Here is a 57,671-nt window from a genome sequence, read left to right as displayed (position 1 = left end):
TCACTTAGATTATCAAGAGGGGAACCATGCACAAACATAGCTATATGGCACTAGCAGTTGCAGGCGTAATTGCTTCAAACGCAGCATACGCTCAAAAACAAGCCAATGAAAACTCCAAACGTCCCGCGATTGAGACTGTGGTCGTTATTGGAGAACAAGACCCGGTTGCCAATGCTCAGTTTATCAACACACTCGACAGTGCGGAACTCAAGAAAAATCAGGCAACGTGGATACCAGACCTAATCAAGACGCTGCCCAATATAGATATTTTAGGAGACAACAATAATCCGATGTCCCGAAATATAAGCATACGTGGATTAGATCAACAACACATTGCCACCACCATTGACGGCGCCCGATACAATCACTACGACGTCAAAAGCGGTAGTTGGACTATCCCCCCAACATTACTAAAAGAGATAGACATCGTAAATGGAAGCTCCAGTGGCGCTGCCGGTGGACTGGTACGATTACGAACAAAATCTGCAGATGATATCTTACAGCCGAACAGTGACTTCGGTGGTGAAATACATAGCGCCTACCGTTCCAATAATGCTCAGCGCCTGATTTCCACAACGCTGGCCGGAAAGATGGACAACAACTTCGGGCTGCTGGGTAATTACAGCTACAGTAAAATGAATAACGGCGAACTTGGCGACGGTACAACAATTCCATTTTCATCAGGAGATTTTAAATCAGGTCTCCTCAAAGCTAATTGGGAGCTCAATGAAAATCACCAACTCGAAGCAAGCATGGTACTTTTTGACGGTCGAGATTACCGCACGCGTGAGGAGATCGGCCACAGAGATAGGAAGGCAAGCAATTTAGTTGTTTCACACAGCTATGCCCCGGGTAATGACCTAATCAACATAGAATCTAGTATTTATAGAAATACGACCAAATACACTGTATTTACACCTTCTTTCCTTGACGAAGGTGAAACAACGCCAGTAAATATCACGGAAGATAAAATAACCACTACAGGTCTTAGCTCTGTTAACTACTCAAGCCTGGGAGATAATAGCTTTAGCCTTGGGCTGGAAGTTTATGAGGATCAACTCAACCACAAATTATTTTTAGATGGTGTTGAAACACCCGATGTAGAGCATGCCCCCAATGCGAAAATCAAGCGCCGAGCACTGTTTTCCGTATTTGACTGGAAGATCACAGATAACATCCGAATACTCCCCAGCTTGCGATACGATAGATTGGGCATTGTTTCTGAAAATGCCGAGCTCGGCGGTGTTGCTGTTGGTCGCGATATTCGTTGGGAAACACAACTATCAAAAGGCTTGCGGTTAAGCTGGGAGGCAATATCAGGGTTAAACCTCTATGCGGCTTATAATGAGGCCCTTACCTCGCCAAGGATTAGTCAGCTATTTATCGAAGGTAGAGGCTTTCAACCCAATCCAAACTTAAAACCAGAGAAATCCAAAAATAAAGAGGTCGGGGCTCACTTTACTACAACAAACGTCTGGACAAACTCCGATAAACTCAGTCTAAAACTGAACATATTTAGAAACGATATTGCTGATTTTATCACCAAAGAATACACGGACCCAGATTTTCCAGACGGCACTTTCATCAACGCTAATTCTGTGAAATTGTCCGGGCTGGAGGCTAAAGCAGATTATTCCTTTTCTGACTATCTTATAAGCGCTAGTTATGGCCAAACCAAAGGCCAAGATAAGTTATCTGGACAGTACTTGTTTGACATGCCATCAGACAAGATTAGACTTTCTTTTGATTGGAATATAAGCAACGAAATCTCAAGCAGAATCGGCTTAATACATGCATTTAAAAATCATCGAGTTCCAGTCGAAGGCTGGTATTCTGCCTCGCGTGGCGCCCCTATCGAATATGGAACACTGCCCTCCAAATTTGATCAATCGGCGAAGTCTTGGACCACGCTAGATTGGAGTATGCGTTATGAGCCTGAAAATGTCCCTGGCTTAGCGTTTAATTTGAGCGCCACCAACCTTACGAACAAATATTACACTATCAGAACCTATAATGAAGAGCGTCCAGAGAAATACTACGAAGCAGGCCGCAGCTTCAACTTAGCGTTTGATTATAAATTTTAGATCTCCATCTCCAAAAGAGAGCTTTAGCTGAACCTTCCCCCCGTTGGTTCAGCTTTTTTTATGAAAAATACACAGCCGCCATCTTTAATAATATTATGCCTAATAAGCATAATCGGAAACTTCAGTCTAAATATTATTGTGCCTGCCTTACCTCTAATTGCCAGCACACTGAATGTAAGCAGCTCAGACAGTCATCTCCTTTACTCTACCTACCTGTTATTTGTAGCTATTGGACAAATTGTAATGGGTTGGCTCTCAGATAGACAAGGCCGATTAAAGCTACTAAAAATAGGTTTATTCATCTATACATGCGGATGCATTCTGTCACTGTTCGCAGAAAGCCTGAACGACCTAATTGTCAGTCGCTCCTTCCAAGGTTTTGGAGCAAGTGTAGGCTTGCTTTTTAGCAGAAGTATCATTATTGATAGCTACAAGATTAAACAAGCCAGACAGAAATTGAGTCTACTAACAAGTATCAATGCCTCAGCACCTGTATTAGCGCCGATAGCCGGAGAGCTAATATCGAGAGTCTATGGCTGGGAAGGTATATTCTTCACTTTGGCGATCTTGGGAACAGGTCTTCTTTTCGCAGCGGAGCACCTTTCACCCATTAAAAGCCTAGCGAAGCCTAAACTAAATAAAGTGACACGAAGCAAAAGTGCGATAGTTTTTAGCAAGGTAATCATTTACTACGCTTTATATCATACTATTCTAGGGGCGATCTATTTCACCCTATACAGTACACTTCCAGCAGTAATCAATATCAAACAACTAACAGAAAATAGTGACTACAACACGTATTACGTATTAGTTGCATCCTCAATCGCTTTTGGGGGTTACCTTTCCATGAAATCCAGCCATCACCTTGAAGGAAAGAATCTTATAATAGTAGGCGGAGTTATTTGCGTCTTATCAGAAATTCTCATGTTAGCGCTCACAAGCCAAGCACCTCTCATGATATTCAGCCTGCTGGGACTATACGCTTTCGGTCGCGCAATAGTGGCACCAAATTTAATCGCACTAGTATTAGAGGAAAACAGAGATTACTCATCAACAGTATCCTCTATTCTAGGTTCGTCCCAACTCCTTGCTGCATCGATTATTTCTCAGCTAATGGCAATGCGCCTTGAGTCGGGACTAGCTGATTTTAAAGAAGGGCTTCTATTGGCAACAGGGTTACAAATAGCCCTTCTCATAGTAATCGTTAAATACCAACGACTCACTTCACCGTGAATTGCCCCATCATTCCGCCATCCTCATGCTCAAGAATATGGCAGTGATACATATAAGGGAATTCATCCGTAGCTTCGTGCTCGAATTTTAGCAATAATTCCGTCCAGCCCTCCCCAACCATAACAACATCTTTCCACCCTTGATCTGCCAGTTCCGGGGAAGAACCGTTGCGTGATAATATTTGAAAAGAAGTACCGTGCATGTGAAATGGGTGGTCCATTCCATCGCCATTCACTCTCCACAGTTCTAATTTTCCTTTTTCTACCCTTTCATTTATCACATTTAACTTCATTGTCTGTCCGTTAATTGAAAAAGGATGAAACATACCCTCCATATTCATATCATCCATGCCCCCTTCACCATCCATGCCCCCTTCACCATCCATGCCCCCTTCACCATCCATGCCCATATCCAACTCAAAACTTCGGACAACCGATACATCTGACTTAGAATAAAATTCTATTGAGTTCATTTTCTTAGGTAGATCACCAATAAACTCGCCAACTGCACCTGTATTATTGATATGCAGAACTCTATGAGAAGGCGTGAAATTATCCCATATGGCGTTTCTCTCGACATTTAGAAAACGGGCCATCAAATCAACTGAATCTCCTTGGCGCAGGTCCACTAAGATCTCGTTCCTCTCTCCTGGCCCCATCACTATTGAGGACAGTGCTACCGGCGCGTCTAGAAACCCGCCTTCCGTCGCGACTTTAAAGAAGTCCGCGCCTGAAGATAAGTAAAACTCATATGAGCGAGCATTTGAGCCATTCAGTATTCGTAAGCGCAACCAGCCTTTCTTTGCTGAGAACTCAGGGTCCAATGTTCCGTTCACGACCAGAGTATCTTCTCTAAGCCCTTCCATCATAGCCTGCCCATCGATCTGGTATTCTTTCATCTTTCCATTTATGAAACTGCGATCCTGCACAACAAGAGGCACATCATTAACACCATACTCACGAGGCAAATCGATCGAAAGGGAATTTTTGTCCTCAACGATGTACATACCTGCCAACCCTGCATGAACATGCTCGGCGGTTTTCCCCATCAAATGAGGGTGATACCAATTCGTTGAAGCCTCCTGGCGCACAGGAATAGTTATATCCCATACCTCACCTGGGTTGATACGTGATTGCGGCCCACCATCAACACTTCCTGGCACATGTAAACCATGACCATGTACAGTCGTAGCATCCTTTAATTGGTTATAAAAACGAACATTGACATCATCACCATTATACAATCGAATAGTGGGCCCCAAGTAATCACCATTAAAGCCGAGAGTTTTACTCTTCACGCCTTTATAGAATTCATGCTCTCCTTCTTGAATATACATATTGATAGCCGCTGCATGCTCGCGACTATCAATGAGAGGAGGGATGGCTAAGGGGTTGAAAACACTAGCAGTATCTACCCCCAATCCGCAGGAGTTCAAACCGCCCAATACAAGCAGCAGAAAAGCCGGTTTACAAAGCCTACCGGCGAAGGTTCTTATAATATACATGTATGAAATCTCAAGATTAGTGATTTGTTTTCGTCGCCTGATGAGATAACAATATCCATTGACCACGACGTTTTTCATACACTCGGGTAAAGACTCCGTGTTTTATCGGCAGAACCGCTCCATGGTATTTTTCTAAGTTTGTATAGTGGCCAGTCACAATAACATGATCATGAAATTGACGAATAACCATTGAGTCAACAGAGAATTTTAAAAACTCTGCATCCCCCTGCCGAACAAGATCTATATATTCCTCCTTGCTACGTACAGTTCCCGTTGTAGAGATATGAACCAAGCGATCACTCATTATAGAGGCCAATGCATCAGCATCACCTCCGATCATCAGTTTTGTTCTCAAGGCTTCCACTGCCTTGATCTGATCAGCGACCGACATAGATACACTTGAATGCTGGCATGCTCCTAGCAGGAGCATAACCAGCAAAACACAAGACAGCCGAAGCATACTACTTATGGAACTCTTCAATATGACGGCTCAGCCAATTCTGTCCGTAATCATTGTTTGGATCTCGTACAATAGTATGTGGGTGAGTATTCCAATCAAAGCCTGTTCGTTGATCCACAAAATCGATTAGGATTGACGGCCCATGAACGCGAAAGAAAACCTTCTCACTACCATCCTTCGGTCCCATCCACATAAAGTGGAGTTTTTCTAACCCGTCATGTTGGATTTTGTCTAGCTGGTTTTGAGCCACATCGAAATCAGCATTTTCTACATACTCTTTAACCAATTGCCAAAACAGCTGCTTTTGAACATCATCCAATTGCGACCATGAAATACCGCGATACTCTCGCTTCGCATCCTTCTTTCCAGGCCCCGCAAAGTCCACGGCACCAAATTTATTCTTAGGATATTCATCTGCAACAATCGCAACTTTCTGCTGCTTTGGTGATAGGCTAGCTAGGAACTCATAACCTCGATTTCGTTCTTGAGCCAGGAATTTATGACCAGCGTGGGCACCTTGTGAAATTCTATCCGGATCAGATCCATAGAACATTGGCACAAAAGTAACTTTTCCATCAACGATGGTAAAGTTAGCCGCTAGGTGATGACCTGTAATCATATATGACCAACTTTTATCTTTAAGAGGGCTGCCGTAAAAGGAAACCCAGTAGTCCATCGCACCTAGACTTCGATTTTTGGTAAAGAATTTCGTGCTTTTCAGTTCTCGGTTTTCACCTTCTCTTTTAAGCTCATCATCACCTCGTACAGCCGCCCAAATTTTCTGATACCCTTGCGAACTTGTAGATGCCATCAGTAAGTCATGCAACAAAAATCGCTGCTCAATACTTAGACGACCGATTGGAAGTCCATTCCGAGACTGTGAATCTACAGGTGCATTTGTCCAATAGGTTCTTTCTTTATCATTCTTAAAATTAAGAATCATTGATTTTCTTTGTTCGTCACTAAGGCTCTTCACAAAGTTTGTACCAGCTGCCGTCATTTGTGAGGCTGAACTTGACGGGTGAGAATGATCAAGCACATTCCCGTGGCCATAAACGAACGGTGTACTGCTTGCCAAACAAACAGCAAAAATACTTGCATATTTTCTCATAGTAAACTCTCTTTATTGTTGGGACTGAACATCAAAGGTAAGAAATGTTTCAATTGATCTAAAGTCGGCTTTCTTGTCATTCTTAAGTTCAAACTGAGACTCAACACCCAAAATATATGCACCAGGCTTATCCACTTCAAACTCATAGACGCCACCCTTAGCGCCTTCCAACTCTATTTCAATCTCATCCCCGTAATACTGGCCACCATTACTTTTTAACGCGACTTCACCATCCTCTAGAGGGGCGCCATTTAAATATATCTTGAATTTAACAGGCTCACCCAGCTCTATTTCATTTGGGTGAGTTAAAGGTACAATTGTAATACCTTTATCCTTAATTACGGGTTCAATTTTCGTGATAGCGTTAAAGCTTACGTATGACTCACTCGACATTACTTTCTCGATAGTTTTGACAAGCGTAGCTCCCGCCGGAAGCTTACCCTTCTCATCTTTAGCCATTCGTATTTTATGTTCTTTTCCGTTTTTATCTTCATAAAAGCTTAAAAATACTTGCGTATCCTTGGCCTTTAGAAAATAGGTTCCGTATTTATTAAAACCTACCTCAAAAACTTCTTTAGTTTCCCCAGAAAAATCCGGGTTATGGAGAGTAACTCCGCCACCTGGACCGAAAACCATCAAAGATTTAACATTATGATTTGACTCTGCAACAAAAGGCTCGGCTGACCGTGAAACGTCGAATGAAAATCGAGTCTGCTCATCACTGAACATTCTATAGGAGTCAGGCTTGATCCAAACATCATGAGCGTAGGAGCCCACCGAGCTCAAACCAAGAATAGCTCCAAAAACAAAATTGCAAACCTTTCTTTGTCTATTAAACATAAATTACTTTTCCTGTTTCTCTTGAACACAAAATTTATTTATTTCCAATTTCCCATAAGCACAAAAGGCATCACCTTTGCCTTCAGTCATATCGACACGCAATCGTTCATAGTCCCCATGCTCTCTCGCCACCTCGATAATGAAAGCCGAAATCGCCCCTTTATCCCAACCGATATCATTAATGCTGTAAGCACCGGCCCGTCGAGTTGCGGAGGTCACTGCGTCAACATCAGCTTTATTTCGTCTTGCAATATTTCGCCAAAACCCCTTGAGATCCCTAACCCACTTGTATTTATCTCTCCATACAAACAACGGACTGAACCGTTTCCCGGGATGCTCTACATAGACCGCGACATACGGCTTTTCAGCTTTTCCAGAGTGCTTCTTGAGCTCTAAATCCACATCAAACACATCAGTCGCGTAGGAACCTGAAGACAACAACAACCCAAGAATGGCCACTAAACTAGACTTAAACATCTTCAATACTCGTTTTTAGAACATGAATACGACACAATTAATTCGATATTTTGAGTACCATATGGCTACAGAAGCTCAATAGGGCAAGGGGAGGACCAGCCCCTCCAGGCTACAAAAAGTATGCCATTTAGGTCGAACGCCGAATTCCCCGATTACAGACATCTTGAAACTGCCCTCAAACTACAAAGCAGACATATACACTCTTTAAGAAGATTGTATGGTAGGTTTTGTGACCTATTCGTAACTCTCGACCATTAGGTTTAAATGTTTGATAGAAACTTCTTGCCCTCATGAAGCCTCCACCTACAGATAATGGAACACAGAAGACTAATCATGCGAAAACCATGAATGCACTCATCAAAAGCAAGGAAAGAGTCAAGATAACCATGCTTTGCTTCTTTCTTAGCATGGAAGTAAGGCTTATATACACACCAGTCAAACACATGAGCACAATGAAGAGACTGATCACATCCACAAAAATCAGCCACGATTGTGACGCCTGGCGCCCCTTATGAAGATCTGTAATAAAACCCACAACCCCGTAATTAGTCAGCTCCACCTCGACCCCTCTATCGGGCAAAAGGACAACCGCCACACTCATACCTGGAGTCTTGTGCTCGAAAATATCACCGGGACTGAGGCCTTCTAGGTCCCCCCTCGATACCCTGCCAGCACCCTGCCCCTTTAAAAAGGTAATAACAGGGTCATAACCTTCTTCCAAGGAAAACTGCCTAACAGCGCTCTCTGGCTCCTGCTCAAACACTTCAGGGTGATTGAGCATCACACCAGTTAGAGAAAACAAAATCAGTAGGAAAAAAGCGATAAGCGACGAATAGGTATGTATAGATCTCAGTAAACGGGGACTCATAGAAAAACCAACTGTAATTTTTATCGTCGGTCGATTATATCCGTGCGTTTGTGACTTATTCGCTCACGAGCAGACACTAGGAAAAGTCGCAGCCCCCCCAATAACTTCTTAGAACCCACCCGTTTCTTAGCCGCTAACCTGCAATAAAAGAACAGCCCCCATAAAAACATTGGTGCTGCGATAGACGCCCCCAAGTCAACAACGAGTCACAACAAAGGTAAAACCCCAAGCTTACAAGGCACATACCAAACCGAGGCCACTCACACATATGCAAATCCTTCAGACGTGGCACCTCTGCAAGGTGAACGAATAAGTCACAAACAAGACTGTAGAATATCGAAGTTAGAGATGTCCTGAATGACCATTCAAAATCGAGCTTTTTCACCCTAGGCAGACAATGAAAGCAAACTTACACTTATTAGCTTTGACAATCATACTATTCTTATCCGGTTGTTCGACTTTAAACTTGGGGGAAGAGCCTGAAATTAAGTTGACACAAGAACTACCTCAAACTGGAAATTTAACCCCTAAATTAGCATGGTGGCGTGAATTTAGTGATAGCACACTAGATTCATTAATTGAAAAGGCTCTCAAACAAAACCACAGCCTAGGCAGCACACTAGAATCAGTAGAGCAAAGCCGGCTTATACTTAAGCAACAGACCGCCTTAAAGGCACCCTTGGTAGATCTCAGTCTAAATACTGGAGTTGAGAAAGCATCCAGCTCTCAACGCTCTACCAGTAAAGACGTCACTCTTGACGTGAAATATGAAATAGATCTCTGGGGCAGGCTTTCCGCTCTTGAAGCAGAGTCATTATGGAACTATCAAGCCAGCATTGAAGAAGTAAAAATACAAGCCAATACCATTGCAAGTAATGTCACAACACATTGGTACCGCTGGATTGCGGCAAAAGAGGGCCTCAAACTTCTAGACAAGCAAATTAACGATACGGAAAAACGGCTGTCGTTAGCCGAGCTACGCTACTCAGTAGGACAGCAGAGATCGTCGGCCATCTTACAGGAAAAAGAGCTGTTAAAGTCGCTCAACCGCACTCGAATCTCTATCGAGACAGACAGGAATCTGGCTCGCACAAACCTAGCCCTCTGGATAAATGAGCTCCCGGAAAACCTGCCAATTCCAAAAGAAGAAGCACTCCCTCACCTAGTCTCTATAACACATTATAAGGTCGGCCCAGGACAGATTATTGACCGGCCCGATGTCGAAAAAAACCTTGCCCTATTGAACGCCAGCAAATCAGCTTTAAAAGCTACGGCGTTAAATCGATACCCTAACTTGAACCTGACAGCTAGCTCTGTATTTTCTGGTGATGCCTATCGATCGATCTTAACCCAGATTACTGGCAGCATATTACTTCCACTTACCGATGGCGGACATCGAAAGGCGGAAACAAACATATCGCACAGCAAAATGAACCAAGCTATACATAATTATCAAAACTCCGTACAAGCTGCTTCGGTAGAAATAATCAACTCAATTCGCTGGGACCTAGACCGACAGTCTACCGTCGTACAGATTGAAGAAGAACTAGGCATACTGAAACAGCTTGAGCGTATGCAAGTACAAGAATATCAAAGTGGCCTAATACGCTTTGAGGATGTCCTTGACACACAACGAAGGACATCTTCAATACAAAAAACTCTATTGGACACTCGGCTTAACTGGATCGAAAGAAGAATCAACTTCTTTCGATCCGTATCCTCAGGTCCTGACATCTACGAATTAATTTCAAGAGGCGACAAGCTTGAATAGCAAGGTTAAAACCTCAAAAAATTTGTAGACAGTTGATTCCTGACTTTTGGCATCATTTTAAAATCCAACCTGGAATAAATGCACAACATGAAAAATGGGACTGATTTACGTCAAAACTCTGTTTTGACATCGGCTTTGATGTTAGTAGCAGCCTCACTAGCGTCATACTATTTCTTAAGCACACCTGCAGATATATCTGAGGACGCGCCCCAAACAGAATCAGCTAAGAAGGTTGTCGCCCAAAAACTGGAGCCTCACAGACATTCGGTCGTAATAAAAACCGGTGGACTAATAATACCCTCTCAGCTATCGAAAATTTCAGCGAGAGTTTCTGGCGAGATAATGGACCTTTCTGAGTCTTCAACCCCTGGAACACTTGTCAGTAAAGGTGAAACACTCGCATTAATCGACCCCCAAGATTATGAGCTAGCAAAGGAGCAAGCCGAAGCCGACTTAGAGAAAGCCTTAGCGGAGTTAGAAATTGAAAAAGGGCTGGTAAAGCTCGCTCAAAGCGAGGTAGCAATTGCGTCTGAGTTGTCCAGTTTCGAGAGTAGCGATCTTGCCCTTAGAAAGCCCCAGTTAGCAATAGCTCAACAAAATGTCAAAAAGGCACGTGAATCTTTAAAAAAAGCTAATCTGGATTTGGACAGAACTCGAATCTCTGCCCCGCTTACCGCAATCATTAAATCCAGACAACAAGACCTTGGTAACTATGTAACCGAAGGGAGTCCCCTATTCGAACTGATTGACACTCGCGCTTATTGGCTGAAAGTCACTTTAGACTTAGATGAAATTGCATGGGTGACAGATAAAAGTAGAATTAGCATTGGCCACCCTTCATGGCCCCAAGGTACATATATCAATGGAAAGCTGCTTAGCAAACTAGGCCAATTACGCATTGAAGACAGGCAAGCTGAAATCTTAATCGAATTATCGCCTTCCCAGGCGAAAAAATCATCCGTCGCTTTGATGATCAACCAGTACGTTGATGTACACATAGAAAGCCCGATGAATGTTGATTCTATAAAGTTAAATCGCGACTGGTTGTACAACACCTTGTCCTTTTGGTCAATAACGCCGAAAAACAAACTGAAACTTATCAGAACAGACCCAATATATAGGGCCCGGGACTATATTCTTATTAATGCTGCGCAACTCGATAACGTTCAGGTATTAACATCAAAATTAGTTGGCGCTACGGAAGGCATGCTTGTCTCACCTATCTTTAAGGATAAGATCAAATCATTAGATGAAGGGGCAGCTCAATGAACCCTCAAACCTCTTCAGATAAGCCTAGCAGCGGACCAATTTCCTGGATGGCTCAACATCGAGTAGCCCCCAATTTATTGATGCTACTGTTCATTATTGGAGGTCTATTTACCAGTTACACCATACAAAAGGAATTTCTCCCGAGTGAGTCAGCTGCGATTGTTGATATCGCCATTGAATACCCTGGCGCGACACCGACCGAAATGGAACAAGGCGTCGCACTGCCTATTGAAAATGCATTGCAAGGCATGGAAGTTATTAAAAAAACCACGTCTACTATTCAACAAGGGAGTGTCAGCGTCTCAGTGGAGCTCAAAGACGGGGCTGATAGAAATACCGCTTTCCAAGAAGTAAAGCAGGCAATCGATAGAATCACCACCTTTCCAAATCAAATTGAGCGCCCAGAAGTCTCCCTATCTCATGAAGCTGTAGAGGTTTTGGAACTGGCAATTTTTGGTGACTTATCCCTATTTGACATGAAACGTTTGGGGGAAGGCGTACGACTGCTTCTCCTTGAGGATGACAGGCTCTCAAAAGTAGATATGAGAGGCTTGCCAGCTGAGGAAGTACATATTGATGTCCCTCCTCAGATGCTAAAGCGATATAATATTACACTTGATGAAATTGCGGCCCGGATTCGCACATACTCAATCGAACAATCATCAGGTACCGTAAAAACACGATCGGGAAATATCCTTGTAAGCGTCAATGACCGTCAGTTTTGGGCAAGTCAGTTTTCAACTATACCTATTCTATATTCCGATACAGGAGATACGATTCTACTTCGCGATATAGCAACCGTTTCTGAAGGGTTTGCAGACACAAATGAGTTAGTTACATTTAATGGCAAAAACGGTGTATTGCTGAATATATTTCGCACTGACTCACAGACCCCCACTGACGTCTATGATGCCTATGTAGATACACTCCCTAAGATTCGAGCGTTACTACCACCAAGCGTAGATGTTGCCTTAACCGACAATGACGCAAAAACCTATACGCAACGCTTAAGCCTTTTGCTTAAAAACGCTTTCATCGGACTCATCTTAGTGATGATAACCCTGGCCTTATTCTTGGAGCATAGGTTGGCTTTTTGGGTTGTGATGGGCATACCTACAACATTTCTTGGAGCCATCATATTTCTTCCATACTTTAACGTTACTATAAATGTCATTAGCCTTTTCGGGTTTATAATCGCCCTCGGAATCGTTGTAGATGATGCAATTATTGCGGGCGAAAACATTTATGCAAACCAACAAAAGGGGATGAGCTTTTCTCAGGCTGCGGTTATTGGTGCTAAGCAGATTAGCGTCCCCTTATCATTTGCGGTCATTACTAACATTATAGCGTTCTTACCATTAGTAGGAATGCCTGGCCAGCTGGGCCGAATGTTCGGCAGCGCTCCCATCGTAGTTTTGCTTTGCTTTTTAATTAGTTGGATTGAAGCACTCTTCATTCTCCCTGCGCATCTATCTCACACCTCATCAAGCAACAAAAAACCATCTTTTAACAGCTGGGAAAAGTTGCAGTCAAAAATTAGTAAGGCCTTGGATCGATTCATCGAGCAGCGTTACACGCCCTTTATTCGCGCCAGTATAGTTAACCCCTCTGTCGCAATAATGTTGTCACTAGGCGTCGCTGTTCTCACGTTGAGTTATGCCTTGAGTGGTCGAATGGGATTTTCAATCTATCCGGAAATCGAAGGGGAATGGGCTGTCGTTACCGCTGAACTTCCAAACGATGCCTCAATGAGCCAGATAAAGCAGGTTCGCGATCTACTAGAATCAGCCGCTTTAAGCGCAGTCGGACGCTCTGGCGGGGATAAGCTTTTAGCAAGTCGACAAGCCGAAATTGACGGGACCACTGTAGAAGTTGGCCTCTACTTAACACCGTCAGAAGTGAGGCCAATCAGCTCACATGAACTCGTTAGACGATGGAGTGAAGATCTGGGCGATATCGATATGGTACGCAGCCTAGAATTTGATGCAGAGCGAGGGGGCGGCCCAGGAAACGCTAGCACCATTGAACTTGAAATTCAACACAGCGATGGCCGACAGCTATCCCAAGCCATTCAGCTTGCAGAAAGCGAACTTCGGAAAATGAATGGCGTTACCGACATAAAAAGTAGCTTTTCGGATGGTATCCCACAGTGGGATATTCGAGTAAATAATCGAGGGAGATCCCTTGGGTTGACATCCGCAGATATTGCAAGTCAGGCAAGAAATGCTTTTTATGGAAGTAGAGCAATTCGCCAACAAAGACTCAGTAGCGAAGTCACAGTCTTGGTTCGCAATAACGCGAACAGCCGATCATCTCAATCAGACATTAGTAACCTGCTGGTGAAAACACCCTCTGGTGGATTCATGAAACTTAAGGAAATCGCGGATATTAGACAAACGCGATCACCAACCGAAATACTGAGGCGCGATAATTTAAGGGTCGAAACATTAACAGTCAAAGCCTCGCATAATAAGGACTTACCCCTGATTTTGGAGAATATAAAACTGGATCTATTTCCTATCATTCAAGCCAACTACCAGGGTATTTCAATTAAATTTAGCGGCAATCAAGAAGAGACCAGCGATGGATTGAACGCCCTTCTAGTTGGGACCAGCCTCGCGCTACTCGCCATTTTTGCAGCTTTAGCTATTCCACTTAGGAGCTATTCTCAACCCATTATTGTGATGAGCATCATCCCTTTTGCTGCTGTGGGTGCTTTATTAGGTCACCTCGCCTTAGGGCAGTCATTAAGCGTTATTAGTATTCAAGGGATATTGGCATTGTCAGGAGTCGTCATCAACAACAGCCTGATCATGACCGACTTTGCGAACAAAGAAAGAAATGAAGGCCGCTCAACTCATGATGCGATTATAGCTGCCGCTATAAAGCGCTTTCGCCCAATCATTCTAACAACTGTAACGACGTTCTTAGGGCTCGCGCCAATGGTCTTCGAAACCGATCGACAAGCTCAAATGGTTATACCTATGGCCGTTAGCTTGGGGTTTGGAATACTATTCACGACCTTTATTTGCCTAACTGTTTTGCCATCAATATATATTGTAGTAGATCAACTATTTAATCGTGATAGCAAATAGAATATGCTGGTGCTACGAAGCCAAAAATACTTTCCTCTTTTATTAGGAAATATTTCAGGGTTATCATACAAATAAAATCGATAGCATGCAGTGGCTTACAAAAACCACTTGAGGGAACAAACATGCTATCGATTAATAAAATTCTCTGCTCTTCCGTAGCCAAAAAATTCCTTGCCCATATAGAAGTAAATCCACACACCTCAGAAAACTGCTTCCATTTAGATGATGACCTTATTTTCATGCTCTCAAATCTAACATTAGGTCAACAAAGATTCCTTATAGAAAGAGCGCATAATTTCATAGATATATCTCTCAAAATCAATGTTCTTAAATCCAAAATTAACGAACTAAAAGATCACTCAACCACTCGAGAAATTGAGGACACATACCTCTTACATGGCGCACCTCTTTGTTTAATGAAAAGACTGTTTGGCATCCACGCTACCGAATTCTCCAGACGCCGAAAGCTTCTTAATCTTGCTGGAAGTGGAAGTGGGCGCCCTCGCCTGACGGATGAAAATACAGAGCACACAGTCTGGAAGCACTGGCAGTCATTTTCCAACCTTAGAGAGCGGGAGCGATTCATACGTACCGCAGAAAAAACGGGGCTCGACTTGCACGTTGTTTGGACATCATTAAAAGATCACATTGATTAAGAAAGCTTCGAAGCTTGGTCACGATCCAACAAACGGAACGACCCTCTTGTCGCCGGTAGGATGACGCCATCTTTATGGAGATCGCGCAACACCTGTCTGATTTTGTCCAATTTAAGACCATAGCCCAAAGATCGAATAGTTCTCAGGACAGGGGGGCACTTTCCAAGCTTAACATCCTGGTACAGGAGTTTCATCGCAGCGTCATAATCCCATTCTTTACTGTACCCACTCCTATCGGCATCGTTCAGAGACAAGGTTTGCTGCAAACTAATTAATCCAAATGCACTAACCTCTAGTAATACCGACAATACTACGATACCAAAAGCCTCAAGGACATACATATAGTCTCTATTCTCCTTCTTAAATTGTTTTCTGCTGTCCTCCTCCTCTTTCATGAGGCTCATCAACTCTTCACCTAGAGCTGATAGAGTATTGGCATCAGAATCCGCCTTATCCCACTGCTTATGAAAGTCGCTAGATAGACGCCGCTCTAACAATAGATTTCTAGCTTCGATTTTTTTCTTCAGTATTGATTCCTGAATCTTTGAATTGTTAAACCGAGCAGACATTTTCCAGGTAACATCCTCAGCATTCAAGAGTATCATCACTAGGAAATAACTAGATGCTACCCAGGAGAATAAAGCAAGCCCTATAGCAAGCCTTGCGTAAACGTAAGTGTGTTTTCGATGCAACCAAAACAAGTATTTACTGGCATCAATACTCACCCCCAAAAGGATAGAAACAATGATAACAATCCCCTTCGCGAGAGAGATGTTTTCGACATTCTCAACAGTTCCTAGCGCTGACACCTGAAACGCAAACATTATGGTTAGAAACATACTGACACTACAAGACAGCGTAGAAACAAGTCGTATTAAATAAGTCATAGTAAAAATCCCCGCCGTTAAAGCGGGGAGTCCTTAAATGAGGCCATGTTCAGCGAACGAAAAAAGTTCGTTTGGACTTGCAATCATATGATCCAAGACCTTTATATCCACTAACGAAAGAGCATCTACTATTCTTGTAGTAAGAACCCGATCAGCACAGCTAGGGTCTAGCCGCTGTGAAGGGTGGTTATGCGCCAAGATCACCGCCGCTGCGTTAAACTTTAGTGCTTCTTTCATTACTACTCTCGGATACACTGAACAAGAATCAACCGTACCGAAAAACAACTCCTTGTATTCGATCAACTGGTGTTGAGAAGACAAAAATAGCACCGCAAATACTTCATTTTGCTGAGTACCGAGTTGTAGCTTTAAAAAATCTCGAACGGCATGGGGACTAGTAAAGCAATCACCTTGAAGTCGAGTGCGCTGATAAACAATTCGCTTAGCCTCTTCGATAAGTCGATTTTCCTGATCTATTTTCAGGCTCTGTTGGCTGGGATATTGAATAGAATCAACCATATTATTCATGGCGTTCTCCTTTGCGAAGGGAACACCGCTCCTATGGGAACACTGTTCCCATAGGGTAAAAGCAACCAGGCCGCGTGGCGGTCTGGCTGTGTTGGGGTGGATCAGGCGTTAGCGGCCTGGCTTACATCGGACTCTTCACCAAATAAACGAGTGTCTTCATAGATCAACTCGCCATCGACTTTGAGCGACATAACCCGGGTTAAAAACCCACCAATGGAAGTACCGATCTCCCCAGCTCTATCACCTTGTTTGTACACAAAGCCCTTCGCACGAGGATTGGTCATATGAAAACGCAACAAAACTTTCTGGTTTTCGTCTTCAATGGCCGGTCGGTTTTCCATCAAAACACCCAAGGCCGTTTCGGATGAAATCACGAGATCGTGATACTCGTAGTGCACATCGTCTACTGACCCCTGCAGTACCGAAATCTGTGCCGCGTAGCGGGTGGCTTTACCTTCTTCGCCAAATTCACGAATACCATTGATATAGCCAATGCCGTTGCTGTACTGATTAAAGTACCGGTTCTGCTCTGTTGAGGATTGAGCCGGTTGCTGGGTACCACTTGGGGTGTTGTTGTCGTTGTTACTCATAGCAGTTCTCCTGGTTCAATGAGTGTGTCGTTAAAAAAGGGACCGCTACCCCAAAAGGAGGGCGCGACGCTCCCCTGTTGGGTGAGTAAAACTGATCGATCTCACTTCAGCTGAAATGAGGGCATCCTGCTTGGCAGCGATCTTGATGCCAGTGTGTTTGAGACAGCAAACACCACTGTTGTAAAACCGGTTGTTAGAGCGCTATTTTTTAGCCTTTGCTGCCATCTTTGCCTTTCCGCCCATGGGTATCCGGGCATTTTTCGCAGCTCCTGCCCCAGCGGTCAGAGCCATCCCTACCCCACTGAGCTGCCCTGCGGCTCTTGCACCAGCAAGCCCGGCATACACCGACAGAATCAAGGGTAGTACGATGTACAGGCTACCGGTGAGGAAATTCAAAATGACTCGCTTGAGCGTCAAATCGAAATGGTACATGGTGGTCATATGACCCGGTTCCGGGTACAGCGCCTGGATCAAGTTCTGATCCACCCACCACGCAAAAAACCACAGCACCGTCCAAAATTTCACAGTAAACAGGGCCAAGGCACCACCGAATAAGCTGGATAAGCGATAACGTGAGAGAAGAATAAATAGGGGCAATAAAGCGTAGAGCCCCATGAGAACCAAGGCTTGCATCATTGGCGCGCCTTCCAAAAACACACGCAAATACGTGGCAAAGGAAATACTAGTCGTCGCCAAACCATAGGCAGCTAATCCTTGTTGGCCAATAGTCTGTACCACCTTGGAGACCTCGTCTTCGATTTCGACAACGCTGCCATCAACCAGGTTACCGTAGGCAAAATCATAACCTCGACTCGTCCATCTCGGAGGGGAGTTCAGCAGAAGGATTTGAAGCACGGCATCCCGACGTACCTCAGAGTCCCAGCCGGGCTCTGCGGCGGCTGCCTTGAGGGCGATATCGCCGGCTTCGGCTAACAAGCTCTGTTCAATATTCAACCACCACTGTGAACAATAGGGCTTCCCGTAGGTAGGTGCGTTATCCGCAGACCACTCGATATCCCTTCCTGCTACCCAGGGGTAACCCTTTCTGGGTGTTTTCGACCTGAGCTGGTTGTAATAGCCAGGCAGCTGACGATACAAGCGCGAACCTAACCAATCAGGATCAGTGATGCCAAAGCGAGTGAGTACTTGTTGCGCTTGCGAGGAGTTTGGGCGGTTTTCAATGTATCTCGATCGGGCCGCAACAAAACAATCACGATAAAAATCATTCAGCTCATGCCTCAGTTCTGGAGATTTAATCTGCGATTCTCTCAGGTCATGGAGGTAGGTACGATAGTTCAAGCTAGGCGGCACCGCTTCCATAACCGCTCGATTGAGGCCAGAGCTTAGGCTCATCACTAACATCCAAAATGCGGGTACTTGAACCGTATTAGGCGCTCCCTGAAAAGAAATGCCTCCGCCAAAAGTAGAGCGGGAGTTCGCGACGGTCGCTACAGGTTGCGCCGCCGTTCCGATAATGGCCTGCGGCGTGAACGAGAGGTCAACGGCTCTTAAAGGCATGGAAGGAACAGCCGCCAACACGACGACTAGGAATGCCAAAAAGAACTCGACCTCCAGTTGGCGTAGGCTGTTTGCACTGCCCTCTTCGACATCGTCATTGGCATATTGTCGTGTAACCGTATCCAATAAAATGCCCAGAAACGGCAGAAAGACTAAGCCCGTAGCACTGAGAACAGACCATAACTGGTTGTAGAACAACCAACCGAACAAAGTGGTATACAACTCAAGCGTGCTATCAACGGCCATAGAGCTGCTCCATGATAATGCCTATAGGGTTCGCGATAACAACCGCTTCGTAAGCGATGACCAGCACAACCATTTTTAAGCGTATGTTTTTGCGGAACCGGAGCCCTTTGGCTTTTTGATGGCCGTAATTTTTAGAATTTTTGGAAGTATCGTATTTAATGGTCTTTGCTATCGTCAGAAACCATGGACTCAATAAGACCAGAAAAACGTAAATGGTATAGCGAATAATTATGGACAACCTGGACCAGGGGCTTACAGATACAGCGAGTGAATTCAATAAAAACCACTGACTCAGTGCAACACCAACGAAGCACAGAACGGCTATCGAAACTAACGTAAATAACCAGAGGCTTACTTGTCTTTTTAGCGCCGCTATCATCGCTCAACCGCTCCATGTCGAAGAGGCTTCTGGTCTTCTCTATTGGCATTGCTTGGGCGGCTGATGGAAGACAGGCGCTTGGCGCGGTCCTGCTTTAGTACCTGGATGATCGTTTGGTTCACGAGTTTTTCGCGCACCTCCTTTTCAAAGAGCACATTACGGATTTCGCCATCCAATTCGGAAAGCGCATGATCCACTTCTCGCTGGGCCAGTTTATTGGCTGCCACATTTCCTTCTTTGCGACCACTCAGTAGCAAGCGCCGAACAACCATGGCCTGTTCCAACACACGAGCTTCGGCGACATCCTGTGCAAGCTTTTGGGTGACAATGGATTGCTCTTCCCTTGAAAGGCTGCGAACTGCTTCAATCACTTGCAGTGTGAAAGTGATGCCAGGGGCGCTCACGTGTTCTAGAGCCTGCCTATTCGGTACTGAAGTACCACTTATGAGATCAGAGATGTTATTGGCCAACTCGTCGGCTAGGCTTTCAACCTTGGGCAGTAGACCCTTTCCAGGGCGAGCAGCTTTAGAGCAACTATCGCATAGCCCAACTTCCACCTCACCCAGCACACCTTCTATCCACGTCCGGAGTTCTTCCGGATTTGAGAAGTGTGGTTTTAGCGCTGAATTGTTAGGAAGACTGCTATTGTCGGTGGGTGACCGTTTGGAAAGAGTGTTTAAACCGGCGATCGACACATCACCAATGACTCGGATAGGAGGCTGCCCCTGACCTCCTCGCTTCTCCCCACCTATCCAACGGATACCATTTTCCGGGGCACGTTCAGCCGCCTCTACCGCGTCATGGATATTTTCACCGCCCGCGCCTAAGGTATGTTTCCAAGAATCCCCCCAACTGATGGTGATCCACTCATCAAAAGGGTTCGTATTATTAGATATTTCATACTGTACGCGCTCGCAACTTTTTGTGGCGATTTTTAAAGATTCGTTTGCCCTTAGCAGTGCATTTTGAAACAAGTCATAAAGACCTGGGTTGGCTTTTTGAAGGATGTATCCCGGTAAGTTTGCAATGGCGGCAGTCGCAGCGCTTTCTACAGCATTGATGGCATCATCAACACCGTTTTTTAAGTTGTCCAATGAGTGCTTGATGGCAACAGTAGGATCAAAGCCACTGCAACTTAACATATTAGCTTGCGCACTGAAGGAAAGATCAATGGTGGTAATTTCCAACCCAGGAGGAAGCGTCACATTCCGACCACCTCCTATTTCATAGTAGAATAAGCTATCTTCCGTAGGGGCTTGCTGTGCATGACTCATGATAGAGAATACGAGAGCTGGAACGATCAGCATTTTGATGTTCTTACTCATAAGCACACCTGCAGAGGAACCGTAAACAGGTATAGACCTTGGCTTTCGCAACATTCGTAGGGACGCCAAAGCGTAAAGGCGTATTTATTGTCCTCCGAGTTTCGGCCAGCGGACCATGACTGGCTAAAAACATCATTTTCTCCGAATGCATAACACTGTCGATCCATACGAGGAGACAGCATCTGCCATACACCGGTGCGCTCATTGTTTTCTTTCAGCTCACCAGGTAACCAGCTTTTGTAATATCCATTGCCGTTAAGCTGTTGGTACACATGGGGTTGCCTTGCTTGAGTAACGATATTACCCGCTCGCTGTGCAATGACGGCGGCCGCTTTTGCATCGTCCTTTTGTTTGATAAACCCCGTTCTAGGCCAAACGGGGCCCCACTGTTGATGAATGCCGTCACCGACAACTCTTCGACCTGGAATCAGGTTATGTATATACAGGTATTCGGGGAGGCCAAGTCGCCAGGTCAAGGTATCGAAGGATGAAGAAAAATACGGAACTAGGCTGTCTGCTTCTGAAGGACAGTAATATCCGTTGCCCACAAAGCTAGAAATGCTCGACAATGGGTGTCCAACAACGGTCGCCTCTTTGAAACGCAAGCTATTGTCGGCAGCCGAACTCCCGCCTTCTGTTTGTTGACCGCCACCGGCGAATGAATCGTGAAACGTTTGGGTTAAGCTCTGCGCCAAACTCACTTCTATAGCGCCGTATAGAGACTGGGCTTCGAGCCAAGGGTTGCCGCCTCCCTCATCGTAAACACTGACAACAACATCGGGGTTGTAGTGACTCACCTTGATACTCGTTTCGATGGAGCATCCTGCCAATGTACAGCGAAGCCACACACAAATACCGGTAATGCAGTAGTTTAGACAGGAAGGATCCAGTGTCATACCGGATACGATATCCAGCGTAGTAAACTGAGCCCTATCCAAGACAATACTTTGTGATGGGGCCGATGAGAGCAGAAGGCAAAAAGCTAATAATGCTTTTCGAAATTTCATTGTGATGCCTCCGTTTGTTTCTCTACCCATTTCAAGTAGATCGCGTAGGCTTTATTTACATCCTCTACCCCGTAAATGACGTAACGATCGTTGATGACTACGGCCGGATAACGATTAATATTTTTCGATATCGAATACAGTAAAGGTTGATAGGCCGATTTTATTTCGTCCTGAATTTCTTCCCGTTTCGATTGCCAGATTTCTAAAAAATGTTTCTTCGCGGACTCTGCTTCTTTTGGAAGGTTTGCACTATATTGTTGTGCCCAGCGCTCTGCTGCCCCCAATACATGTATAGACAGGATAAATCTGTCACTTTCAGCGTGTTGAAGGTTTTGGTTAGCAACGTCGCCAGTAAGGAGTGTTAGCTGATCCTGCGCTATTGAGCTACAGCTAAACATCGCAAGCCCAATAGTTGTGACGAAATGATGTAAATAGAGCTTAACCATACTGCCTCCAGCGACGAATTAGGGCTTATGGCTTTATAGTCTCAATGCAACGATCAAAAAACAGGCAATATCATTCACTCAGATGAGAAATTAAAATGATTCATTGATCCAAAGGGTGAGTTTTATAACCTAGAGCTACTTACCTAGGTCCATTGCTATGCTAAAGTAGAGAATTGATCTAGCGACTAAAGGGACGAAGACGCATTATGGATACCCCCCAAGGAATTTTAGTACTACTCATTCTCGTATTTGGTGTTCCTGGACTGGCCCTCTTCTTGTATGGCAGGCTCAGGGAGGCGCAAAAAGAACTGGAAGCCTCCAAAACCAGAGTAGATAATCTCGAATCTAATCTACTCATTGCCCAAAAATCCTTACAAGATCTGAAAGAAGAAACTGACCCTCTTCGACAATACAAAGGCATCCTTGATCTGGACAAAGCAATCGCCAATAAACGCCGGGAAGCAGAAGACCTTATAAGATCAAAGCTCGATGAAGCCAAAGTTAAGTGCAATGAACTTGTTGAACAAGGGAATCAGTCCTTAACCGAAGCCAAAACTGAATCACAAAAAATTAGACAACAGGCAAGGCAGTTTAAGGAAAACTCAGAAACCAAAGCCAGCGAAATCATGGACTTGGCAAAATCGCAATCAGCAGAGCTCATGACGGATGCAAGAAAGAAAGCAGAGGAAATAGCAGGCGAAGCGCTGTTCGCAAAGGAAAATGCAGATCGTTTTGAGGATAAAGCCAAGGCCATGAAAAACACCATCAATGGCTATGGCGATGAATACTTAATTCCCAATCACAGCACGATTGATGAGCTCGCCGAGGACTTCGACCACAAACAGGCCGGACAAGAATTAAAGGCAGCTCGCAACAAGACTAAAGACATGATCAAACACAATACCGCTGCAGATTGTGATTATTCAGAGAAAGTTAGAAGACGTACCGCCATCAAATTTGTCCTCGACGCCTTCAATGGTAAGGTTGATTCAATCCTATCCAAAGTAAAACATGACAACTATGGAAAGTTGGAGCAAGAGATAAAAGACTCGTACACGGTCGTAAACATGCATGGAGAGGCGTTCAGAAACGCCCGAATCACAGAGCTCTACCTAACCGCCAGAATACGGGAACTTAAGTGGTCGGTAGCCGTGAACGAGCTAAAAATTCAAGAACGCGAAGAGCAAAAGGCCATTCGTGAACAAATGCGTGAGGAAGAACGCGCTCGTAAGGAAATCGAGAAGGCCATTCGAGAAGCTGAAAAAGAAGAAAAAATGCTTCAAAAAGCGATGGAAAAGGCAAGAAAAGAGCTAGCTGCAGCCGGTGACGCAGAGAGGGAGAAGTTTGAAAGACAACTCGAAGAGCTCACTTCTAAGCTGAGTGAAGCTGAAGCTAAAAATCAAAGAGCCCTTTCTATGGCGCAGCAAACGCGTCGAGGCCACGTTTACGTCATTTCGAACGAAGGATCGTTTGGCGAAAATGTGTACAAAATTGGGATGACCAGGCGCTTAGAACCTATGGATCGAGTGAAAGAGCTAGGCGATGCGAGTGTGCCCTTTCCTTTCGATGTCCATGCCATCATCAACAGCGAAGACGCCCCAACTCTCGAAAATGAACTTCACAATTTCTTTAGTCACGCTCGATTGAACAAAGTAAATCTTCGTAAGGAGTTTTTCAGCACAACAATCGCCGAGATAAGACAGGCCGTTGAGGATTACGACCTTGAAGTTCACTGGACCATGTCTGCTGAAGCTGCCGAGTACAGGGAGTCTAGAGCGATTTCCAAACAAAATGAGAGTTCTGCCAACCCAGTATTAGAATTGGCTTGAACTTATCTTAAATAATAGTTTTATCTAAACACACAAAGCTGGCAACTCGTTGAGATGTGCAACCCAATATGCAAGCACCAGGCGAAAAACTTATTTTTCCAGCGTAAATTTCCCAAATGGAGCACCAATTGAACCAACTCGAAGAATTCGCTCGAGAGTACTTTATACAATTCTATAGCTATACAATACATGCCAAGAAGATTGCCGTACAACTGGCTCTATCGATAGCTTCAGGCGTGGCATTTTTTATCTTCGTAGTGTTGTATTTCACAGCTTCAGATTCCTCTATCTGCTCCATACCCCTGAAAGATATATATTTTTACCTTATACCTATATTTGAAGTTCTGTTCATCATATCGACAGCCTTGATGCAAAACACTAGAGACAAAGCCATTCTTTCCAGAGTAAGTAAGGATCAAAAACCAAACGAAAAAGCTATCATTCAGGCTAAGAAAAAATGGATATCTAAAAGAACTGGAATACCACCACACAAAATGTTAGAAGCGGCTAAACGCTTTGAAGTATGTAGACAGCTGTCACAGAAAAACGAAGACAAGCTAAATCACTACTTCAAAAACTTCTCTTTAAGAATATATAACAGCGACGCTAAGCCACGAATCCTAGCACTTAGCATTTCCTTAATATCAGTGGCTACTCTTCTTTTACTTCGAAATGATGTGCACCATCAAGTTATACTCGGGCTACTGGACAAGCAAAGCTTCGCTAATTTTTGCCTTTGGGTAACAGTAATAGCACTTGGGGTATTTTCAGTCACCGAGGCCACCTTAATCTTAACACGCTTAGCTATGGATAGACGATGGTCATTTCCAGGAATCACTAAATTCATGAAAAAAACGCCCAAACGAATAATTGACATATTCATTTACGACTTGGTTCAATTCCATACAGAAGAAATTCATCCCACATCCAACCTAAATTTCAAATCTAGACAAAAGATGGTAAATAGCCTCAAGTTCTGAACAATTAAATTTCCGCATAAGCTGGAAGCGAGTCTTCTTTTCATGTTTTTCCGTCATAGCCAAATACAGGGAGATTTGTGGAGGTATATTACGAAACAAACACTGGAGGTTGTCGGAGATCACGACACCTTCGGTATAATTTCCGGGGTGCTTTCGGGTGGCTTGAAGTAAGCTTTGTTGCTCTGGGTTTAAGTCTTTGAATCGGCTTATTTGCTCGATCTCTTGTTTAGGGCAAACCATAGCAATCCACCACTCAAACATATTGAGCAACTTCTTTGATTCATCCGGAAAATCTTCAAGGTTTTGAGTGGCTAACCAGAGCCAAGCTCCTAGCTTTCTCCACATTTTGACGATCTTAACGAGGTAGATAGACAGTAAAGGATTGGTGGTAATCAGGTGGGCTTCGTCGGCGAGTACGAAGGTCGGTCGGTCACTGTATTGCTCTCGGTCAACAACGCTGTTAATTTGGTTCATCAACCCCATAAAACCCAGGGCAAGCTGATCTTCGTATCCTTCGTTCGCCAATAGATCCATATCCAGAATAGTGATATCGGCCTCAGGCCAAGCTTCCCCAACCCGGTTAAAGAAGTGACCTGCAGTACCCGAACAATACAAAGCCATTGCATCGGCCATCGCTTTAATGCGCTCCCTACGGTTTGCCGTTAGCCCTTCATCATCTGAAAGAAGCCGCAAGGCACCTTCAACATCGCTGGAAATAACCTGACTTTCAGCTGTCTGCTTGGCTCTAGGCTCGCTTGTTTGGTTCAATTTCAGTTCTGCCGCTTTTAAAATCGCCTGTCGGATCACCAGTCGATCAGCCCGTGTCAGTAAGGCCTCCTCCTCAGGGGCTCCACCGGTGATCATGATGCGAGCTTTCAGCTCCATTTCACCCAGTAGATCCCTACCCTCTAGATCGCTATCTGTTGCATCATGCTCACTATCTTTTGAATCTTGAGTGCTTTGTTCTTTGGATTCCTTTTTAAAGGCAGCAATGGCATCAGCAAAGGGAGGTAAGCTGATATCTTCACTGGGGCTAAGTCGTATATGATTCACGTTCAATCCGAAGTGCTCACAATAGTCACCAAAGAGTTTGAAGGAACCGCCCTTATCAACGATATAAATACGGGCACCGTATATGGCAACAACTTGCATCAAGATGTACACCATCAAAGCGGATTTACCTGAACCTGGTGGCCCTAGCACCAAACCGAAAGCATTCTTGCTACGATCCAGCTTATTGAGAGGGTCAAAGCATACCGGCTCTCCTCCTCGGTTATAAAACACGAAACCAGGATTCTTAGTGCCTCGGCTTCGTCCATAAAATGGAAGTAAGCAGGCGATGTCACTCGAAAACATCAGACGGCTTCGTCGGGCGATCTTGTCTCTCGCCGGTTCATAGTTCATCGGCAACTGTCGTATATAGTTATCAATGGACAATAACTCATCTTTTACTCGAACCGGGTGAAGTCCATTTGCAAGTAGCAGAGCGTTGGCATCACTGACGTATTGGTCCAGCTGACTTTTATTGTCTCCCCTGAGAAACAAGGTAGTGGATACCGGGAACAGATAGTCGCCTTTGGACATATGAGTCAGGGCTTCTTCTGCATCGTGTTGGGCAGCAATTGCTTCTGAGGTTTCGCCCTTGGATGCATTCCTGACCTGCACCACATGATTTTCGATACGATCCTGAGGCTGAATCGTGATAGTGAAACTCAAGATTGAATTGGGCGGTAAGCGATCAAATACCGCATAGAGATTATCACCAATCAGCCGTTCGCCGGTGATATGGCCCGGCACAGGTTTTCTTTTTAGCGAATCAACGGTGATGGCTCGGTGTGGCTTTTGGCCAAACCACCAATTACCATGGTTATCAGACTCAGCCTGACTTAAAAACAGCTGCTCTGACAGGTCAAACCCAAAAGGCTTTTCTTCATGGGTCTCTGCAATGGGCGGAGGGCTGGACTCAGAATTGCGATCAGAATCGGAATAATCTGGGTTAAACCAATGGAACATCCATTGATAGAGATCTTGGTCATCGCAACGCCGCACAGATAAGCCACTAGCGGCCATTTGAGTCGACCACTGTTCAACAACCTGATTCAGCTCCTCAGGCGGAGTTTGTTTTTGATCGTCATTAAGTGGTCTTCTTCGGTAAAGGAACACTCGTATCTTTCGATCGCGCCCCTGCCAGTGACCACCTGAGACCGCGCTGTCTTCAATGGGGTTTTCACACAGCTTCCGAAAGTGTGCCTGCATCCGTTCATGAAAATCTTCCTTCAGTTTGTCGTGACTTCCCGTCCGACCCTGTTGCTCAGGATAAGCTTTTAGCGCCTCAGCCAATTCCCCAAGATGAGGCTCATCTGATACAAAGCACTGTAAGACAAAGGGGTTGTCGAGTGACGGAATGGCATGATTCAAACAGGTTTGAATATTCTCTCTAACCTCCTCGAGAAAGGCTTCTGTTCTCGCTTCGGTTGATAAAGCGCTAACTTCAAACATGGCACCAGCACTGAAACCATCCTCTAACGTAAAGGTACGAGAGTCACTTTCGTAATCAATCCAGGGGAGCCAGTCCACAATAGACGCCGATTGCTGATACAGGCGTTGGGTGTCTTTGTTGGTGATAGGTTGCGTTTTTGAATGCTTACTCATGCTTGCCCTCTTTCATATCACCCGGTAAAGCGACTCGGTCATAGGTATATTGTTTAAAAAATGTCGTGTAGCCGGGGATGGGCAATCCCGATGGCGACAGGTGTTTATAGACATACATCCGAATCACAGGATTGGGTAACCACACAAATTCTTGGTCGGCGCTAGGGGTTTGGTCTGATTGTCGCTGAATCAACGTGGGAAGCTCGTTTCCGGATCCGCCAAACTTTTGATCGTGTATGGTTTTCATCGAAGGCAGATTTTCACCAAAGATCTTTTGCTTTGAGGACGTACAGGCAACAAGCCCCGTACTAATCCAAATCGCGATGGCCAGCAGTGTTATTCGCATAACGAACCCTCCGGTTGAGACTATTTTGATCAAGAGATAAAGACTGATCCAAGTGAATGGCCACGGTAGCGCCAGGATCAACCACCACAGCATCGAAACTTTGTTTTTGCCTGGCCAGCAACCATTGGCTCACCTCGTCCGTTGCCGACTGGACCGCTTGGCCACCTGCTAATTGGTGAATATTGCCCGTTACTGTGCTTGTGGTACCGCCAGATAATGACGAAGTTTGTCGTGTCTGCTGGGCTTCGGCATACGCAGAGCCTGCAGCCCCGAGCGCCGCCAAGCCGATACGCTGACTTAAAAACGCTGGTGCGTTACTGACAAATTTCCCGGCAAGGCATGGAATGCCACTCGGGTCTGAAATATATCCAAGTGGCTGATCATCAGAGCTGTGATTCACGATAGAGCCATCGCTAAATATATAGGTCGCCGACATAAGTCGGGCGCTGACACACTGAAGGTTCCAATCGCCGAAACCCAAACCGCTAAAAATCATTCCTTCCACTTCAGGTAGGTCATGACCATTGGCCAATAGGTTTTCTTTGCCGACGTAGATTTTTACCGGATATGGATCCGGTGTTTGCCCACCGACAGGAATACGGCCAATCAAAGCGGTTAATGCCAGGCCGTCCGTTAAGGTGCTGTCCTTGGGGATTGTGAATGCCGGCTGGTGAATCTCAGCAACTTGGATGCTTACTGGACTGGGTCGATCTCTTCGCTGACGTTTTCTCTCCGGCAGTAGGCGGTTGGTTTTTGGAGGGATTGCCGGTGGTGCCACCGAAGCTGATTCATACCAACGCCCACGAGTCTCGTTCGGCATCACAAAGCCCTCTTGGTCAAACCCAAAGCCTTTAGGCAGTCCTTGTTGAATTTGAGCTCGTGCCCTCTTGTTTGATTTTTCCAAAGCGTCCAACTGACGCTTTAGGGCTTTAACACTCACCGCTAGTGATTTAATTTCCTTGCGGGTACTTTGGATATCTTGCCCCACATTACTTCGCTGCTGTTCCAATCGCTGTACAGCCTCACGAGTATCGGCCATTTGACGGAGCTGTTCTTGGGTCGACTTATTCAGTGACTCGGATTGATGAACCGCTTCTTTCGCATAAGCTTGCAGCGCTTTAATGGTGTTTGACTGGGTATCGCCATCTTGCGCTTTGTTTTCATCAAAGGTCGGCACAGCCTCCATGGGCTGATGTTTTGACTCTCGCTCAGAGCAGGTCAGTAGTCCCATTACAGCCACACCGCCTACGGCAAGAAGAATCAGTATTGGGTGAATGCGTTTAGCGGCCATGATGCTCTCCTGTTGACTCAAGAACTGATGGCGCAACACTGTCCAGAAAGCTTTGCTTAGAAACCAGGTAGATGGCGCTTATCGATGCATCACTGCCCTTGGGGTCAAGATCTTGATGTTGGGCACTGACGGTTACCCACTTCCCAGGAATGAGCGAGCGGAGATCTACGTTACTTTGACGGCCCCGGTTGGCCCCTTCAAATTCAAGCGCGATTATCTGGTCGCTCAAGTTTTCAAGTACGACGGCCGTCACATAGAGCCCTCCGCTCTTCCAGGAGGCTACCGACGTTACATTCAAGTTGTCAGGTAAGTGTTTGTCGCAAAGTTGGAGATCGTTAGGCAACTCAACTCGACGAATACTTCGATCAGAGGGTTGCAATCGAGTTGGAGCATAGAGACTTTGTGCGGCGAATTGTGTCAGTCGAACTCGCCAATCAATTTTATTGGACGGCGCTTGGCTTTTCGGTATTTCATTGAGCTCTTCCCGCTCATCCTTGATCATGATCTGAATCGGATCTTGATCTGTGATCAAATCCGACGCGCGAATATCCAATAGAAACAACTGCTGGCTATCCAACTGCTGCACCCGAATTCGAGTGGCATCAAGCGGCTTAAGGGCTTTGAGATACAACGTGTTACCCGCCGCCAGTGGGCGCACTGAAGCACTCAATGAGTCAGGCAACCAAAAACGAATTTCACCCGGAAAATGCAGTATCCTCTCTTCACCTACCGTAATGTGTACAGGTATCGGCTTCTGCTCCCAGATCACTCGGTCAGGGGCTTTTGCATGAGCAACATCTAACGAGCAGAAGAGTAGAAAGAACAATAAGGCCAGTGCGTAACTCTCTTTAAACATTATTGACCTCCAGGGCGACGGAAGGGAGATTTCAGATCATCTTCATCCAGCAAACGCGGTTTCATACTGCGGTCGCAAGCCAGCGCTAAACCCCAGGGGTTTACTTCCTTATCCACATCAAAGCGAACGATCTTAAGCGGGTATTGAAGCAATACGTCTTTTACCGGGTGACCGTTGATGGATTCCACCACTTTAAGGTCAAGCCAGGTTTTCCATGAGGATTCGCTTTCCTGGATTACTCGACTGCGGCTGTAACTACGTCCCAAGATTTCCTGTACAGCACGAGAGCGGGAACGAAGTTCACCTAAGTTCTGCTTCTGGTTCATGTCCTCTTCCAAGGTCGCTCGGCAGCCTGGCGTTAAAAATCCTTGTAAGGTGTATATCTGCCTGGGGTAGTCTTCTTCCCCATTGGATTTCCAGCGGTGAAGCTGCTGAAAAATGTAATAGGCAAAGGTGTACACCGTCGCTGAAGGCACTGTTTTGAAGTCGGTTTCCAAACCTTGGGTTAAATCCGGTGGAATGTACAAACGCTGATGGGACTGCAAATGACCGTTGCGAAACCATAAAGCAACAACTGCGACTATCAGTATCGTGCACACCACTCTCAGTGTTTTAATGTGGTCAATGGCTTCCAGAAATCGATTACGCTTCTGCTGATCTCGCATAAAGCCCAATAAGTCACTCATCGGCGCATCCCCCCTGTTGACCAGATCTGGGCCTTGCGCAGAAATCGTGGCTTTATCAGCCCCATATCTTCCATTTTTAGTCGCAGCCACAGCTGGTAATACCCGATAGGGCGATCCCGCTTTAGTCGCTGCAAGATGGAAGCTCCGACCACAACCCAGCCGATCACCAGTAATAAGCCAAGACCTACGCCCATGGTTATTAACCCCAACAAACCGCAAATGATCACACTGATAGGAACCAAGGTTAGCCCGCCAATAACAACCAAAGCCGTCAACTCGGACAAGGAGCACCCTCGAAAAATCGAGGGCTCACCGTTCAACCTATGGGGCAATAAGGTATTTTTCTGTGGTCGCGACATAATCAAATGATGCCTACCGCTTCGTTGAGGAAGAAAGACACCACCGCCAGAAGCACACCGGCAATCACGGCCGTCAATCCAACTGAGCCCCAATCGGGATCATTGGAACTGCGGGCTTCGTTGAACTTGGACAATAGTATCCAGCCCACCCACAAAAAACCTGCGCCAGAAATCGCCAGCGCGATGTATTCAATGGCATCCCCAGTCCAGCCCTGCATAAAGACTAGGTAGTTTCCGTTCGGAGAGCCGTTTGAGGGGTCAACGGGCGTGGGTAAATCAGCGTTCGCCTGCATGGCAAGAAACGAAAACAACAAAAAAGTCCAGCGGTGTTTTAGGTGGTTCCGCCACAAGTAAAACCAAGCAAAAAGTCTGCGCATGATATGCCCTGTAAATTAATTGGGTTATTTCAACAAGAACCCCATGACCAACGTAATGACAATTGAGCGGACTACACGCGACATAAAATCGAATAAGTCGATCTTATTTTTCTCAAAGGCTTTCCATTGACCGTAAGCCAGCCAGGCAACCCAGAGGTACAACACAGAAAACAAAACGATCAGAATAAACTGGCGAAAATCGCCCGTACTCAATCCCAAGGTTGCATCCGTAAAAGCTTGTTGTTGTGCGGCGGTCATGATGTCACTCAATCATCAACAATGAGGGTTCATCATGTTCGGATTAAATGTTCCTATCGATTAAGAAGGATCCAACCCGGAAGGAAATTATTTTCAACGAGAGGTCGTGTTTGGACTAGAAGTACTTTTTAAGGGTAAGGGCTGCAACTCTCACTGCCCAGCCTTGCAGCACAGCAAATGGCAACACGATATAAATCGGATTGATGCTTTCAGGGCAGCTGATGTAAATCACGCAAGCCATGGTGAAGGCGGGCCCAATACTTCGCCGTGCCAGGTTAAATACATTACTGCTTTCTCGCCCACCACCCCACCGCCGGAGATTGCGTTCAACCAAGCCATCAATAAGGCCAACAAAACTCAACACCAAAAACGGCGGCAGCGAAAAAACCAGCACGACCAATCGGATCAGGAAAGATTGAGAAACATATTGCGTTGCCTCCCAATAGGGCTGCGCTTTTTGAAAAAGGGCTTTCAGTCGATCATGCTGTTTATCCAATTTGTATTCCCATTTTTTATTTAGTCTTGGCCAGACCTCACTATGCCGATCGACGTTTAGTTCGATCCATTGCTTCAGCTTTTGCTTGTAGTCATTGATGGACTGTTTTATAGAGCTTCGATTATTGAGCAAATGGTGACTTAAGTAGGCTTCATCTGCCTCAAGTACGGACAAGGCGTGATTGCTACCCTCCTCTGGCCACCAAAACACCATACCTATCCACTCAATCAAAATGGACAGCAAGAGCGCTGTTAACAACCAAACCAACGTCCGAGTCATACCCGAGAATGCTAGGCTAAACAGCCCAGCGGATTGGCGCTTTGACGGGGGGTATTCGGGCTTGGGCATCAGCGGCCGTGATAGCTCGGCCAATCCGTGACAGAAGTGTAACTCTGACGCATATGATCCAACATGCTTTCAAGCTGATTGGGTAACGCTTCATCATCCGCTTTCGATGGCATAGGAATACGGATCTTCCAAAGCTCACTACCTTTGAGTAAGACAAAGGCCTGGCCTTTGGGTAGAGCCACAATATCGGCTGGGGATATCATGGGCACTCGGCTAACGCTGATACGGTCTTGGTTGTTGGACGTAAAACTGATGGCTGGGTTATCGTCTGTACCACTGTCAGTTACACCCGAAACAGCCATAATTTCGCTAATGCTGACCTCTGGAAGCTGCTTGGTGAACATCTCACAGGTGGCCACCTCCTTAACCCCCATGATCAGCATTGTCCCGATATTGCCTGCCAACTGCCCCGCTTTGGCCTCACTGCCTAATTCAGCAATGGGGTCACTCCAGGTCTGGGTGTAGAGGTTCAACTGATACCCCGCACCACCGCTCTTGTTGATCAAGGTTTTAAACTGAGGGCCAATCAGGTCGGAGAACTCGTCACCATGGATGATAATGTCGGGGTTTTCCAAGGGGCTGCCGGTCGATTGCGCCTGTGGTTCAGGGTTGGGAGGGTAAATCCCGTGTTTATAGATATGGCCGGCCAGGCTTGTAAGATCGCTGAACATGGAAGCCCCTACCGCGCTGGCCACTTCAGGATCCGTCAGAGCGTCCAGCCCGACATAGACCACCGCCTGATTCCGTATGGCCTGAGCCCACTCCAGAACAGGCCTGTTGTCACGGGCATCATTGATATTCGGGGCCAGTACATCCGCAATAGCCCCGGTCGTGAGCTTTTCGAGGAACGGCTTTACCGCTACCGTGATTTTCTGAAAATACTCACGGTCATAGCGAAAGGCTGAAATCAGCCCCTCCAGCACCTGGTCAACGTCACCAAGTTCCCTCAAATAGCGAACCATGATGACCGCCTCAAAGTCCTTCCCCTGCTCTCCTCGACTCAGGTGTTTGGGCTGGGTTTCTTCAAGGAGGATTTCCAGCTGATCTTGCCAGTCTTCTGGGCCGTTCTCAGCCAGCCAATAGCGACCATATTCAACAATAAGGGTATCGATATCACTGATATGACGTCGGATTTTCCTGAAATCCGGCCTTTCTCCCAGGGCAACCAAGGCCACTGCAATGACATTGATAAATTGCCAGGCAAACTCCTTAAACGCGCTGGCATCCCCTTCAGAGGGCAGCTGATTGGCAATACGGGTTGCAACCTCGGTTATTCGAGAGAATGAGCCTATCGCGTTGTACCTTGCACTCTTCTCGGGAAACCCCAAATGGAAGATGATCAAGAGGCGCCCAGCCCGCTGTGTTTCAACATAGATGCGCTTCAGGTAATCCGCGTCCCCTTTCGGATCCAGAACAATGACACAGTTGCCTTTGCGATGGATATCTTGGGTGGTTAGCAGCTCTGCCAATCGGGTTTTTCCATGGCGGGTACGGGCAACCACCACCATATGCCCCACTCGTTCACTGAGAGGCATCATGGCATTGGTTTCCGCCCTGATCCCAACCCCGTGGATGACAGGGTCGCCTCCGGTGGCCAACGGAGGTGAAAATGGATTCAGGACGGAATCTTGGGTGATCCAGCGCATGAAAGCCCCCCTGAAAGGGTGATGCTCCCACTCAAGCGCTTTGCGCTGGATCCATTGTTTAAGGATTGGTGGTTTCAGATACTTCTCGGCCCGCTTATCCCGAGCCGCATACAAACGCTCGGTATGGGTCTGGGTCCACTGGAACCCTTTTCCAAGAAATAGAAATCGCTGACTAATTGGTACCTGACTAGCATTCAAACTGTATCTCGGCGTGGCTCTTAAGCACCTTTGATATTGGCCGATCTGCCAAGCTTGCTTGGCGCGCCACAGTGCCATGGCGAAAAGTACTATTGCCCCCGCCCAAGCCACTGATGGTGTCATCAAAAACAGGCTGGGAGACACCGCTAGGAGGCCCGCCGCACTCAAACAGCAGCAGGCCGACACCCACTCAATCGATGGCCTCAGTAGCACCTCCACCTCATAACGACCCGTCACTGCTCCCACCCCTGGTTTGAAATGAGGACTGGGTAATGGCGGATGCCTAGCTGCTGGGCGAAGAACTCTCCAGACACCGGTGCCAAGCGAATGCCATCCGCCAGTTGAGTCAATGTCTTGAGTTCCTCAAGTGTCTTTACCTCAACCACATAGCCCACGGCATTGATCGCTTTAAGATCGGCGAGACGGTCAACCAGCCACTGTTTAGAAAATGTATCGGCGCCTATCAAAAAGAATGGCTGATTCAGATACGGTAGCTTCTTATCAACCGCCTCCAACCCACCTGGGCTCATACTCGGAGTATCGATAGGCAGTTTAAACGGCAACGGCAAAGCCTTCTGGTTGCTCGGTTTTGGCTTTTTGATGGATTTGGGGAGATACAGATCGATGGGCTTCGTATTGCCCGAATCGTAGATGACGATCAGCTTGTTGGAACTGGCAGAGACATCGATTAATGACAGCGCAGTCAAACTACTCACAACTAAAAGGCTCAGTAGTTTTAATCTCATTAAAACCTCCCAGCCCAAATACGTTTTACCCGCTCACGATAGGCTTCAGCACTTGCCAAGGATTCAGCATCTTGGCCCGGGTCATGATAGCGACCCGTAGCAACCCACCAATCTTGGCTGTGTTCATATTGTTCTTTGAGTACCTCAGCGCCGGCTTGTAAGTTACGCATTGGAATGAGCGCTTCCTGAAATGACTCAAAGCGATGCTGTTGCCAACGCCAACTGATTTGCATTAATCCAATGTCTAACTGCTGTTCCCGCTGAATCGCGGTTTCGATAGCTTTCAACGCTTCTTTCTCTGTCTGACAGTAAACAGGCAAGCCGTGAATGTTGAGCGCCCACGGCCAAGGCAAGGACTTATTGTCGAAGGGGCGGCCGCTTTCAGCCAGTGCAATTGAAAAGAGTAAATCAGCGGGTACTTGATGAGATTCCGCGACAGCCAAATAAGCGTACGGAATAGACTCAACTGAAGGTTCAATATCACCCAGACTCATTACGCCAGACAGAACACTGATCGCAACAGCACTCACAACTTCATCTCCATATTCACGTCGTAGTACCGCCCTTCTCGTAACAGGTACATGGGATGTGCTAGTCGAAAGCGATTTCCGGATTGGCGGCGAAGTCTAGTTAAAAGGCCTTCATCGCGATTCAAGCTCAGGAGGCCAGACTCAAGCCAGGCACCCGGTAGAGAGTTGTTCTTAGACCACGTAACCACATCACTATCGCTACTAGCCTCGAGAATAAAAGCCCGAACGGTAACCCCTTTAATGTTTTGGGCTATCTGTATAAGGCGACTCAGGTTCGAATGACAGCTCGTACATTGCTTCGAAAAGAACACGAAGACCTGGTCGCCCGTTATCAATTTAGAGGATAGGTTCTGAATGGATTTATAGCTTTGTTTACGTAGCGCTCTATTTTCGCGAAAAGGCACGAGCCCTTCTGAATCAATTACAGGTTGATTGGGATACAGGCGGTTAAAGGCTTGTCGATACGCTGACTGAAACTGCAATGTTCGCTGCGTCAGTTTAAACTCCTGCTGTGCATACAGTTCAGCAAAGCGCTGGCGTTCAGCGGGACTGTCAGCAAACATTCCCAAAGCCAGTATAGGATCGATATTAAGGTTCCATTTTCCTAGTGGGCCTTTCAGCAACTCGGTGTATCGTTGATATTCAGAAGGCTCTATATTCCAGCGTTTGGCGTTGAGACTGATCGCCTTCGAGACCTCTACCTCACTCGTGATTGCTTCGGAAAGAGCTTGCTCTTGTCCTGACGCGCTAGCCTTAAAAGAAACAATTGAACAACAGGAGCAAATCAGAATAATCAAGAGCCTCATTTTTCGACCCTCGCTTCAATCCATCGTTGATAATGGGCTAGAACAATTTTCTTGGCTTGATTACGATCTGGGGAGGCTCCCATATCAAGTGGGCCAATGGTTAAAGTGGAACCTACTCTGAGTTGATTCATATTGCCACCGATAAAAGATGGCGTATTCGCTTTAAACACTTGAACCATGGCTTGTTCGATGGATAAACCATTGAGTGGAATCTTGCCCAGAACCCCGCCCAGGGTCTCCCCTTTCTTAATAGGACCATAGCCGAATACAGTTGCCTCTCGGGAAAGCAGGTTTTTGTAAGCCCCAAGCTGTTTTTTGCTTTCCCATGCTTTCTTGGCTCTCTCAATATCCTTTTCGTTAAGATAATCTTGATATCGTTTCTTAAGGAAAAAGACGACCTCGCGAGTTACCGGGTTAACTCGGTACTGAAATGCCTGACCAATGAGTGCCTGCAGCACCTTATCCAAGCTTGAGTAGCGTCGGTTATTGAAGTTCTCAGGAACATTCAAAGAAAACAATACGTATTGCTCTGGGTGCTGTTCAAAATCCAGATCGACTAAATAACCTTTGAGATTAAGCGCAAAGACCAACGCTTGTATTACGGAGTGCTGGTCAGTTGGCAGACGCAAATCAACGTTACCATCCGCACAAATCAGCTTGCCTTTCGCGCAAGCACTTTCCTTTGGCCTGAACCCTTCGTTTAGTGTTCGGCTACCGCCGGCAACAACCACTGAACTAAGAAAAACCAAACCTAAAAATAAAAATCTCCACATTGTCGTTACACTGTCCTTGATGAATTGGACAGACATAGTAATCCCCGACCCGAGAGCTATAAGGTGTATTCGTTACATCTGTTCTGGAAAATAAAAAGAACCCCAGCTAGTGAGCTAGGGTTAAAGGGTGTTCCCAAACTAAGCGCTCTGGGGGATGAGCTCCAGCTGGGAAAGGGATTGTGATAATCGAAGTACGATCAGTGTTTCCCAACGTATGCGGGAGATACCAATCATAGAGTGTTCGGACAATTGCGGTTGCAACGCGGTGAACAGGCTTCGAAGTGTATGGCTGTCGGACAAAGTGCCTTCGGCCTCGATCGACAGCTTACGCTGACGCAATGTGATGCGGAGTTTTCCATCATCGCTAAAACGGGTTTTAGCGAGTCGAGAAAGGATAGCCCTCACCAGAGGTTTGTTGATTTCTGGTTTAAGCTCTACCGCACCACGTATTTCTAGATATTCCATAGTCGACCTCCCAGCCGGTGGAGGGAGAGCAACTCCTTAGGGAAAGTTACTTTCCCGTAGGGTGAAGATGCCGAAATACGTATCTGTGTTAGAAACGAACAGTTCGGATCATATGGAGACAGCTAGGTGCTGTTAAACCACTATTGAGTCTGCAATAGCGACAGTTGAAATCTATCGACCTAAATATACTGCAGTAATTTGCTCCCTTTCGTGGCCGAGCTCTTGAGATATGGCGTATCTTGCAACTTGGTCATCGATCTTTTCTTGCTCAGTGAGTTCTTTGCTGGTTTTACCTCCACAGGTAGGTGGTTTGCGCCCGGTGAGTTCCTCATATCGAATTTGGGCATACCGGTGGCGCAGACCATGCAGTTTGGAAAGTCCTACTTTTTGGGTTTCACGCTCATAGAGCCGCATTTGCTGAACGTACATAAGCTGCGGCGGAATAAGGGAGCCCTTTTCGGCTATCAAATGTGCTTTTTTAAGAACTTCCCGTTGCTCATCAGTACGAATGGGAATCTCACGTGCCTTACCGCCCTTACACCATGTTGACTTGAGTCTGATAAAGGTCTTTTGATCTGCGTAGGAAGGGATAAATTTAATCGCCTCCTCTCGCCGGAGGCCAAAGGCTCGTTGAAGCTGGAGGCTTATTTTTAAGTTGGGGTCTTGGATTTTCGACAGTTTTTCTAAATCTAAGTCTTTGGATTTAGAGGTGTTGGTGACAAAAACACGTGACTCGATACCATAGTGGGCATTGTCTTTAGCCACAACGTTGGACTTACCAACTTTCGAAGCCCACCATCTCAGAGCTGACATCCTGTTTTTAACGGTTCCTGGTGATAAGTCCTGTTTGGAATAGCTGTCAACCAACGCCTCTACATGCTTTGGTTTCAGTGAAGTGACATTCATTCGACGATACCCAAGAACAGCCAATTGATCGGCGATTGATTGTAAAATCTTACTCCTGTTCAACTGAGTTGAAACACTGCCATCTCTATTCTGGGTGCATAAGCCTTTCAGCTGATAATTTAGAGTTTTCATGTCCCGTCCCTTTTGTACGAAACAGAAATCTAATAACTAAAACCATAAAGTTAAAGCCAAAAAATTACACCAAAACAATAAACTTTCCCGAATCGGTTGACACTTCGCATGATAGCTTCAAACCCTACCCTTCTCCCGAAGGGAAAAGAGAAACTACGTAAGGAATTGAATTTCGATGAGCGTCTCCTGTTGATCTTAGCCACCACCTCTCGCCTCTTTAAGGCTAGAAAATAGACCGCACATAGTCATCACTCATACCCACAGTTTCTTACCAACAGGTGACAAGCTAGGATCGAGCATAAATCTTTCTAACATATTCAAATACTTACAACCACCCACCCATTATATAAAAGCACTTCGGGTGCATTAACATTTTAAACATTAGCTTCTTCAAGAGCCTGCCAAAAATCAGCAATTTGTGAGCTGTTCCTGAGAGTCCCTAACTTCTACTGCCTAGCACCCAGTGTTTACAGTGCACATCTAATAGTAAAAAATACTAATCAAGTTTTAGCCTAAACACATTCCAAGTCAATATAGGCTCTATGAGTTGCATTACAAGATAGATCCACAACAATTAAGAGTCAAAGAGACACCCACTAATTTCACAACAAGCTTCTCCGTAACGTAACCTACAATGCGGAATAAGAACAAATCTATAGCCGCAGCAACATGCAAAAGCCTTTAAAATTCGTGCGCAAGTGATGTTACTGACCCAAGCCTTATGTGGGCTCTTAGAATATTACACTATCGTTGTAGTAATCTATTATACAGATTCCCCCAAAGACACCCGCAAAATCGAATTCACTAACATCGATATTAGTCACAACGTGTAAAATACTAACACCTTATTCGCAGTTTTTAGTCGAGCTTTTTGGTCATTCACCCTGTCCACAGGTGAAAAAGAACCTAATTCAGATTCAGCCTGGCCGGTGATACCACCTGCACTTACGCTTCAAAACTGAAGCTTGCATAGATCTGTATCTTCCAAGTCTTCCTGGGCTTGTTATAATTCTAACGTGACAAGGATAGCAGGAAATCATCAGTCAAATTAAACAAAAAGTCTGTTGGATCTTCCCCTTCCTCCTTCATATGCAGCATTTTGCATACAGCCTCATCATCCAAGGCCAAGATCAACTTTCCGTGCTCTCGCATAGCACCTTGCATCATTGTGATTGAATTTTTATCTGCTCCGAGACGAGTAAAAATGATTGCAACCTTTCTTAATCCTCGTTCTAGAAGGTATTTCTCCGTCGTAATCACCTGGCCTTGCTTAATTTTTTCTGAATAGTTTTTAAATTCAAAAACAACGTAACGGCTATTTAAGTGATCTATAAGGAAGCGCCAATATTCTGTATTTGGACGAACCCTACAAACAAAATCGTATCTATTCCCCCCATCTGTACTTTTTTGTTTATGCCAACCTTGGAGGTCATTTGGAAACAGGTATTTGAGAACTCTTTCACAGATGCGTTCGTAATCAGGCCAAGTTTTTTCCCTCTTTTTAATGCTTTAAGCTCCTTGCAAAGATCTGTTCCCATCGTATCAACTTGAGGACTCGAAGCCGCAGATAATTTGAATTTAGCATCATATAGATTACTTTTATTAGCCCTTTTCCCTTCAATATATTCCGGCCCAAGCTCTAACAGTGCATCTAGTTCATCAATTAGCTGAGGATTGGCAGCTGCTAAGTTTCTTAGGTCTATTTGATCTACAAAAGCAATATTAAATTTATCCTCAAGGGAAAGTCATATATCGTCAGGAAGGAAGCTAGATACAACCAGCATACCCCGATCAGCTTGACTACCAATTCCGTTATTTATTACTCGCGCTGCAGCGGACTCAATTAGAGATGGTTTAACCCTTGCTGTTCTATAATACTTAACTTCTATAGCCCAGCTTTCACCACTCAGTTTGCCCAAGAAATCAAACCCCCTATCACCTTCTTTATCATCAGGGGATATGTGAAAATTATTCGCTTCAAGAATCCGCCTCACTAAACCCTCAAACAACTCCCGCGTTAAAATAGCTTCTTCCATTTTGACTCTCAACTTACTTGAAATTTACAACGTCTCATTTTTGGCTGATTTGGTTGCAGCGGAAAAAACACAGAAAACCAGTGCGCACCTCAGCAACAGTCTTTGTTCTAATGTTACCTCGTTGTCGCACCATATCGCTCAGAGACAACTGAAGGTCGACATTCAAAATCAACCCTAACTTGCTCTCTTGCTGAACTCTTCATGCCATGCAATAACATTGGTCAGCACCTCATCCAGTTGATCCGGATCTGGAACCTCTACGGGCAGCTCTTCAGATTGGCTATGCTCGAAGCAGGAAAATTCACCCATCAGCCCTTCAATGAACGTACAGTCATCAGGGGTTATTTTGGCCAGCTTATGAAATTTTCCCTGTGTAGTCACCGATCTACGGTGTCGCGCAACCACATCGGCGAGAAAGTCCGTTTCAATGATCCTTTCAAGTAATATTCTAAAGTCACTGCAAATAGCCTTTGCCAAGGGGTAATAGCTATCATAACCGTCTCGATCCAAGACTTTTCTGGCCGCACTGAGCTTGGCATTTTTCAGGTTTTTAACTGCATTAATTGGTTTTTTAGCAAAGAGTGGCAGATCCCCATGTTCACCGCATCCCCAGGGCTCACGTCGAATATGTCGATAATCTGCATTGCCTTTTTCAATCAGCTGACCCAATAAACTGAGTCGATGTGTAAAGACAATAACCTGTCTTTCAGCGCTTAAGTTGACTAAACGCTTCGCCGTATGTTCTTCATAAGTTTGATCTAACGATGAAATAGGGTCATCAAAAATAAAGGGCGCTGAATTTGGCTTACTTGTCACATCCGCCAGAAAGGCTGCCAGTGACACAATCCGTTGTTCACCTTCGCTTAACACCTGAGCGGCCTTACTATGACTATGCTGTGGATTGAGCCCATGTAATTGAATTCGGTGCTGGACACTCCCGAGATCCATTCTGGTCTTCACCAGCTCCACACTCACTCTAGAAGCCCCCAGAAGCCTTAGCTCCTTATTAAACCGGTTAACAAATGCTTCGGTTACAATTGTTTTAGACACGCGACCAGCCTGATTCGAAACCGCCGTTGTATTTACGGATTTGAGCCATCCTTCGATGGCATGTTTTTTCTGTAACTCCGCGATTTCATCCCGAATGGCCTGAATGTAGCCACTCGCCCACAGCTTCGACTTCAGCTCTCTGATCTGAGTGGCTAGGGTAACCTTATCAAAGGCTTCAGCGTCTTTATTATGCTGGTCAACCTCTAAATTTAAGCCTTCGACTAACGACAGAAGCGTTTTAAAAGTGTCTGGTGGAAGATCGTAATACAAACGCTCTTCACGGGCCCGGTTCTTCTCGCTGTTAACGACCTTTTCGATTTCCTCCCAAACAGCTTGGAAAACCGGCAGCCATTCGGTTTCGTTCAGCTGGGCCGCCTGAAGTGCTGTCATCAATGCTGGTTTTTCCGGCTTTTCCGGTAACCTGCCCAACGCTTGCTGATACGCCGTTTCGGCAGCGGTCGCCGACGACTCCAGTTCACCGGTAACATAGCTTTCGAATGTAACCAGACGATGTTTTGCCGCGTCATCCAAGTCCTGCTCACAAAGCACACACTTTGCGCCAGGCTCTACAGCAGGATAGACAGCCTCAACATAGGCATGTTGTTGGGAATATCTGCGCGCAGCTTCCCACATCGCTTTCCATACTGGATTGCCAAAGCCCTCAAAACTGGTCTCCTTTTCAATGGCTTCAGCGGCCTGTTTAGCAGTCTCACGTTTCTGTAGCGCATCCTGCTCTAGCTGTTCAAAAACGTTGACTGCGGTCATCGATACGAGTCCGGCAGCAGACGTCACTTGCTTAATCAGGTTTTCAAGCTGAGTTTTCCGGTTTTGCTTTTTGCTCGCTAGGTCCTGTGGCGCAGCAGATAAACGCTCCTCCAGTTGCATCAACGTTCGGGCATCGTCATCAGAAAAATGGAAATACTCTTCAACCTTTGTAATGTCGGTATCGTGTCGTAAGCGATGAAACATCGCTTTAAGGTAAGGTGTATCGCCAAACTCTGGAGGCTTAGCAGGGAGTTTTGTACTAAGTGCAGCTTGCTCAGTCTTTAACTTTTGTTGTAACCTTTTGAAAATACTAACCAACTGCTTAAACAGCGCCACCTCATTGGGAACATAGCTGATCTCCTGTTCCTTATCGATGTAGAAAAACCCGGTTTGGCTATCGAAAACATCAACCGGTAACAAATCTTCTATTGGGTGTCCATTAGCTGGCCAAACAAAGGTTTTCTCCTCACCATTGACCGAGGCAACAGCGGTACACTGCCTATTCTGTGGTGCCGCTTTAAAAACATTAGGTTGCAGATCTACGGCATTTGGCTTGCCACATAGCTTCTTCAGAATCCGCGTGTAACCTGATTTCCCAGAACCATTGTTACCATATACAACGGACAACCCAGGTGAAAAAGGAAGTGGGTGCCGGGGCGCCAATGCATCAATGCCTTCAATATCTCCAATGGACACCAGTCGAAGGTCGCCCGTCTCAGGGGCAACTCCTTCAAATACACCTGACAGGTCTATCTTTTCTTCTTTCGATTGCCCATCTTCCGTTTTTAATAGTGCCAGTAACTCATCGATTAGAGTATCGCTCACCTCTTCTTGTGTATACAATTTAGTCGCCGCAAGTTGAATCCAATAAGGCTGGTTGCTTACCCACTCCTTTAATTCTGCATTCACATCATTCATACTAATTTCAATCCATTTAAATAGTTCGGGTATTAAAATACACTTTTTAAGGCAAGTCCTTGCTAAAACTCTTTAATCTTAGCTGTTAGGTCAAATAAAACCTAAAAAGTGGGAAACAGGACCGATTACAATCATACCAATTTCTTCAACACTCAATCCGTGGTATTCCACTCAATCAGATCTTGCGTTGTTGTGACAGAAATCCCCGTCACATTGTAACTTTTGCTCCGTTCCTGACCGGCCAGTTTCCTGATGAACGCTACAGCTTTCGCCAGCTTTACACGGATTGAGGTGAATCTAAGTACCGCCATTAGTACCTCCACTAGTTACATAAAAATCCTTGATCAGCTAATGCAGCCGTTGCCCCCTACATCTACACCCGATAAGGATTCCGTAGCCAAACATAAAACCCACTTCGGTGTAGCTCGAATACACCGCATATGTTATTTGTTGGAATATCCACACTAATTATCACGAGTGAAGGTGTACTTTACTCGCGCTGCTTGCAAAGTACTTTGCGGTCTTCTTTAAAATGTTACGCCCCTCGATGATGCGTATCAGCTCGACTTTAAGACGGCGATCTCAGTTTGGTCATCAACTGAATTGATCTGCTGAGGGCTGCTATGTGTATAGTTTTCCCTTGCTCATATGACCTTCTTCTTGAATTGCATTTTACTCTTTTGAATGCCTAGCAAAGCCAGGGAAGTTCAGAGGCCTGACCAAGTTTTATGCATTAAAAATTCTAAATTGGTCAGTGTTTATGCCAGTCTAGAGCTTTAGGGCAATAGAGTGATGAAATCAGATTTCATCCAAGGGCATGGGACACCACTCCCATTTGGCAATTTGCCGTAAACCTTAGCGTGTCTTGTTGGGGCTAAGATTTATTGAGGGTTTGAATGTCGATAGTTCTCCTTTCTGTTGGTGGTTGCCTTGTTTTCACTGTTGTAAAACTCAGCTGGGAAGGCCCTGTTTAGGGCAGTTTTGCTATTGAGGGTGCAATAGCCACACATGAAAGTTTTGCTTGGAGGTATCTTAGAGGGAGAATGAATTCGTTCCCCTCGTAATCCTTGCATCACTTCGGGAAAATAGGGGCTAGGCCTTATGGGGATTGGGATTGAATACCGCGTCACTACATGTTTGTAGTGACGCGGTTTTGCTGGAATCGTTGCTACTTGAATCGTTGTGGTCATGTCCTTTTAACCTTTTTCATGGCTTTGAACGTGTTCGTTTAAAGCGTTGTGCATCCTACTTTTCAGCTAAGTCTCTTGATGTCTATGACGGCTCGTTTGAATCTAAAGCATCCTTGTTGGCCATCATAATAGGAACGAGTAAATCATCTGGGGTTATTTTTAGCGCCATGCATAAGCGGATGATGGATTCAATTGATGGCAGCTTTCTTCCAGCTTCAAGATCTTGCAGGAAGCGCAAACTCAGCCCAGCCTTACGGCTTAGCCCCTCCTGGGTCTCAGATTGGCTTTTTCTTTGATCGCTTAAGAGATTAGCAAAATCTGATTTTATCTTATCTTTCAAATCGTTACGCTCCATAGAGCGCAATTTTCACCTAATAGTTGCACGCTCACTACGATCTATAGTGCGTATTTTAATAATATAAGGTATCATCTTAATGGAAAGCAAGGATAAAAGCAGGAGACTGACATGCTCGTACTCTCAAGAAAAATCGGCGAAACCCTAAAAATCGGCGATAACGTGGCCGTAACCATCGCTGCGATCAAAGGAAACCAGGTAAAAGTAGCCATCAATGCCCCGAGAGACATTGAGGTTCACCGGGAAGAGATTTACCAACGCATACAACATGAACGCCAAACGTCGACACACAAAAACCCAACCGTTCTAAAACGTTGATGTTTGTGCGCGGACAAATCACCAGTAACCATACTTGGGTGGGTGGGCTTCGCTGCGGCTAGCTGGCGTAACATTCTTTTGGTTCTGAGCGTGTAGAACTTTGGAGAACGATATGGACATAAAGTCATCGGGTGACGGGGAACCTTTCTGCCCCCTGCCTTTGCACCCGTTTTTTGAGCAATCCAGTCAGCCTGCGAGCCTGACTGACTGCCTAGATGCCGTCAACAAGGCCAATTCTGTCATTGAAATGGTTAATAGCTTGGAGATCGGAGATGAGAATGGCGGGCTTTCTGAACAAGCCATGTTTGGCTACTACTGGGTGAATGCACTCATACAAAGCGCCTTAACCTATGTGAGTGCACGCCTCAACGAACTGCATCTGGAACTGGATCAACAAACCAAAAACCAATCGCTGATATCCGGTTTAATCCAGGCCATCGAAACCCTTGAGCCTCCCCATCAAGAAGAATTATTGAGCCAAGCCGCGCTACAGGCAGGAATGGATATTACTGCGTTTCTAGAGACGCTAAAAGACATTGCCATTAAGTAGAAACCTGCACACAGGTAAAAGAGGACACCTAAACATCGAGCCAATACAATGACAATGTGTAAACGTTCCTCTTTGTATGACGCAAGCATAGTTAAAAAACGATGAATCAACGTTTCGGCACCGGTTTCAGACAACGACAATGCGGCTGCACAACTGTTCCGGCAAGAGCCCCATTTCCTTGCCCCCATATCTTTTAGTCTTGAACAGCGAAGTTATGATTACGCTACGGCACATCGTTGACCGTGGGCAAGTGAGTCAAATCTGTTCCCAATAGGCGCTATCAACAAAACATACAGTCTCACACTTCAATCGTACGATTTAGCTGATTTGTTTTTTTTCGCTCATTAGGGCATCGATATTACCTAATAGAATTTCACTGGCCTCTTCCACGCGTTTCATTTGCGCAATGATACTTTCGCGGACCTCTTTGTCATGCCGCCAGTTTAATTCCCGAAAACTCACCGCGGTCCTCAAGGATTGATGCAGGTCTCGATGTGGGGATTCCAATTTGCCATAGGCCGCCAAGCCTGAATAATGCTGAAAACCTTCCCCACTGCTGTACCATTGACCTAACTCACAACCGCTATGATCAACACTCAGCTCTTCGATTTCCTTAGCACGATCTTTGGTATCGTCCATGGCCAGGTATCCGTTTTGCTTCAGTATGACATGATCGATTTTCATAAGTGCGCCAAAGGTTAAATCCCTTGCGCTGAGTACATAGTTACTGGTTTTCTCCGCAGAATCTGAGAATCCGACAAACTGGTTCTTGAAGGTTTCCACTTGTTTGCTCATTTCAGCTGCGGCCACACTGGAGCTTTCGGCCTTTTCAATCATTTCCTGCACCCGGTGACTGAAGCCACCGATGATAGTCGACACACTGGATGCCGATTCTTTTGTTCGGTTTGATAGACCTTTGACTTCTTCGGCGACCACCGCAAAGCCTCGCCCCTGTTCTCCAGCTCGCGCCGCTTCAATAGCAGCATTGAGTGCCAGCAAACTGGTCTGGTCGGCAATTTCAGCAATGATTGATAAGGATTCAGAAACGTTTTTGCTGTCTTCGCCCAGCTCAGCAACCACCGCCGCCACGTCCTGAATACTGCTATTGATTTCTCCCAGTCGCGCGGACATCGCGTTGACCTCTCGGTGACTCTCTTTTGCGGCCTTACCGTTTTCGAAAGCGATTTTCTCAACCGATCGGACCTCATGATTAATCCGGTTCAGGTCGACCTGACTAACCTTTAAGTTCTTAATTAGGTTGGTGGTGTTTAAATTGTGCAACTCCGAATGGAGTTCATTGGCGGCCAATAGATCCATCCCATCTTTCATCCGATCGATGCTGGTATTGATGGACACCAGAGAACGTCCCAACTGCCCGGGCAGGCCACGATACAAGGCCGTTCTTTCATAGGACCCTTTGGAGACATGAGCAAAGCAACTGTTGACCTCTTTGAAATAGGATTCGATATAATCCAGAAAATCATTCAGTTCCCAAGCCACCATACCCAGCTCCCCCATACCAACAGTGTCCACAATGCGCTTATTAAATCCCCCTTTATTGGCGGATCGAATTGTGCAAAACACCTGATCCATGGTGTAAAACGCCTTGTTAACGATCTGATTACCTAAAAAAGCGAAGATAAAAACCATCATAGGAGCCAGGCATAACCAAGCGTTAGGAGTCACAAAGAGATAGAACAAAGCATTATTCAAAAGAATAACCACGCTTGCTCCCCAGAGCATCACTTGCGCCTTGGTTTTTAAAAAGGGAATTCGGGCGCTGACTCGACGCTCGTCGGTATTTTCTATATGTGCGGCAATACTCATTGTGCTTACTCCCTGTTAGCGTCCAGCTCTACCATAAAACGGTTGTAGGAAACGGCCTCTTTTTCCAAATGCTGATCAACCAACCGCCAAGAGCGATCGGGGGCCGACTTCTTATCGCCTTGCTTCTCTTCTTCACGCATTTTCTGGTAAAGGCTTTCGACCAGTTGTACGGCCTGCCTCCCGGGTTTACGTCTTACGGAATAGTAGCCTCTGAGATTGCCTGACTCATCAAAGTCGGGAGTCACATTGGCAAACACCCAGTAGAAGGATCCGTCTTTGCAAAGGTTTTTGACGTAGCCAAAAAATTCTTTGTTGTCCTTTAAGTCTGCCCACATTTTTCGGAAGACACCTCGCGGCATGTCCTTATGACGGATAACATTGTGCTGTATGCCAATCAGTTCTTTTTCAACAAAGCCAGAGATACGCATAAACGTGCGATTGATGTAGGTAATTTTTCCCGTCACATCGGTCTTACTGACAATGAGGTCGTCATCAGCCAGCTCTATTTCTTTATTGATTGCGGTGATTTTCGGGCGCTTACCTTGTGCTATGACCATGGATCCCTCCTGAGCGTTAAAGCTAATTTGTCAAACTTACTTAGCTGTCTCTCACGACTATCGACAGGTCAAATAAATTCTTGAACACTACATGGCAAGCAAAACAATAAGGCGCGCCAACTTTACGCTGAACGGGAATCTGGATTTCTTTTCCTTGTTTAAACTGTCACCTAAGTTCTCAATAGCCAGCTTTTTTGACGACTCACGCTTCAGGATTACAGCACTTTTTATTCCTCATGAAATAATAAAACCTCAAGGCCTCATTTGGTTTATTTTTCCTGACGGCAACAAAGCTTTATAAAGGTGTTGTCTTTCGTAGCCGCAAAACAACCACAGCGAAAGATGATTACCCTGACAAAAACTGAAAACAACCTAATCTCGATCAAGAAAATCGCACGCAACCCCTTTTGGGTTTTGCTTCTACCGCTTCACCCACCTACAGTGTCGAAACACTTACATACAAGGCCACAACACAAGGGCCATTCACACAGCAATGTCCGTATAACGTCACTCAAGGATGATGGGCACATAACCCAAGAGGCGCACCGAAATGGTAAACCGCGACAAAGGACTGTGGGCTGAACTCGATAGGCTCGGTGAAGCCGAGGTGAAAAAACGTCTAAGTCTAGGGATTTTTAATATACAGGATGCTCAGATCGTCGAAGAATGGCTCTCTAAAACCTCAAACGAGGGAAGTAGAACTTACAGCGTCACTGTACGCCCACGCCTAGACCGAAGAAAAATCAAAAGTTGCTAACACTCCCTCCCTTAGGGTGTGTCGCGCCGGGCCTCCTCACTCCCTGGATTATTGAACCTCTTTACCGGTTTGAACGGTCACACAGACAAAACCACCCGCTCAAGATATTGCCAGAAAAGTACACGAATCTTTGCTCATTCTAGCCGCATTCACACAGCATTAAGTCAAAAGCACTAGAATGATATTGACTCGAATACATTGCCTGCCAGGCTTCGTTGAAGATTGTGTTGTACCTCCCTTCTTTGTGCCCCCTATGCATAAAGACCTGTTAGCCGCTGCCGCTCAGCGGCTTTTTTTATAGTCGGTGTTGAAGGTCTACCGGGTTAAACCAACCTGAATGATGCGCTTCGTTGTTTCAACAACGATAATTCTATGAGCGTTCGCCGCCTGTTACGGCGGCTGTTTTACGCTTTGCTTCTAGACACCCCTGCCCTTAGCGCACAGCACCATGCTCTAAGGGTAGTAGCCCAATCAATTACACTCGATGACCAAAACGCCAAGCCATACTTTTGACTGAACCAAGTCGCCACCCAATTGGTAATAAGCACCTATATATTATTCTTTATTAGAATATAAGATATAACTGCGATATATGGAAAGTAACGATACTCAAGGACGAGTCTTTTTAAGATACCTAACACCACGCAATGTTGGTGAGCAGCAACCCTAAGATAGACAGACTTCCATCGCACGCCACAAGCCAGGTAGAATTATTAAGCTCAACTCTAAGTAATATTGAGATAGCAGCGCCTTACTTAAACCTAAAGATGAGCGAATCCAGATTTCACTTCAAATAGAAAACAAAATAGTGGAATAGCAAAAACGGCATGCAATGAAATTCTAAAGGGACCGTTTATTGTTAGATAATGAGCAATAAGCTCCTAGACCCTGCATTACGGCAATGCATTTATGATCACCGACAATGAGCAGTTAACCTCGAAAGCGAACCCCGTCCTTGGGCAATTGCACCCTAAGCGTTAGATTCAATCCCTTACCTAGATATTCAGAGGTGGAGTGCTCCAATTGACAATCCGCATGACCCGACTGGATGGTAGCGATAATGCGATCTTTTTGATCTTTGAGTCTTTGAATGTCTTCAGCAATAGAAAACCATTCTAGGATATAGCCTTCCTGCGAGCTGATATCAACCAGCCTAGTACTCAACAAGCCAGCCCCTTCAGTTGCGCCCAAAGCAGTGAGCAATATGTCCGAGCGCTTAGTTCTCTCACAAACATCTACAGCCATACCTGCCTCCTGACTCTTGATTCCAAAAAAGAACAACTAACTAAAACTAGTACTTTTTGACAAAGAATGCTTGTTTAGTCGACAATCGGTGCTATTAATATTGGTAATATGGGGCATTACCAACCAGCGAGCGCCCTTTACAATCAAGCGAAAAGAACACCCTAAGACCCTTCAGCCGCCTTTACTTGGCGGCTTTTTTTCATCCCTGTTACCCTACCCTTTTATGTCTAGTCAATTACCGAAGTATAGGTATCACCCTAAATTATTTCAATAATGATTTAGACGAATACCTAATAACAAACCAAACCTATAGAAACCTACTCACTATCGACATACATACCGAAGGTTTCATAGGCCCATACCAGTTTTCATTCTAGCCATCACTGGGGGCCAGTGCGGCGTTGAAGTTCAAGGATAATCGAGAGCTCAGCAAATGCTGACTCACTGGAATTAGAGCTCTTATTCAAATGGGTTCAAACAGTACGCGTAAAGAGATAAAGTCAAAGCAAGCCATCCGTGACAAGTAACTTTCTGAAAACGATTCAAGGGTAGCCATTCATTACCGGGCATCGTTTATTCGCCTAGCTTTAAATGAGGAATATGATCAATGTAGTGAAGCAATTGTTTTAAACATGCCTGAAATACACTCGAAGCTCTTCGGTTCAAGATGCAAATATGTGCTGCACTATATCGAAGCTCAAATCATAATATCAGCACTCGGCTAAAATGTTCGTTCAAACAGAACAATGAGTCCAAGTTGTAGAGTTCGATAATACCAGTGGGGCAACCTCGACACTGGCACTAATCACAACCAACACCCCAACTCATTCGGTGATTCAACTTCCAGCAATATCGCCTTCCCTGTGAATGCACTGGACTAATGCTTACCATCCATTAACATTGCTTCAATTATTCAAATTGTTGAGAGGTTGCGCCCAACCTCATTGATCTCTACAAGGAACAAGGCGATAAGCCCGTGCTCTTTTTGAAAATACTGGCCGAGTGATTGATATATCGTATTTTCAATATTTACCCCAGACACGCCGCCCCTTTGTTGATCACCGACAGTCCAGTATCAGCAATATCAGTAGACTCTAGAGTTAGATACCTAGAAATAGCGTAACAGCGCTTCCTTACCTTTCACAGTATACGTTACATAAACCAATAACTTGGTTCGGATGCAGCCGCCGCTTTATCACTGCGCGGACAGCTTTGCACAACACGCTCAAAACGAAATCTAACTTTGACGTTAACAATAAATCCTTAACAAATTTCAACCGAGATTATTCTTCGATAGATTATCCCCGAAGCAAAGAACATTTGGCATTCGAACTTCGATAAATTTAATTTATAGCAGGAATTTTATACAAACCCAAAGAGCCCGCGCTCTCGATCGGTTAAACACTGGCAAGGTAAGTTTATCGAGATAAAACTGGATATACAGACGGTACGACGTACAGCTATACTAAAAAATAAATCTATAACGCCAGACGAAAATGTTAGCAATAAAAAGTTACTCCAGTGACCAAACAAACGGCGTTCGCCTACCTGCTAATATAGCTGACACACAGAGTTTGTAAGAGCAAGTGGCGATTAAATCTTCACATTCCGATCGAATCGCCACTTGAAGTTTATATGCGGTTACATTTGATGAGTACCATCACATTACTTTCTTACGTCGATGAGCCCGAGCTCCAGCGGCACCTATAATTAACGACAACAAAAATACAGCGAAAGCCGGAAAAGTTGGCACAGCCTGGGCAGCTGACGGGGCACCTGGAGATGGCACACTGCCACCCTGCTGCCAACTTGCAGCCGAGTTATTTTGAATAACATTAGCTACACTCAAGTCATTGTTGCGTAGATCAGAGAAATAAATGCCATTTGCAGCGTTTATATACCATTCATCTACCGGGTCAGTATCGCTACCAGGCGTTACCGAAACCTGACTGGCCAAGGCACCACTAATGGAATTGGGCATTACACTTAGATCTCCAGCTCCGTCACTTTGTAAAATTGACGTCGGGGTGGCAGTCAATGTATGGCCAGGTAGGCTGGGATTCATAGATGATAGGATATTACCACTTAGGCTAAACGAGACTTCAACAATTTGAGCACTAGTCCAGGTTTGATTAATATTCGTAGTTCCGCCGTTATCCAAGGTAATACTTACCACTACCGGACGTCCCGCTGGGCCAGAAAAATCACCAGTTGACCCTCCATTCGTAGTAGTGCTCCATGTGTATATGTACTGCGTTGCCATAGCACCTGGACTAATGATGAAAGCAGTAAAGAAAAATAAAGCTAAATAACGTTTCATTTTAAGGAATTCCAAATTTTAGGTACATGAAGCGGTAGCCCTCCAGGTTTTTGACCGAAAGAAGGCAGTGGCAAAATAGGTTCAATGAAAGGATTTTTATTGGTTCTTAGTGATATTAACCAAAGTCAAGATTGATGACTTAAATGCCTCAAGTTCTGCACCCTGCGGGACAGCTTTTTGAGCGCAATTATTCAAAGATACAGCGAAGTCCATATATAGCTTGTTTTCAGGGAAGCGTTGCTGGTAGCCTTTGACAAGAGACTTTTTATACTCATCGACTTTGTCTTGCATTGTTTCAGCCTTGCTCTCATCACCCTGATTAAAAGACAATAAACCTGGTGTTACGATATGGTTCTGAATATATCGATCATAAACCTCTAGGCCTGTGAGTATCGTATTGATATCCGTCTTCTGAAAGCGGTTGCTTGTACTATTGACTCTAATTTGCAAAAAATCGATCAAGCCCTGACACGATTGCATGTCACTAATTGTGGCTCGAGCGCTAGCAACCTGTACCAACATCAGAGAAGATAGGGCCAACGCCCAACGAAACAGGGTTTTAACAGTAGTTCTTTTCATAATTCGTACCATTTAGTGAGGATAGAGGATAAAAGCGATTACTTACGTAATCGGATGTATTCAAATGCAAACAAACTCTTCTTTGCCTTTTTGTTATAATACTGGCAATACAACTTCTCGCCCCCCACAGGTGCTAAGGTGCTGGTAAAGGCTCGAATACTGAGCATAGTTTTTCCGTTCTCTCTCAATTTTTCACTCCAGGCACTGCTTCGAGCGCTGTTACTCCCTTCTGCACACTCGCTTGTTTCCTCCGAACTCCCACAGTGCAACATCATGTCTTTACCACTGAGCGCAGACACGGAATAGACTGCTTCCGTCCTCGGTTCTGATTCACTGAGTGCGCCGGCTTCAGGGTTTTCTGATCGGACACATTGCATGGCCCAATCACTTGAATTACCCATAGCTTCATACGCAGCGGTATCGACTTCCATATAGGCAACCTGGCCAGACTGTAACGAAGGAAGAATACAATCTCCCTGTAGCTTTCCAGCTTTTCGCTGAATAAGACCAGAGCGCGTTTCCTTGCTAAAACCACTTTGAAAGGTATATTCGCCCAGATATCCTGTTACGATATTAAGGGGTTTTAAACTTGTGCAGCTCGTCATGGAGGTGAGTGTCTCGCTAGGCCCTCCTTCTAGGCTCAAGGTGGCTAACGCTGATTGAGCAGAATCTTCCACACGCGCTGTTCGCCCCGAAGATTTTGGTAGCGCTTCTTTTACCGCCTTTTCTGATTCACTTTTCAATCTATCCTTTAACTGATCGAAAACACCGGCATTCGCCGACGAAGTTAGACACAGCAAACTGAACAACATAGTGGCCAATTCAGAACAACGACTCACAGACTTTACCCTCTCATTTGTGTTGTAAAAAGAGCGCGGACTTTAACAGGGAAAAAAGGGATGACGAGAATATTTCATACTATCGGGTGATAGTGGGTCCAAAATAAAAGTCTTCATTCAGGGGCGCCATACTATAGTATGATCAATTCTCGAAAAATTGGTCTATTAGCCATTGCATAGCCATCTACCTTGCTTCAGAATGCGCGCACTTTGATGATGCTCAATGGAGGGGCGACATAATGAAACTACTGAGTCTGGATGACCACCCCTTATTTAGCTCGGGATTAAAAGAGGCCCTGATGCGGTGTCGGCCCGATTTCATCATCGAATCCACGCTTAACACCGGCGAAGCCTTAAGTTACCTCCTATCCAACAACGATGTTGACATCCTCATACTCGACCTAACAATGCCCGATATGGATGGGGTATTGTTTATGAAAATGCTGATCGCACGAGGCCTAAACGTACCTATTGTGATCATGTCGGCGAATGAAGACCTTATAAAGTTACAAGAAGCATTTCATTTAGGTGCCCTAGGATTCTTGCCCAAAACGTGGCCAGCAGAAAAGGTGGCCGATGCACTGAATGATATTCACAACGGCTCTATTGTGATACCAAAACCCTTAGCGACCAGACTAGAAAAAATGTCTAAGTTTGCACTTGATAACACCCAAACCTCACTGAGCGAACGCCAAATCGAAGTACTTAAACTGGTTCAACTAGGCCTCGGCAACCAGGAAATCGCTACCACTCTCTTTATTTCACAAACCACTGTAAAGTCTCACCTACAGGCAATATTTAAAATTCTAGGCGGGAAAAACCGCATGGAATGCGTACGTAAGGCCACAGCGCTGAAAATACTTTCGCCTGACTCATAAAGTTTGCTGCAAGACCCGCCTTAGGTAAGCAGGTTTAACCGGCTTGTGTAACAGCGTATACCCACTATCGATCACCTCCTTGATGCGTCCAGGCTCTGTGTCACCACTGATAATAATGGCTGGCAAATACTCATTTTGACAAAGCTCTTTAAGCGCCTCTATCGCCTCCACACCCGTTTTATTATTACGCAAACGATAGTCTGCAATAATAAGGTCTGGCTCAAATTGACGTTCGCGAAGAATATCAGTCGCCTCTTCCAACGAAGCGGCCATCTGAACACAACATTGCCACCGCACCAGCAAATCGTGCAAGCTCTGTCTAATGTCGGCTTCATCATCGATAATTATTACATTTTTACTTTGGGTCAAGGTCTGTACGCTGACCTTAGCCTGCGTCTTCTTTTGAGGCCCCGCTTCGCAAAGTTTCAGTTGAACACTAAAACAACTTCCTTTACCCTTTTGGGAACTCAAAGACAGTGGTACGTTTAATAAGGCGCATAGGCGTTTGACTATAGATAACCCTAAGCCTAAGCCCTTCTTTCGGTCCCGTTCTGGATTCCCAAGTTGGTAAAACTCCTCAAACACCTTACCCTGCTCATCCTTAGTCAAACCAGGGCCTGAATCACTTACCTCAAGCGATACTTTATCTACACTAGTAACCGCTGAAACTTCGACTATACCTTTGTCTGTGTAAGCAATAGCATTAGCGATAAGGTTACTCAAAATACGTTTAAGGAACGTCTGATCACAATGCACATAACAGTTGGCTATCTTAACCTCAAACTGCAAGCCCTTTCGTTCAGCCATCCCCCTGAACTGTTGATCTAAATCCTCAAGGATAGCGCCAATACTGCAGACTTCCTGATTAACTGAAACAATGTCTGCATCCAGCCTCGACAAATCTAATATCGAATTCAACAAATCGTTGATGCCATCCGTACATTTTTGGATTTTACTATAGGTCTCAAGCCCGTTTTCAGTATTCAACTCCCACCGCAAAACCTCGAGAAAGAAGTTCAAAGCCTGAACTGGCTGCCGTAAGTCATGGCTGGCGGCTGCTAAAAATCGGTTTCGAGAGGAAGCAATACTCTCAGCCTCTACCTTCTGCCTAGCCAAATTTTTAGCTAGCTTTTCATTACGCTTGCTTAGCAATATGTTTTGCGCATTTCCACGGTGAAATACAAGCGCTATCTGTGTCATAAACACCACGAAAAGCATCGTGGATGCGGCCAAGAGATAATAGGGCTCTGAAAATCCAACTGAATAGCTTACTATATATATCGCGAACACCGTGAAGTTATAAACCATAAAATACTCGAGCCAATAACTGCCGATCCCCACCGAACCGGCCGCCAAGCCGAAGACAATAATATTGAGGAAAACCGATTCCTCAGGATATTGCTGAAAATCTAAAGCCAACACTGTAACTCCCCAAAGACAACCGGCCATAAAAGACAACAACAGTGATAACCATTCAAAAACAACGGTATTTCTAGGCCCAGAGTTACGTTTATACCAGCCAAAGCTTAAATAGCTACGTGCCAAAGTCACAGCCAGTATGGAAATTAACCACGACAGTAATACCGTAGTATCTACGAGAAAGCAGAATACATAACTCAACAACAATGGGAAAAGGGCTTGTACAAACACGGTACTGACAAACAACTTAAGATAGGCCGAACGATGCTCAAGCTCTATAGTTTCCAGCTCGTCTGTGCTGTATTGGATTTTGGAAAATATTTTCATTGACTAATTGAATTCCATCTCAAAAAAGAATTTAGTTGGAAAGAAAGCGATCCTAACGGATTAACGAAAAAAGTGACAGGTATAAAGCCCAGATCCCTCTTAAATAACCATTGCAATTAGTTGCTACACTTAAGGATAAAGGGCTTACCTAAGAAAACTCTACCTGATTACCTACACTCCCGACCGGGAAATAGTGTTTATAGAAAATAACATCAAAGATGTAAATTATATTTCAATAATGAAAAACTCGTCTATGCCGTATAAAATCCAACAAATATTAGCGGGCATGATAACCGGTTATCGCCATATGTGGTATTTGCTTGAACTCGGGATAGCTAGACACGTACTTCTATGAAAAACCTCTTAATAATTACATACCTGAAAACCTCCCCGTTTCAAAATGGCTTCAGCTTTAGACCCGTTCACATTAAAACTGGGATCAAAATCGTATCGACCATACCTCTTCCCTGCCAATTTTTTGTAAAGTCTAATCGAGCTATTTACACCGAACAAAGCATGTGCTTATCTACAAGTTGAAAATCAACAGGGAGTCTCAATTAGTACAAACGATACTTATCCTAGCCCAAACCACTGTAGCGCAGTTAGTATTTTCCGAAACGATACTTTGACATGTATAGGGGCGTGTTAATTTTTAGCAATAGACAAAAAACTTATTCGATCTGCCCTTAAGTGATTTGGGTGCTGCTAAATGACTATTCGTAAAACCTTTTGAGTAAAGGACAGAAATAATCGGTCTCGAGAGGAAT

Annotated in this window: 52 protein-coding genes; 11 read left to right on the top strand and 41 right to left on the bottom strand. The window is 45.2% G+C overall.

The features are described from left to right. Positions 1-26: 26 nt before the first annotated feature. Positions 27-2,084, top strand: a complete 2,058-nt coding sequence (locus Q1A08_RS10275) for a TonB-dependent receptor (RefSeq protein ID WP_299772484.1) — start codon at positions 27-29, stop codon at positions 2,082-2,084. 60 nt (positions 2,085-2,144) lie between these two features. After that, entirely contained in the window at positions 2,145-3,317 is a 1,173-nt protein-coding gene (locus tag Q1A08_RS10270; RefSeq protein ID WP_299772482.1) for an MFS transporter, read from the top strand. Here the strand turns inward: Q1A08_RS10270 and Q1A08_RS10265 are convergent. From Q1A08_RS10265 to Q1A08_RS10240, 6 genes are all read right to left on the bottom strand, one after another. Further along, entirely contained in the window at positions 3,304-4,821 is a 1,518-nt protein-coding gene (locus Q1A08_RS10265; RefSeq protein WP_299772481.1) for a multicopper oxidase domain-containing protein, read from the bottom strand. The two genes, Q1A08_RS10270 and Q1A08_RS10265, sit on opposite strands and share 14 nt — an antisense overlap. Before the next feature lie 16 nt (positions 4,822-4,837). Next, the gene (locus tag Q1A08_RS10260; protein WP_299772480.1) at positions 4,838-5,212 is read right to left on the bottom strand and encodes a nuclear transport factor 2 family protein; all 375 of its coding nucleotides are present in this window, start codon (positions 5,210-5,212) and stop codon (positions 4,838-4,840) included. Between the two features lie 70 nt (positions 5,213-5,282). Continuing rightward, on the bottom strand, positions 5,283-6,392 hold the full coding sequence (locus Q1A08_RS10255; protein ID WP_299772479.1) for a DUF3500 domain-containing protein: 1,110 nt from the start codon (positions 6,390-6,392) through the stop codon (positions 5,283-5,285). A 12-nt stretch (positions 6,393-6,404) separates the two neighbouring features. After that, positions 6,405-7,232 (bottom strand): DUF4198 domain-containing protein, encoded by an 828-nt coding sequence (locus tag Q1A08_RS10250; RefSeq protein WP_299772478.1) that lies wholly within the window; start codon positions 7,230-7,232, stop codon positions 6,405-6,407. A 3-nt stretch (positions 7,233-7,235) separates the two neighbouring features. Next, complete coding sequence (locus tag Q1A08_RS10245) at positions 7,236-7,709, bottom strand: DUF2271 domain-containing protein (protein ID WP_299772477.1); 474 nt, start codon at positions 7,707-7,709, stop codon at positions 7,236-7,238. Positions 7,710-8,040: 331 nt separating this feature from the next. Continuing rightward, positions 8,041-8,577, bottom strand: coding sequence for a PepSY-associated TM helix domain-containing protein (locus Q1A08_RS10240; RefSeq protein WP_299772476.1), 537 nt, complete (start codon positions 8,575-8,577; stop codon positions 8,041-8,043). Positions 8,578-9,067: 490 nt separating this feature from the next. Between Q1A08_RS10240 and Q1A08_RS10235 the strand changes: the two genes are divergently transcribed. The 4 genes from Q1A08_RS10235 to Q1A08_RS10220 all read left to right on the top strand — a co-directional run bounded on the left by Q1A08_RS10235 (position 9,068) and on the right by Q1A08_RS10220 (position 15,368). After that, positions 9,068-10,348, top strand: a complete 1,281-nt coding sequence (locus Q1A08_RS10235) for a TolC family protein (RefSeq protein ID WP_299772475.1) — start codon at positions 9,068-9,070, stop codon at positions 10,346-10,348. An 87-nt stretch (positions 10,349-10,435) separates the two neighbouring features. Beyond that, positions 10,436-11,617: an HlyD family efflux transporter periplasmic adaptor subunit gene (locus Q1A08_RS10230; protein WP_299772474.1), complete on the top strand. Its 1,182-nt coding sequence runs from the start codon at positions 10,436-10,438 to the stop codon at positions 11,615-11,617. Then, positions 11,614-14,712 (top strand): efflux RND transporter permease subunit, encoded by a 3,099-nt coding sequence (locus Q1A08_RS10225; protein ID WP_299772472.1) that lies wholly within the window; start codon positions 11,614-11,616, stop codon positions 14,710-14,712. The genes Q1A08_RS10230 and Q1A08_RS10225 overlap by 4 nt, the downstream gene beginning before the upstream one ends. A 122-nt stretch (positions 14,713-14,834) precedes the next feature. Beyond that, a complete protein-coding gene (locus Q1A08_RS10220) occupies positions 14,835-15,368 on the top strand; it encodes an STY4526/YPO1902 family pathogenicity island replication protein (RefSeq protein WP_299772470.1) in 534 nt (177 codons plus the stop codon). Here Q1A08_RS10220 and Q1A08_RS10215 read toward each other — a convergent pair. The 8 genes from Q1A08_RS10215 to Q1A08_RS10180 form a co-directional block, all read right to left on the bottom strand. After that, positions 15,365-15,937: a hypothetical protein gene (locus Q1A08_RS10215; RefSeq protein WP_299772469.1), complete on the bottom strand. Its 573-nt coding sequence runs from the start codon at positions 15,935-15,937 to the stop codon at positions 15,365-15,367. The genes Q1A08_RS10220 and Q1A08_RS10215 overlap by 4 nt on opposite strands. 351 nt (positions 15,938-16,288) lie before the next feature. Next, a complete protein-coding gene (gene radC / locus Q1A08_RS10210; RefSeq protein WP_299772467.1) occupies positions 16,289-16,783 on the bottom strand; it encodes a DNA repair protein RadC in 495 nt (164 codons plus the stop codon). A gap of 101 nt (positions 16,784-16,884) precedes the next feature. Next, complete coding sequence (locus Q1A08_RS10205; protein WP_299772465.1) at positions 16,885-17,373, bottom strand: DUF3577 domain-containing protein; 489 nt, start codon at positions 17,371-17,373, stop codon at positions 16,885-16,887. A gap of 201 nt (positions 17,374-17,574) precedes the next feature. Then, positions 17,575-19,137, bottom strand: a complete 1,563-nt coding sequence (locus tag Q1A08_RS10200) for a conjugal transfer protein TraG N-terminal domain-containing protein (protein WP_299772463.1) — start codon at positions 19,135-19,137, stop codon at positions 17,575-17,577. Then, a complete protein-coding gene (locus Q1A08_RS10195) occupies positions 19,127-19,516 on the bottom strand; it encodes a hypothetical protein (RefSeq protein ID WP_299772461.1) in 390 nt (129 codons plus the stop codon). Before Q1A08_RS10195 ends, Q1A08_RS10200 begins: the two co-directional genes overlap by 11 nt. Beyond that, complete coding sequence (locus Q1A08_RS10190) at positions 19,513-20,841, bottom strand: integrating conjugative element protein (RefSeq protein ID WP_299772460.1); 1,329 nt, start codon at positions 20,839-20,841, stop codon at positions 19,513-19,515. The genes Q1A08_RS10195 and Q1A08_RS10190 overlap by 4 nt, the downstream gene beginning before the upstream one ends. Next, positions 20,838-21,848, bottom strand: coding sequence for a TIGR03756 family integrating conjugative element protein (locus tag Q1A08_RS10185; protein WP_299772458.1), 1,011 nt, complete (start codon positions 21,846-21,848; stop codon positions 20,838-20,840). The genes Q1A08_RS10190 and Q1A08_RS10185 overlap by 4 nt, the downstream gene beginning before the upstream one ends. Further along, entirely contained in the window at positions 21,845-22,294 is a 450-nt protein-coding gene (locus tag Q1A08_RS10180; RefSeq protein ID WP_299772456.1) for a TIGR03757 family integrating conjugative element protein, read from the bottom strand. Before Q1A08_RS10180 ends, Q1A08_RS10185 begins: the two co-directional genes overlap by 4 nt. 206 nt (positions 22,295-22,500) lie before the next feature. Between Q1A08_RS10180 and Q1A08_RS10175 the strand changes: the two genes are divergently transcribed. Both Q1A08_RS10175 and Q1A08_RS10170 read left to right on the top strand, forming a co-directional pair. Next, on the top strand, positions 22,501-24,123 hold the full coding sequence (locus Q1A08_RS10175) for a DUF4041 domain-containing protein (RefSeq protein ID WP_299772454.1): 1,623 nt from the start codon (positions 22,501-22,503) through the stop codon (positions 24,121-24,123). A 128-nt stretch (positions 24,124-24,251) separates the two neighbouring features. Beyond that, positions 24,252-25,103, top strand: coding sequence for a hypothetical protein (locus Q1A08_RS10170; protein WP_299772452.1), 852 nt, complete (start codon positions 24,252-24,254; stop codon positions 25,101-25,103). Here the strand turns inward: Q1A08_RS10170 and Q1A08_RS10165 are convergent. From Q1A08_RS10165 to Q1A08_RS10070, 20 genes are all read right to left on the bottom strand, one after another. After that, entirely contained in the window at positions 25,056-27,755 is a 2,700-nt protein-coding gene (locus Q1A08_RS10165) for a conjugative transfer ATPase (protein WP_299772450.1), read from the bottom strand. The genes Q1A08_RS10170 and Q1A08_RS10165 overlap by 48 nt on opposite strands. Continuing rightward, on the bottom strand, positions 27,748-28,101 hold the full coding sequence (locus Q1A08_RS10160) for a hypothetical protein (RefSeq protein ID WP_299772449.1): 354 nt from the start codon (positions 28,099-28,101) through the stop codon (positions 27,748-27,750). Before Q1A08_RS10160 ends, Q1A08_RS10165 begins: the two co-directional genes overlap by 8 nt. After that, positions 28,064-29,392 carry a TIGR03752 family integrating conjugative element protein gene (locus Q1A08_RS10155; protein ID WP_299772447.1) on the bottom strand — a complete coding sequence of 443 codons (1,329 nt, stop codon included), beginning with the start codon at positions 29,390-29,392 and terminating at the stop codon, positions 28,064-28,066. Before Q1A08_RS10155 ends, Q1A08_RS10160 begins: the two co-directional genes overlap by 38 nt. Further along, positions 29,382-30,248 (bottom strand): TIGR03749 family integrating conjugative element protein, encoded by an 867-nt coding sequence (locus Q1A08_RS10150; protein WP_299772445.1) that lies wholly within the window; start codon positions 30,246-30,248, stop codon positions 29,382-29,384. Before Q1A08_RS10150 ends, Q1A08_RS10155 begins: the two co-directional genes overlap by 11 nt. Further along, positions 30,248-30,934 carry a PFL_4703 family integrating conjugative element protein gene (locus tag Q1A08_RS10145; protein ID WP_299772443.1) on the bottom strand — a complete coding sequence of 229 codons (687 nt, stop codon included), beginning with the start codon at positions 30,932-30,934 and terminating at the stop codon, positions 30,248-30,250. Before Q1A08_RS10145 ends, Q1A08_RS10150 begins: the two co-directional genes overlap by 1 nt. Further along, a complete protein-coding gene (locus Q1A08_RS10140) occupies positions 30,931-31,293 on the bottom strand; it encodes a TIGR03750 family conjugal transfer protein (RefSeq protein WP_299772441.1) in 363 nt (120 codons plus the stop codon). The genes Q1A08_RS10145 and Q1A08_RS10140 overlap by 4 nt, the downstream gene beginning before the upstream one ends. Before the next feature lie 2 nt (positions 31,294-31,295). Further along, a complete protein-coding gene (locus Q1A08_RS10135; RefSeq protein WP_299772439.1) occupies positions 31,296-31,670 on the bottom strand; it encodes a TIGR03745 family integrating conjugative element membrane protein in 375 nt (124 codons plus the stop codon). Positions 31,671-31,694: 24 nt separating this feature from the next. Beyond that, positions 31,695-31,928, bottom strand: a complete 234-nt coding sequence (locus Q1A08_RS10130; protein ID WP_299772437.1) for a TIGR03758 family integrating conjugative element protein — start codon at positions 31,926-31,928, stop codon at positions 31,695-31,697. 115 nt (positions 31,929-32,043) lie between these two features. After that, complete coding sequence (locus Q1A08_RS10125) at positions 32,044-32,772, bottom strand: TIGR03747 family integrating conjugative element membrane protein (RefSeq protein WP_299772435.1); 729 nt, start codon at positions 32,770-32,772, stop codon at positions 32,044-32,046. Then, positions 32,772-34,802, bottom strand: coding sequence for a type IV conjugative transfer system coupling protein TraD (traD, locus tag Q1A08_RS10120; RefSeq protein ID WP_299772610.1), 2,031 nt, complete (start codon positions 34,800-34,802; stop codon positions 32,772-32,774). The genes Q1A08_RS10125 and traD overlap by 1 nt, the downstream gene beginning before the upstream one ends. Before the next feature lie 47 nt (positions 34,803-34,849). Beyond that, the gene (locus Q1A08_RS10115; protein ID WP_299772433.1) at positions 34,850-35,362 is read right to left on the bottom strand and encodes an integrating conjugative element protein; all 513 of its coding nucleotides are present in this window, start codon (positions 35,360-35,362) and stop codon (positions 34,850-34,852) included. Then, a complete protein-coding gene (locus Q1A08_RS10110) occupies positions 35,362-35,892 on the bottom strand; it encodes a transglycosylase SLT domain-containing protein (RefSeq protein WP_299772431.1) in 531 nt (176 codons plus the stop codon). The genes Q1A08_RS10115 and Q1A08_RS10110 overlap by 1 nt, the downstream gene beginning before the upstream one ends. Then, positions 35,889-36,698 carry a TIGR03759 family integrating conjugative element protein gene (locus tag Q1A08_RS10105; protein ID WP_299772429.1) on the bottom strand — a complete coding sequence of 270 codons (810 nt, stop codon included), beginning with the start codon at positions 36,696-36,698 and terminating at the stop codon, positions 35,889-35,891. Before Q1A08_RS10105 ends, Q1A08_RS10110 begins: the two co-directional genes overlap by 4 nt. Then, a complete protein-coding gene (locus tag Q1A08_RS10100; RefSeq protein WP_299772428.1) occupies positions 36,695-37,507 on the bottom strand; it encodes a hypothetical protein in 813 nt (270 codons plus the stop codon). The genes Q1A08_RS10105 and Q1A08_RS10100 overlap by 4 nt, the downstream gene beginning before the upstream one ends. Before the next feature lie 102 nt (positions 37,508-37,609). Next, on the bottom strand, positions 37,610-37,936 hold the full coding sequence (locus Q1A08_RS10095) for a hypothetical protein (RefSeq protein ID WP_299772426.1): 327 nt from the start codon (positions 37,934-37,936) through the stop codon (positions 37,610-37,612). 171 nt (positions 37,937-38,107) lie between these two features. Then, the gene (locus Q1A08_RS10090; RefSeq protein ID WP_299772424.1) at positions 38,108-38,974 is read right to left on the bottom strand and encodes a phage integrase N-terminal domain-containing protein; all 867 of its coding nucleotides are present in this window, start codon (positions 38,972-38,974) and stop codon (positions 38,108-38,110) included. A 1,011-nt stretch (positions 38,975-39,985) separates the two neighbouring features. Then, positions 39,986-40,126: a hypothetical protein gene (locus Q1A08_RS10085; RefSeq protein WP_299772422.1), complete on the bottom strand. Its 141-nt coding sequence runs from the start codon at positions 40,124-40,126 to the stop codon at positions 39,986-39,988. A 593-nt stretch (positions 40,127-40,719) separates the two neighbouring features. Then, positions 40,720-41,010, bottom strand: a complete 291-nt coding sequence (locus Q1A08_RS10080) for a restriction endonuclease (RefSeq protein ID WP_299772420.1) — start codon at positions 41,008-41,010, stop codon at positions 40,720-40,722. Between the two features lie 174 nt (positions 41,011-41,184). After that, the gene (locus tag Q1A08_RS10075) at positions 41,185-43,743 is read right to left on the bottom strand and encodes an AAA family ATPase (protein ID WP_299772418.1); all 2,559 of its coding nucleotides are present in this window, start codon (positions 43,741-43,743) and stop codon (positions 41,185-41,187) included. A gap of 1,272 nt (positions 43,744-45,015) precedes the next feature. Next, positions 45,016-45,273, bottom strand: a complete 258-nt coding sequence (locus tag Q1A08_RS10070) for a helix-turn-helix domain-containing protein (protein ID WP_299772417.1) — start codon at positions 45,271-45,273, stop codon at positions 45,016-45,018. A gap of 126 nt (positions 45,274-45,399) precedes the next feature. Here Q1A08_RS10070 and csrA point away from each other — a divergent pair, with 126 nt between their 5' ends. Together csrA and Q1A08_RS10060 are read left to right on the top strand one after the other, a co-directional pair. After that, complete coding sequence (gene csrA / locus Q1A08_RS10065; RefSeq protein ID WP_299772415.1) at positions 45,400-45,606, top strand: carbon storage regulator CsrA; 207 nt, start codon at positions 45,400-45,402, stop codon at positions 45,604-45,606. 112 nt (positions 45,607-45,718) lie between these two features. Further along, complete coding sequence (locus Q1A08_RS10060) at positions 45,719-46,156, top strand: hypothetical protein (RefSeq protein WP_299772413.1); 438 nt, start codon at positions 45,719-45,721, stop codon at positions 46,154-46,156. A gap of 318 nt (positions 46,157-46,474) precedes the next feature. On the opposite strand, the gene Q1A08_RS10055 is transcribed toward Q1A08_RS10060, so the two are convergent. The 6 genes from Q1A08_RS10055 to Q1A08_RS10030 form a co-directional block, all read right to left on the bottom strand. After that, entirely contained in the window at positions 46,475-47,983 is a 1,509-nt protein-coding gene (locus tag Q1A08_RS10055) for a methyl-accepting chemotaxis protein (RefSeq protein ID WP_299772411.1), read from the bottom strand. A 5-nt stretch (positions 47,984-47,988) separates the two neighbouring features. Further along, a complete protein-coding gene (locus Q1A08_RS10050; protein ID WP_299772409.1) occupies positions 47,989-48,540 on the bottom strand; it encodes a PAS domain-containing protein in 552 nt (183 codons plus the stop codon). Positions 48,541-50,227: 1,687 nt separating this feature from the next. Then, a complete protein-coding gene (locus Q1A08_RS10045) occupies positions 50,228-50,542 on the bottom strand; it encodes a hypothetical protein (protein WP_299772408.1) in 315 nt (104 codons plus the stop codon). A 1,660-nt stretch (positions 50,543-52,202) separates the two neighbouring features. Then, positions 52,203-52,862 (bottom strand): hypothetical protein, encoded by a 660-nt coding sequence (locus Q1A08_RS10040; RefSeq protein WP_299772406.1) that lies wholly within the window; start codon positions 52,860-52,862, stop codon positions 52,203-52,205. A 96-nt stretch (positions 52,863-52,958) separates the two neighbouring features. Then, positions 52,959-53,441, bottom strand: coding sequence for a hypothetical protein (locus Q1A08_RS10035; protein ID WP_299772404.1), 483 nt, complete (start codon positions 53,439-53,441; stop codon positions 52,959-52,961). 38 nt (positions 53,442-53,479) lie between these two features. Beyond that, complete coding sequence (locus tag Q1A08_RS10030; protein WP_299772402.1) at positions 53,480-54,280, bottom strand: hypothetical protein; 801 nt, start codon at positions 54,278-54,280, stop codon at positions 53,480-53,482. A 239-nt stretch (positions 54,281-54,519) separates the two neighbouring features. Here Q1A08_RS10030 and Q1A08_RS10025 point away from each other — a divergent pair, with 239 nt between their 5' ends. Beyond that, entirely contained in the window at positions 54,520-55,158 is a 639-nt protein-coding gene (locus Q1A08_RS10025; RefSeq protein WP_299772400.1) for a response regulator transcription factor, read from the top strand. Here the strand turns inward: Q1A08_RS10025 and Q1A08_RS10020 are convergent. After that, positions 55,153-56,904, bottom strand: a complete 1,752-nt coding sequence (locus Q1A08_RS10020; protein ID WP_299772399.1) for an ATP-binding protein — start codon at positions 56,902-56,904, stop codon at positions 55,153-55,155. The two genes, Q1A08_RS10025 and Q1A08_RS10020, sit on opposite strands and share 6 nt — an antisense overlap. Positions 56,905-57,671: the final 767 nt, after the last annotated feature.

The sequence above is a fragment of the uncultured Pseudoteredinibacter sp. genome, from assembly GCF_947500695.1.
Lineage (GTDB): Bacteria > Pseudomonadota > Gammaproteobacteria > Pseudomonadales > Cellvibrionaceae > Pseudoteredinibacter.
The sequence above is the reverse complement of the archived record's forward strand: the minus strand, read 5'-3'. Positions and strand labels throughout refer to the sequence as shown.

What these genes read in the sequence shown, in the direction of transcription:
- Q1A08_RS10240 (WP_299772476.1), bottom strand. Translation starts at nt 8,577, where the DNA reads ATGAGTCCCCGTTTACTGAGATCTATACATACCTATTCGTCGCTTATC.
- Q1A08_RS10130 (WP_299772437.1), bottom strand. Translation starts at nt 31,928, where the DNA reads ATGACCGCCGCACAACAACAAGCTTTTACGGATGCAACCTTGGGATTG.
- Q1A08_RS10185 (WP_299772458.1), bottom strand. Translation starts at nt 21,848, where the DNA reads ATGAAATTTCGAAAAGCATTATTAGCTTTTTGCCTTCTGCTCTCATCG.
- Q1A08_RS10140 (WP_299772441.1), bottom strand. Translation starts at nt 31,293, where the DNA reads ATGTCGCGACCACAGAAAAATACCTTATTGCCCCATAGGTTGAACGGT.
- Q1A08_RS10165 (WP_299772450.1), bottom strand. Translation starts at nt 27,755, where the DNA reads ATGAGTAAGCATTCAAAAACGCAACCTATCACCAACAAAGACACCCAA.
- Q1A08_RS10275 (WP_299772484.1), top strand. Translation starts at nt 27, where the DNA reads ATGCACAAACATAGCTATATGGCACTAGCAGTTGCAGGCGTAATTGCT.
- Q1A08_RS10090 (WP_299772424.1), bottom strand. Translation starts at nt 38,974, where the DNA reads ATGAAAACTCTAAATTATCAGCTGAAAGGCTTATGCACCCAGAATAGA.
- Q1A08_RS10025 (WP_299772400.1), top strand. Translation starts at nt 54,520, where the DNA reads ATGAAACTACTGAGTCTGGATGACCACCCCTTATTTAGCTCGGGATTA.
- Q1A08_RS10020 (WP_299772399.1), bottom strand. Translation starts at nt 56,904, where the DNA reads ATGAAAATATTTTCCAAAATCCAATACAGCACAGACGAGCTGGAAACT.
- Q1A08_RS10220 (WP_299772470.1), top strand. Translation starts at nt 14,835, where the DNA reads ATGCTATCGATTAATAAAATTCTCTGCTCTTCCGTAGCCAAAAAATTC.
- Q1A08_RS10115 (WP_299772433.1), bottom strand. Translation starts at nt 35,362, where the DNA reads ATGAGATTAAAACTACTGAGCCTTTTAGTTGTGAGTAGTTTGACTGCG.
- csrA (WP_299772415.1), top strand. Translation starts at nt 45,400, where the DNA reads ATGCTCGTACTCTCAAGAAAAATCGGCGAAACCCTAAAAATCGGCGAT.
- Q1A08_RS10205 (WP_299772465.1), bottom strand. Translation starts at nt 17,373, where the DNA reads ATGAGTAACAACGACAACAACACCCCAAGTGGTACCCAGCAACCGGCT.
- Q1A08_RS10085 (WP_299772422.1), bottom strand. Translation starts at nt 40,126, where the DNA reads ATGCGAGAGCACGGAAAGTTGATCTTGGCCTTGGATGATGAGGCTGTA.
- Q1A08_RS10265 (WP_299772481.1), bottom strand. Translation starts at nt 4,821, where the DNA reads ATGTATATTATAAGAACCTTCGCCGGTAGGCTTTGTAAACCGGCTTTT.
- Q1A08_RS10040 (WP_299772406.1), bottom strand. Translation starts at nt 52,862, where the DNA reads ATGAAACGTTATTTAGCTTTATTTTTCTTTACTGCTTTCATCATTAGT.
- Q1A08_RS10200 (WP_299772463.1), bottom strand. Translation starts at nt 19,137, where the DNA reads ATGGCCGTTGATAGCACGCTTGAGTTGTATACCACTTTGTTCGGTTGG.
- Q1A08_RS10125 (WP_299772435.1), bottom strand. Translation starts at nt 32,772, where the DNA reads ATGCCCAAGCCCGAATACCCCCCGTCAAAGCGCCAATCCGCTGGGCTG.
- Q1A08_RS10055 (WP_299772411.1), bottom strand. Translation starts at nt 47,983, where the DNA reads ATGAGTATTGCCGCACATATAGAAAATACCGACGAGCGTCGAGTCAGC.
- Q1A08_RS10050 (WP_299772409.1), bottom strand. Translation starts at nt 48,540, where the DNA reads ATGGTCATAGCACAAGGTAAGCGCCCGAAAATCACCGCAATCAATAAA.
- Q1A08_RS10060 (WP_299772413.1), top strand. Translation starts at nt 45,719, where the DNA reads ATGGACATAAAGTCATCGGGTGACGGGGAACCTTTCTGCCCCCTGCCT.
- Q1A08_RS10105 (WP_299772429.1), bottom strand. Translation starts at nt 36,698, where the DNA reads ATGAGGCTCTTGATTATTCTGATTTGCTCCTGTTGTTCAATTGTTTCT.
- Q1A08_RS10075 (WP_299772418.1), bottom strand. Translation starts at nt 43,743, where the DNA reads ATGAATGATGTGAATGCAGAATTAAAGGAGTGGGTAAGCAACCAGCCT.
- Q1A08_RS10175 (WP_299772454.1), top strand. Translation starts at nt 22,501, where the DNA reads ATGGATACCCCCCAAGGAATTTTAGTACTACTCATTCTCGTATTTGGT.
- Q1A08_RS10155 (WP_299772447.1), bottom strand. Translation starts at nt 29,392, where the DNA reads ATGGCCGCTAAACGCATTCACCCAATACTGATTCTTCTTGCCGTAGGC.
- Q1A08_RS10080 (WP_299772420.1), bottom strand. Translation starts at nt 41,010, where the DNA reads ATGGAAGAAGCTATTTTAACGCGGGAGTTGTTTGAGGGTTTAGTGAGG.
- Q1A08_RS10045 (WP_299772408.1), bottom strand. Translation starts at nt 50,542, where the DNA reads ATGGCTGTAGATGTTTGTGAGAGAACTAAGCGCTCGGACATATTGCTC.
- Q1A08_RS10250 (WP_299772478.1), bottom strand. Translation starts at nt 7,232, where the DNA reads ATGTTTAATAGACAAAGAAAGGTTTGCAATTTTGTTTTTGGAGCTATT.
- Q1A08_RS10225 (WP_299772472.1), top strand. Translation starts at nt 11,614, where the DNA reads ATGAACCCTCAAACCTCTTCAGATAAGCCTAGCAGCGGACCAATTTCC.
- Q1A08_RS10035 (WP_299772404.1), bottom strand. Translation starts at nt 53,441, where the DNA reads ATGAAAAGAACTACTGTTAAAACCCTGTTTCGTTGGGCGTTGGCCCTA.
- Q1A08_RS10100 (WP_299772428.1), bottom strand. Translation starts at nt 37,507, where the DNA reads ATGTCTGTCCAATTCATCAAGGACAGTGTAACGACAATGTGGAGATTT.
- Q1A08_RS10180 (WP_299772456.1), bottom strand. Translation starts at nt 22,294, where the DNA reads ATGGTTAAGCTCTATTTACATCATTTCGTCACAACTATTGGGCTTGCG.
- Q1A08_RS10195 (WP_299772461.1), bottom strand. Translation starts at nt 19,516, where the DNA reads ATGATAGCGGCGCTAAAAAGACAAGTAAGCCTCTGGTTATTTACGTTA.
- Q1A08_RS10095 (WP_299772426.1), bottom strand. Translation starts at nt 37,936, where the DNA reads ATGGAATATCTAGAAATACGTGGTGCGGTAGAGCTTAAACCAGAAATC.
- Q1A08_RS10255 (WP_299772479.1), bottom strand. Translation starts at nt 6,392, where the DNA reads ATGAGAAAATATGCAAGTATTTTTGCTGTTTGTTTGGCAAGCAGTACA.
- radC (WP_299772467.1), bottom strand. Translation starts at nt 16,783, where the DNA reads ATGAATAATATGGTTGATTCTATTCAATATCCCAGCCAACAGAGCCTG.
- Q1A08_RS10215 (WP_299772469.1), bottom strand. Translation starts at nt 15,937, where the DNA reads ATGTCTGCTCGGTTTAACAATTCAAAGATTCAGGAATCAATACTGAAG.
- Q1A08_RS10150 (WP_299772445.1), bottom strand. Translation starts at nt 30,248, where the DNA reads ATGTTTAAAGAGAGTTACGCACTGGCCTTATTGTTCTTTCTACTCTTC.
- Q1A08_RS10230 (WP_299772474.1), top strand. Translation starts at nt 10,436, where the DNA reads ATGAAAAATGGGACTGATTTACGTCAAAACTCTGTTTTGACATCGGCT.
- Q1A08_RS10270 (WP_299772482.1), top strand. Translation starts at nt 2,145, where the DNA reads ATGAAAAATACACAGCCGCCATCTTTAATAATATTATGCCTAATAAGC.
- Q1A08_RS10145 (WP_299772443.1), bottom strand. Translation starts at nt 30,934, where the DNA reads ATGAGTGACTTATTGGGCTTTATGCGAGATCAGCAGAAGCGTAATCGA.
- Q1A08_RS10135 (WP_299772439.1), bottom strand. Translation starts at nt 31,670, where the DNA reads ATGCGCAGACTTTTTGCTTGGTTTTACTTGTGGCGGAACCACCTAAAA.
- Q1A08_RS10245 (WP_299772477.1), bottom strand. Translation starts at nt 7,709, where the DNA reads ATGTTTAAGTCTAGTTTAGTGGCCATTCTTGGGTTGTTGTTGTCTTCA.
- Q1A08_RS10190 (WP_299772460.1), bottom strand. Translation starts at nt 20,841, where the DNA reads ATGAGTAAGAACATCAAAATGCTGATCGTTCCAGCTCTCGTATTCTCT.
- Q1A08_RS10160 (WP_299772449.1), bottom strand. Translation starts at nt 28,101, where the DNA reads ATGCGAATAACACTGCTGGCCATCGCGATTTGGATTAGTACGGGGCTT.
- Q1A08_RS10260 (WP_299772480.1), bottom strand. Translation starts at nt 5,212, where the DNA reads ATGTCGGTCGCTGATCAGATCAAGGCAGTGGAAGCCTTGAGAACAAAA.